This is a genomic window from Photobacterium marinum (assembly GCF_000331515.1).
GTDB classification, from domain to species: Bacteria; Pseudomonadota; Gammaproteobacteria; order Enterobacterales; family Vibrionaceae; genus Photobacterium; species Photobacterium marinum.
In genome coordinates this window covers 1-56,311 of the sequence record NZ_AMZO01000009.1, presented here as the reverse complement: position 1 = coordinate 56,311, position 56,311 = coordinate 1, and the positions used below count along the sequence as shown (strand labels likewise).

Genomic DNA, 56,311 nt, shown 5'->3' with positions numbered 1-56,311 from the left:
CCGTAAGTGCGGCGAATAATACGAGGACAGCCGGATGCTGTAAAGCAATTTTTTTATGTTTTTGCTCAAGCGTTCAAAACTTATACGTAAATTCTAAACTGGTTTTGATATTAGCCGCCAGCTAGTGGTTTTCATTTTCGATAAAACGATATTTCAGCTTCAAAGAAACAATATCAACATCGTTAATATCCTATCAGACAGCAGTAATCTTTGATGTCTATATTGATACTAGCCTTAACCACCTGCTAGCTGGTAAAATCCGGCTCCAACAGAAATCCCAAATATCTAAAGAGAGTGATTCCTATGGGACGCAGTTTTGAAGTCCGTAAATTGTCTATGGCAAAAACCCAGGGCGCCAAAGTAAAACTTTATTCTAAGTACGGTAAAGAAATTTACGTATGTGCGAAGAATGGCGGCGGTGACCCAGAAAGCAACCTATCCCTACGTCGTCTGATGGATAAAGCGAAAAAAGATCAGGTACCAAGCCACGTTATCGATAAAGCGATCGATAAAGCGACCGGCGGTGCAGGCGAAGACTTCGCAACTGCGCGCTACGAAGGTTTTGGTCCGGGTAACAGCATGGTTATCGTTGACTGTCTGACAGACAACAACAACCGTACTTACATGGATGTTCGTCAGGCATTCGTTAAGAACAACGCTAAAATCGGTGGACCAGGTGCCGTAGCTCACATGTTTGAGCATCAGGCTGTATTCCAGTTCAAAGGTGAAGATGAAGAAGCCGTTCTGGAAAACCTGATGATGGAAGACGTTGATGTATCTGACATCGAGTGTGAAGACGGTGTAATCACTGTTTTTGCTCCTCACACTGAATTCTTCAAAGTTAAGAACGCTCTGACAGCAACAATGCCAGACGTAACTCTCGACGTAGAAGAAATCTCTTTCGTTCCTCAGACAATGACTGAACTGTCTGGTGACGACGTGGCTGCATTCGAAAAATTCCTGGATGCACTGAACGACTGTGATGACGTTCAGAACGTTTACCACAACGCAGAGATCGCTGACTAATCTGTTCAGCTAAAGCTCTCAAAGTAGCCGGCTTAAGCCGGCTATTTTTTTACCCATTGGTAGCTCTATTGAACAATTCAGATTATTGAACGGACAACTCCCATTTTTACTCGTTGTTACTATATTCAACGAGTGTCAAGCATACCTAGCCTTGGGAGCTTATTTAATGCTCTGATACCTGCGTAAGATTCTGTTTCACCGGTTCTCGGTGGTATCCGCCCTCGGCTTTTTACTTATGATTACTTGATAGCACCGAGCGAACGCTGGCGAGACACTGCCAAGATAAGCTGGGGATGAACTTCACAGAATGGCGACAGCGTCGTAAGTTCATCAACTCGCTGCATTTATTGCGCAAAGGTTTTCAATTAAAGAGATAGCCCTGACACAGGGCTATCATCAGGCTTCACCTTTCATCACTCTGTTTAAGCGCCACGCACAATGTATACCGGAGCAATATCGGCAAAAGTTCTATTCAAATATGAAACGATGATCAAGGGCGGTTTTCATTCATTTTTCTAATTAGCAGCAATTTTATTGAAAGTTCTTCATCACAGCTCGGTCTTATTCTTTGAGCGCGATAAGGGGGAACAATGAAACTGTTGTTAATTCTTTTCTACGGACTTATCTTCACTCTGCCGTTAAGCGTGCACAGCGCATCGCTTAACGGTTTTAATCTTGATCGGCTAATAGTTCCTGCAGAGCAAATTCTTTCCGGCGGACCAGGTAAGGACGGTATACCCGCGATTCTTAACCCGAGGTTTGTAGAAGGTAACAAAGCCGATTTCATGAAAAGTCATGACGTCATACTGGGCTTAACGATGGATGGGCAGAGTCGTGCCTACCCCATCAAAATTCTCAACTGGCATGAAATCGTCAACGACAAAATTGATAACCGTAAATTCATCGTTACCTACTGCCCGCTTTGCGGTTCCGGCATGGCATTCCTCGCAAAAGTCGATAACAGAAACCTCACTTTTGGTGTTTCCGGCCTGCTCTATAATTCTGATGTTCTGCTCTATGACCACCAAAGCGAATCACTATGGTCGCAAATCCGTGGTCAGGCAATTAGCGGCAAAGCTGCAGGTCAGACTCTGACTCAATATCCATTAACACTAACGCGTTGGCAACAGTGGATATCAGATCATCCCCAAACACTCGTGTTATCGGAGCGTACAGGCTATTACCGCAACTACTCTCAGGACCCATATGCAGGTTACAGTCGCTCACCCCGATTATTCTTCCCGGTTGCCAATAAAGCACCGAGCAGTTACCCGACAAAAGAGACTGTATTAGGCTATAAAGGCAAAAAGAAACAAATTGCATTTCCACTATCTGAACTTCGTAAAAATGCCCAAGAAACGTTCAGTTATGAGTTTGAAGGTGAGATGCTGAACATTCATTGGGATCAGCAAAATCAATCAGCAACAATGACAGATCAGAATGGTGTGCTACGCAATACGACAATGTTGTACTGGTTTGCCTGGTATGCGTTTTATCCTGAGACAGAGGTGTTTAAGGCAAAATAAACTTAGTAAGAGTTTTAAAGTAAGAAATTCATCTATGAGTTGTCACAGATGAATTCCAAGTTACGTACTAATTTTTTTCAGCAATAGCGCTAACAACAGCGTACTCAGGTGAGACAAATATACTTGCAATCATATACTCACCATTAAAGTTAACTGTAGCTAGAGCGCCCTGATAAGCGCCATTTAGTGTAGAATCGCTACAAGCAACAGCTTCGGCATCATCTATGCCGTAGTAAAATCCTGTACGTTTAAGAGTTCCTGTAACTGTACAAGAACCGTTAATAGTTAATGACCCGTCAGCTTCAATTTTAATGGTGTCACCATTTAAAGGGCTTGTATGAGTCCCTTCAAGAGAAGCAAGATCTAAAGAATCCTCAATTTTTTTGAAGCTTTCTTCTATAGAGCTTCCATTGTAAGAAGACTTAAATATTGTGTAATTAGCGTCAAAGACTATCTCGCTACGGGATTCAGCTTCATATCCACTACCACCCGAACCGTAATACATTACCCCTGTCGCTTCCATCTTATTGTCGTAAGTTTTAGCACTCCCTGTTACAATTAAACTTCCCTCTGGTTTCATCACCACAGAACTTAGCGGCCCGAAATCAGGGGCGACAATCATAGCACTATTATTGTTAACGCCAACAAAGATTCCATTTGCTTTAAATTCTTCAGGAGGAACTGGATTACCAGGCTTTAGATATTCGCTACCTTTACCACCATCACTGCTATTACAACCAACAACCAGAAACGGTAAGAGTAAACTTGCGAAAACAAGCTTTTTCATAGATACCTCTATTTATAGTTATTTTAATATTTATAGTTCAGACCAACCATAAACATATTAATATCCGTTTCGAACGTAGCTTTGCCGACTGCAGAATCAATCTCAAATTCAGGTCTTAGATAATCCCAGCTTACACGTAATGATGTTTGTTTATTCATGATAAATTCAGCACCTAAACTAACAATCCCCCCCCAAGAAGAATTATCATCTGAATACGATAGTGGGCCATAAACAGCTTCAACATCGGCATTAAAAATTGCTAGCCCCCACTTACCATAAATATTAACGAAATCACCAATTGGTAAGCTTGCCTTTGGAGCAGCCGCTAAATACATCATATGACCAGCCGAAAAACCGACACCATCTACGCTTTTCTCAATAGCATCCATTCCCCCCGCAGTGAATTCAACAGCAAAGTATGGATTAAATTGGTAACCAGCATAAATGCTACCAGTTACACTACTTTCATCTAAATCACCATCTAGAGTTACTGATTGATCATTAAGCTTATTAGTAAACTTTGTTGTTACATCACCAAACTGTGATTGTCCAACACCAAAACCAACATATGGCTGTGCGAATGATGTCAAAGGCAACAGAGTGGCTGCCAGAGCTATAGCCGGAGTAATTAATTTCATAATTTAATCCTGAAAAAAGTTAAAAGTAAAAAGAAAGTGAGGATTATTAATCTTCATTCACAATCTTACATCTAGCACATTTCCACCAACACAAAAAAACGGACAACAAATAACAAAACCAGGACAAATTGAGCAATTCGTTCGCAGCAAAAACATAACCAAATCATTGCATAGAAAGAGTACAACAATTAGTTTCTGGAAAATAAATCTTATCTATTCAATAAGATAGTGTGACGTATGATTATTCAATCAAATTATCAAATTGACACGTTACTACCACGCTGAATATCATTCATAATTATTAACATCAATTAACACTGCTATGTCTTTACGAAACATTGACTTACCAGTAATAAACACCATAACGCTAATTCCATATTTGAAATGTTATTCAGATGGTGTCAATAACTCATCTACACTTTTGAGGAAATTCAACTTAAATGCAGAACAAATGAATAAAGAGGTTTTCATCCCATTAGTTCTGTCTGGTCAAATCATATCAGCGATAGAACTGAATGCTGGTATTAAAAGCATTGGTGTAGCAGCTAGAGTACAATCAGACACCTCAAAAACTATAGGGCAGATGACTTTAGTTTCTAAACAGGAAAAATAATGAATAAATTAAATGATTGCCCGATCACGAGTACGCTATCACTTATTCCATACCTTAAGTGCCTATCTGAGGCTGGATTTGATGCAACCAAAATCCTCAAACATCACAAACTAGACTCTAAGATTGTTCAACAATACAACTACATTCCAAGCTATATCGCATATGAAGTTCTTAAGTCCATATCAAAAAAGATCAATTCTAAAAATATTGGCATTGATGCTTATAAAATAGTAAAGCTGCCAACATTTATTGCAAACATCAAAAGCCTTATGCAATCAACAGACAATGTTGTTGAATTTTTTACTCTGCTTTCAAAAAACCAACATTTAATTGGTTCACATTTCAAAATATGGCTTGAAGTTGAAAATAACATTCTCTTTGTATGTCATCAGGGTTCTTTATCAAACTCAATGCCATTTACGAACCAAGCTGAGTACTTCAGGACACTTTCAATAATTGAAATTGTTAGATTTTATACAGGTAATGACTGGAAACCATTAGAGTTACACTTCAATTCAATGAATTCACCACCAATAGATATGATAATAAATACAGAGGCTAGAAGAGTCTTTGTAAATCAACAATACGCAAAAATACCAATTATAGAAAATTTCAAGCAGGAAGCTATTTCACCTCAAATTGGTATTTTCAATTTTAGTATAGAATCCAACATTATTGATAGGCTAAAGCTTGTGACAAATACTTTTATTAATCATGAAGACCTTAGCCTTTCACTAATATCTGACCTATTTGGATGTTCGAACAGGACTCTTCAACGAGTATTAAAAAAAGATGGTGTGAACTTTCGAGACTTTATCAAACAACAAAAGCTTGAACATGCAATTTCTCTTTTACATGATAACACCCCCATTAGTGATATAGCTCATAGGCTTGGATATAAAGATCCTGCTAATTTCACACGCTCATTTAAGTCTTATTATGGTGTGGCGCCATCATTATTCCGAGAAAAACAACCGACTAACTTTAAAAGCCCTGAGTAAGCAGCGCGCTACAAGCTTGTACTTCTAATGCGATGAAAGGGTGCAAAACTCTTCACCATCACATTTAATATTATAATGAGAGTTGAGTAAAATAGGCTTGTTTATATACCCATGACCAAAGAAGGGAAAATAGTAAACAGGCTTATAGAACTGTTTAGCAAAGTTTTCTATCGTTTTCTTGTATATCAATCGTTCTGAATCTAAAGGATTTTTAGGATAAAACTGACCAAATACAATCCCATTAACATGCTTCAACGAACCCATGTACAACAATTGATGCAAGCTTCTGTCTAACTGACGATAGCTGAGGCCGACGTCTTCAATAAATAAGATTTTACCCTTAAAATCAAGCTGATAATCAGTTGCAAATGTTGATGAAACCAATGTTAGGTTGCCACCTATAGATTCTCCTGAAGTACCTTTCTTAGACTCTTGGTTAAGTGGCAAAACATTTTTATATGAGACTCCGGTTTTCATGATTTTTCTGATATCAGGGATGGATTCACACTCGTTAGTCTTTACTAAATCAAGTTTTGCACTTAATCGCTTAAGATCCTGATTATGTCCGGCAACGACAGCATGCAAAGATGGCCAATCTAAATATTCATTGACAAACTGATGAATTGCAGTTACATCACTAAATCCAACTATTAATTTTGGCTTTGAATTTTTTAGTTCAGGTATAGCCTGCTTTAAATATGGCAAAAGATTTATAGCACCGCCACCACCGCGCACAAACCAAAGGATGTCATTATCATTATCTTTAAGAGCTTCTATTAATAAATTAGCTCTAGATTTTTCAGTATTTACGTAACCCAAATCAGAAACAACCTGATCGAGATATTTATCGCTAACCTGATAGCCTTTTTTTTCAAAAGATTGCTTTATATAGTCAACAGATTGCTCACTGTAAGCGGTCGATACAGAGACAAGAGATATATTATTGTAGTCTGATGCTTTAACCGAAACTGGCATTACTAGAGTGATGACTATAAAAAATAATATATGGCGCAAAATTCATTCCTGAACAACAATTCATTTATTAGTGATAAATTACATTTATCTTAATTCAGATTTATTCGATATAAGACCACATAGTTAAATTATCACTCTGACCAACAACCCCCAGATTGATTTGTCTATCTATACAGGAGGTTGTTATCCATTAATGAAACTATTTTTTAGTTTTTTTTCTAGAAAACATAAATCCAGTTAATAACAGTAAACTTGATAGGCTAGTACTACCGCCACTACTACCACGGGAAAAGTGCTCTTTATAATCAGGCTGAACCGCACTATGATTCATTGCATGTGAATAATCATCTTTAAACGGATCATGAGTAAAAGTTGAACCAGACAGTTCATCTAAAGATGTTCCTAAAATAGATTCTACCCATTCAATATAATCTGAAACTTTTGTGTAAACTCCAGGAATGCGTGTGCCACATTTATGTCCGAAACTAACAACACCAGCCAGGCGTAAACCCAAATCCTTATCATTAGTGTTATTTTGGTTTCGCCAAACAAGAGGGCCTCCTGAATCACCGAAACAACTATCAGTAGCAAGTTCAGGTTCTGGCGAAGTCGCACAAACTACATGTATCATTTTATCAAAAGAACCGACCGAGCCGCTGTCCAATGAATTCCACAGTGCAATACACTGCTCAAAAGGAACACCGCTTAACAAAGTATGTTGTAAAAATGTAGTCCCACTCTCCTTTGGCTTAGTCGGATCTGTCCCACCCCACCCAGAAACGAGTAGGTTGGCTTTTCTAGTTTGATTTTCAACCCACTCATTTACAAACTGGCTCTCCATAAGAGATTGCTCCTCTTTGGACAGTAGCTTTATCCATGTATTAATCGAGAATTCATTTTTATCACTCAACTTTATCAACGCAATATCGTTAGAGTGCGTATTTCTATTATACTCAGGGTGAACTACAATGTGATCACCAACATATTTTTTAGCATTTTTTGATGAGGTAAAGTCAACGGCATGAGCGACAATATCAACTTTTGAATCCACTGTACCATCTTTATAAACTACACAATGGGCTGCAGTTAACACCCATTGTGGAGCAATAATAGTACCTCCGCAATAAGAATATTGACCTAAACTTACTTGCCATGGAATTTGATTTAACTCAGTTGATATGCCATTGATAATTTTCGGATTTACATTCCCACTTGTCACCTGAGTAGCCAAAGCCAGCGGTGATATTAACAATAGCATGCTATACGTTAATTCTCGAAACGACATAAATATCCTCTACTACTTTTAAACTACGCAAAAATTTGATTGCATCATATTCTATGTTATTGATTTGACCATCCACCATGAACATATTACAAAATAAGCACATCAATGGACCTAACATAATATAATAGAAAGCAATACACCACCTTGTCATATTGCGCCACTTATCAATCATTAAAATGAATTCATTATTGAAATATATCTAGTAACAATCAGTTTAAGATGGATTCTTATTAAATAAATTAAATAGCTATTCTTAGTTTCCTCTTCCCCCACTCATACAAGCTTTCACCGAAACTCATTCACTCATAATGGTAAGGTACTTCATATACTAAGTAACTGTACTTCATTCATAGTTCTCATAGCGGTTTAGTTATCTACAGTGAAAAGACAGACTTGCGAAGAACATCATTTTACTTGCCTTTAGTTTCAAAAATACAGTTGCATATCAACTCTCTTTGTATTAAAAGAACATCATTTGTCGCAAAATGACAGAGACATAATCAGCCTTTATCTATAAATTTATTATTTCAAACACACCATAATCATTCACTACATTTGTGATTCAGCCACACAGCTTAAATCATTTATCCAACTATGCTGTTTAAGCTAGAAATATCAACTCATTAAGAATTGACTGTATTACATGTATATAAAATCCATCAATAACTTTGATCCTGATCTTATTCCATCACCTGTCGTTGGTGTTGTTTCAAAGGTATATTTTCATAATTCAGGCTATCATCAACATAATAAACATCAGTTACTCTTCGCAAAAGGCGGTGGGTTAATTGTCGAGATTGATAACTCCAGATATTTTGTACCACCAAGTTGTGCAATCTGGGTTCCAGCGAAAACCACGCATAAAACAACTGCTCATAATGAAGTAGAACTTCGTTCTTTATTTTTTGAAGACGGCCTTTCTCTTCCATCTAATCCTTTAATTATTGGTTTTTCTTCATTACTTTTCGAACTAGCAGATAGGATGGCTCACTGGCCATGGGATAAATCTAGTAGTGAGCAGCATTCAACACTATCTGTTTTTCAAGAAGAATTACAAGCTGCATTACTGCATCCTTTAAATATTACGATGCCCAAAGATCGACGTTTGAACCCTTTACTGGATTTACTGAAATCGGAACAAAACCCACCAAAACTGATTGAGATTGAAAAGATGATTGGTGCCAGCAGCAAAACAATCGGGCGTATTTTCCTGCGGGAAACCGGCCTGAGTTACCAAGCCTGGCGCCAGCAATGGCGACTGATGAAAGCAATGGAAATGCTGACTGATAAACAGTCAGTTCACTATGTCGCACAGCAATTGGACTTTTCAAGCAGCAGTGCCTTTATTGCATTCTTTCAGAAACACACCAATCAGACACCTGGTCGATTCATTGCCGCTTGATAAACATGATCGGGCTACAGGTTGCCCGATCATATACGGTCAAATCGTACTACTCACGATAAAGAAGGAACTGAAACAACAAGAGGCTTTCGCTTCAGATACTAAAAATAACGCATCCAACCTGAACTTTTTATCAGAAGTACGATATGGCTTTCATTAGGATGAGCACCCCAAATATTGCTTAAGAGCCTTATCTGAAGCAAAACCAAGTCGGTTAACCTCCAACAAACAAGCTAATTCATTCAAATTAACCCACTTATTTTCATCAACCAAACTATGCCGCACGTCTCCCAGTGAAATCATTACCATTAGTATCACTTTCTACATGGAACAGAGCGATGCTGACCAAAAGATTCATCTTTAATGACAATCAATAATCAATTGAAAAGTATCTCTCAAATTAAACAATCTCGTTTCCTGAGTTTGCCTTGCCTAATTCCATCTGCAGAGTTATTTCATCAATAAAAGTATCACCCAACAGTTTACAATTCCAACCCGGAACTTCAGAGTTGATGTATCTTGGTGATAAAACGTTTTTACTTGTACTGACATAAGTAATCCCTCCTGTTACGAAGGCGGGCTGTGAAGCATCTTACCTGTAAGTAAGCCTAGCTGTTACACGCCCAAATCTGTCAGGGCTAAATTTTCATCAGTTACTTGCCTGGTCATTACTAACAAAACTATTTCTTACTGAGCAATTTCTTGCCAAACGACTACGGGCTCATTAAGTTAACCATTTCCAATCCTCACCTGAACTATTACAAATGAAGAAAATCTATCAACCACTATTTGATAACAATCATCCTCCAGGAGAGATTTTCTTTGGCCATGAAGTGTTTCTTCCTAACACCACGACACCAAGGCACAGTCACCCGTGGGGCCAGCTTCAGTTCATTAAGGGCGGAATTCTAGAGCTGACTACAAAAAGTAAGCGCTTCCTTTCACCTTCTCAGTATGCGGTATGGGTACCTGCCGGTGTCGAGCACGAAAGCTTTATGCGCCGCAGCCTAGACTACTGCTCAATGAACATTGTCTCCCCTCTTGCTGACGACTTACCCGATTATCCCTGCCTTCTTGAAGTCAGCCCGATAATGGAAGCAATCATAAGTGACTTAAAAGACAGGCGTATTGCCGTTCCGCAAAGCGATGAAGATCTTCGGATGGTGAAAGTCCTGCTCGATCAAGTACTCAAAGCCAATGAACATGATCAGTTCCTGCCGAACAGTGATCACAAACTGCTGAAACCTATCCTAACCGAACTGGAACGCCACCCGACTTCACCCAAAAACCTTTCCGACTGGGCCAAAGAGCTTCACACGACCGAGCGAACGTTGGCAAGACACTGTCAAGATAAGCTGGGGATGAACTTCACAGAATGGCGACAGCGTCGTAAGTTCATCTACTCGCTGCATTTATTGCGCAAAGGGGTTTCAATTAAAGAGATTGCCCTGACGCTGGGCTATCATCAGGCCTCACCTTTCATTACTCTGTTTAAGCGCCACGCACAATGTACACCGGAGCAGTATCGGCAAAAGTTCTATTCAAATGTGGAACGATGATCAAGGTGGTTTTCATTCATTTTTCGGTCATGACGCCAACTTGTTGACATCACACCTCATCATTGATCCAAAAGGTGAGTGAGCCTCGGTCAATAAGCGCTTGGTTATATTCTTTCAAGCTATGTGTTTGGTAAGTTACTTTGCTCTTATTTATCAATCACATCCAGCACAAGGAATACCTGATCAAATCGCGATAGTAGAAGATAGTTCAGTACAATTTAGTCAACAAGGCCTTTCAAAGGGTTCAAGTAAGCACCCAAGGCGCTATATACCAAATTTAAGTTGATCACGATGCTCATCTTCTTGTTTTTGATTTATGATGTATTCAAGACCAACCTCTTCATCAAGACTAACCGTAGAGACAAAGTATCCCCTGCCCAAAAATGTTCACCATTGAAATTTCTTTGTCTGCCTCGAAAGTTCTTAGCTATCGATATTTAATTACCGTATATCAGCTTTCAATTGCCTTACGGATAAAGCCGTTATTGTTGGCCAGGAGTGATTTAGCTTCATCAGCAGACAGCTGAGCCAGGATCATCACAATCGCGGTCTTACAATGACCGTTACAAGCCACCAGCGCGGTTTCTGCTTCTTCGCGGCTGCACTCGGTGGCTTCCATTACAATCTTCTTTTGTCGCTCAACAAGTTTGGCATTGGTAGCCTCAACATCAACCATCAAATTGCCGTACACTTTACCGATACGGATCATCGCCCCACTTGTCAGCATATTCAGCACCAGCTTCTGTGCCGTCCCAGCCTTCATACGCGAAGAACCCGTCACCACTTCAGGGCCAACGATCGGAGTAATACTGATATCTGCCAGTTCAGTCATCGCACTTTGCGGATTACAGCTGATACACCCCACAGTTGCACCGACAGATTTTGCGTACTCCATAGCTCCCAATACATAAGGCGTTCGCCCACTGGCGGCAATACCAACCAGAACATCATTATGATTGAAATTTAACGCCTCAAGATCGTCTGCGCCCAGCTCCCGGTTATCTTCGGCATTTTCCACCGCTTTGAAAATCGCCGGATGACCGCCTGCGATCAAGCCGATAACCTGCTCTGGCTTAGTACCATAAGTAGGCGGGCACTCACTGGCATCTAAAATACCCAATCGACCAGATGTTCCGGCACCACTGTAGATCAATCGTCCACCTTTCTGAAAAGCTGCCGCAATCACATCAACAGCAAGGGCAATTTGCGGTAATACCTGTTCTACCGCCAACGCGACCTTTTTATCTTCCTCATTGATGACCTTTAGCATCTCAATTGTCGAGAGTGTATCGATTTGCTGGCTGGCGGCATTACGGCTTTCCGTTACCATGTTGGATAGATCAATTTTCATCGGGATCCGAGCTCGTGGTTACTAACTGGTTTTCATTGTAATGGATAAGAGAAAACGAGGATATAAAACAAAATTACGTAGCCAAAACAGTAAAGCCCTCGCTTTTTATCGCAAGGGCTAATTTCACAATGAGTTATCAGGGTGATTTAGTGCTTTGATTTGACCCAGTTTTCAATGCTGGTCTGAACCACTTCCATAGGCTGATCACCATACTTCAACAGTTGATCATGGAATTCTGCCCAATCAAAGTCATTACCCAGCTCAGACTTAGCTTTATCAAGCATTTCCTTAATCACCAGATAGCCAGATTTATAAGACACGGCCTGACCGACATAAGCAGCATAACGAAAGCTTTCAGATTCAATATCACCTGTACCTAAAGCTGAGTTACTTCTCATGTATTTACGCGCTTCCTGAATACTCCAACCTTTAGCATGAATACCAGTATCAACGGCTAAGCGCATATTACGTAACTGGGCTTCGTTCAGACTACCGAAATATTGCAGCGCATTACACTCTTCAGCATTGTTGTAAATACCGCCCTGGAAAGAAGAATAATCAAGGTCTTCTTTACACATGCCGGTACCGTTAACAAATGTCGGCTTACCATTGGCATCTAACTCACCATAGATACCCATTTCCAGTCCCAGCCATTCAGTGTAAAGCGCCCACCCCTCTGCATAGGCGGTGTAACTGACACCTTTGATGTAATCGGGCTTATTCGCTGGTGGATACTCAAGCGAGTAGGCATTCTGGAAGTGGTGACCCGGTGCAGCCTCATGCAGGAGCAGAGTCGAAACATTCCACTTCTGCAAACTGTAGTCAGGGTTTGTATTGAGGTTAAACTCGTTTTTACCGTAAGATGCAACCCCTTCATATAGTTCGCCATCTGCCGGAATTGGCACAATGCTGTAATCAGTTTTTATCGGCTTAAAGTATCGGGCAACCACATCATTGGCATCGTTCTTGAACTTATAGTAGTCCTTCAAAGCTGCTTCACAGGCCGAGGAGTCTGATGCAGTTTTACAGGCCTCAGCGTGCACGGTACCGGAAATCGTCCGACCATCACGACCATAGAAGAACTGCTGGCTATTAAGGAAAGCGAAAAATGCTGTCAAATCAATGTTTCCGTTAGCATCTTCCAATACAAATGTCTTCTTACTTACAACTCCTTTGTCATCGCGCCAGTCAGCTTCAACCGTTTTTCCGCGGTTCTTAACAAGAATCCTGGCTACACGTTCCATTTCAGCTTTAGCATCAGCAACCAAATCTTCACCAAGTCGATTAAGCTCCATCGCAGACTTCCCGGTCGTACTATTTCGATCCAGGTGCCACTGATACCAAGCCTGTCCATTAGGCAAATCACCCCAACCTATATTGCGATCATCCAAACTTCCCTCAAGTCCTGCCCCCCGAGCAACTTTCATGTAACCGTCTTTCAGATAGGAGATCAGCTCAGTGGTCGCTCTGACGGCATCATCCACTGCCAGCTCATATTCTTTGTAGAATTCAGTGTCATAGCCGGTATGCGTTTTAATATCAGCCAACCCTTTTTTCAACATCTGATAATCATGAGCTGCAACTGATTCTTCAGTACTTCTCACCAATCTTTCAGTTAGCACTTTCGGTAGCTGAGCATGCTCAATTTGCCCCATCGAATACTGGGCATAAAGATTATTAACCCAGGCAGTAAATTCACGCACCACCTGAATATGCTGCTGATAATCTTCTAGCTTGTTCTGTTTATCTCCGGCATACTCGGCATTCCATTTGATGTAGTTATAAAAATGGGTAATCGGAATAGCAAAATTACCAAACCGAGTATTAGGCAGTGATGCACCACGAATTGCGATATTACGGTCGAAACGGAAAGTATCGTAATAAATCTTATCTTCATCCGATAAAGAATCACGATTAATAGATTCCAGCTTATCGAGATATAAACGATCGACAGCCTGGCGTGATGCCGCCATCTGATCATTTATTTGACCAAAGCTCGTATTATCCAATGTATCCATTGCCTTCTGGTAATCAGAAAATACTGTTCGTATGGCGACAGAAGAATCTGTAGTTACTTTCGGCTGCTCAATAACATTGGTTGTTTCATCATTACAACCAGCCAGTGCTGTAATTACGAATAATGCTATCGCCAATGATGATTTACGCATATCTCTGCCTTTCATTGAAATTCCCTCTTATTTGATTTTTAGATCGTATCTTTTTGATATATAGGAAGTTACAGGAGAAAGACTAAGTAATTATCAACAGACATTTTGTGAAAATGCTCACGGGCTACTGAGCGCGACCAATTATGCACAGAATGCATAAAAAAGAAGAGTCACTTTATGCAAAACATTGAAGTAAAACGACTATTTTACAAAATCAATATGAATAGACGAGTGTGATTGGGTGAATAATATAAATTATTTATGAACACAGTAATTTTGATTTCCTGACAGAAGATCTAAGTTTGCTTATTAACTGTGAACTCAATTGCAATATTTTTTCACTGTTATGAATAAATGAAATAAAAAAGCCTGACCGAAGTCAGGCTATCACAAAGAATATATCTATAACTGTATCATTGTTTTTTCAGCGTATAAGCATCAGCTAACTCGCCGGTCACTCGCAGACCATCTTTATCTAATCTGAACAGTTGATTTTCAGCAACAAAGTATCGCACAGCATCTTCACTGTCGCTTGGAACAGCGATAGCATTTCCGGCAGCGTTCCAGTTAAATTTACCTTCAGTTTTAAACTCACCGTCTTTCTTGCCAAGGTATTTTTCATTCAGCATGTAAGTGCCATCAAACCTTAATTCCAGTGTTGTCTCAATGCCACTGCAATCAGCACAAGGCAGGATGCCATGGTATACACCATTCCAATCCAGGGAATTTCGGGCATTATGTGCGTTATCAACAGATATCAACTGCTCAACCTGTGGCTGGTTTTCAGTTACCACATGCGTGTCTGCATGGCTTTGTGATGCCAAATCGACAGAGCCCTGTTGATCACAACCTGCAATCGCGAATCCGGCAATGACCAGAGCAAGAAATAGTTTATTCATGGTAACTCCTGACAAAATCTCAATCGAACAAGGTACGATTATAGAAGGGTAAATGTCCGGCTTTCGTCATCCTTATGTCAAAGTACGGTAAAATTATCTTTTATCTCAGTAAACTAAAACGGCTGTACTTAGAAATCACAGCCGCTGAAGATAAAGAGCATTCAGTATGAATAATCAGTCTTCGCTGATTGCACCGATCTTATGAATTGCCAAATCGGCACCGATATATTCTTCTTCGTCACTCAGACGCAGTCCGACTGTCTTATTAATAACACCGTAAACTACCAAAGCTCCCACAAGTGCCACCAGAATACCAGCCACTGTGCCAAGGAACTGACTTGCCATACTCACACCGCCAAGGCCACCAAACGCTTCACTACCGAATATCCCGGCTGCGATACCGCCCCATGCACCACAAACACCATGCAGCGGCCAGACACCCAAAACATCATCAACCTTCATCTTGTTTTGCATATAAGTGAAAAGCCACACAAAAAGTGCGCCAGCAACACCACCTGTAACCAGAGCGCCTACAGGATGCATCAGGTCGGAGCCGGCACAGACAGCCACCAGTCCAGCCAACGGACCATTATGAATAAAGCCAGGGTCATTCTTACCAACAAACAGCGAAGTGACGATACCACCAACCATGGCCATCAGAGTATTCACCGCAACCAGACCACTGATACCATCCATGGTTTGTGCAGACATTACATTAAAGCCAAACCAGCCAATCGTTAGGATCCATGCCCCCAGAGCAAGAAGCGGGATGTTTGACGGTGCGAATGCAACCAAACGTCCACTGCGATAGCGTCCATTTCGAATCCCCAGAAGAGCCACTACCACCAGCGCAACCCAGCCTCCGAAAGCATGAACAACAACCGAACCGGCAAAATCATGAAACCCGGCACCAAAGGTTGCTTCCAGCCAGCCCTGAAAACCTAAATTTCCGTTCCAGACAATCCCTTCGAAAAACGGATAAACCAGACCAACCGTGAAAAAAGCACCGATCAACATCGGATAAAAACGCGCACGTTCAGCAATACCGCCAGAGATAATAGCCGGAATAGCCGCTGCGAACGTCATCAAGAAGAAAAACTTAACCAACTCATAGCCGTTGCCATCACTGAGCTGCGCAGCTCCGGAAAGGAAAGTGGTGTCGTAGGCAACCCAGTAGCCAATAAAGAAATAGGCAATGGCGGAAAAGCCAAAATCGGCAATGATTTTTACCAGTGCATTTACCTGGTTTTTCTGCCTGACTGTACCAACTTCCAGAAAGGCAAATCCGGCGTGCATTGCGAGAACCATGATGGCTCCCATCAGAATAAATAAAGTATTTGAGCTTTGGATCAGTGTTTCTACTGCGCTGTTGATGTTGTCCACAAACGTCTCCACATCCTTGTTGGTTAATCATATTACGCAGTAACAGAGCAGTTTTTATGCCAGTACGAACCATTTTGGGGAGCCAGATTAGCGCTTGTAATTATTGCGGGTTTAATTGACTGATTTATAAACAATTAAAACAACCAAAGGCGCACAAGGATTGTGCGCCACACCATAAAGGTTAAAAAAATGTAAAGAAGAACAAAGGACTATACTCACCCCACTGCGATCCATGATGGTGCAAAAAGCCAGTACCTGCACCATGACTGCGCCCAGTTATACAACGCAGTAGTTATACAAAACACTTAGGTTACGCAACGGCCAAGCCAACAATCAGGACGTAGCAACCAGACAGGCTGCATCGACTAAAACGACAAGGCAGAGTCCCCTTGCAGATAAAAAGCTTACTAATACCAATATCGATCAAGTTCATACAAAGATGTTCAACCTAACTTTTAATTTCATAAATTCAGGAATCAAATTCACGTTAACATCAAAACAATATGAAATTAAATGCATTGTGGTTATGTATATCCGAAGTTGAACTATCTTCGTTTACATACCTCATCAAGTGATCGCTCAATCAGAGCAAAAGCCGTGGTCCGGTGGAGTATGGTGGTAAAAGCGCTCTTTTTTACCATCAGCATGACAGTACCTTTTTCTTTTTAACCCTACTGGCATCTATACGAATGCTATTAAGAAAGGATTCATCATGTTTAATTTATTTCCACGCAGAAACCCAACCCTTCCTCAAGATGACAGCAAGCTAGAGCAGTTCAAACGTAAAATTCAGCTGAAATTCACTCAAGAGCACTATGAATGGGACACTGAAAATCCGAATGTTGGGCCGGTGCCTATCGTTAAGAAGCTCCCTAAAGAAGCCTTGCCGACACTGACCTGGGCCGTCAAGGTCGCCGAGGTATTGATTCCGGTGGTCGAAAACCTTATCGCCAATGTGAAAGATGCAACCGAACTGATCGACATAAAAGACGGTTTCAGAGAAATCTCAGATGCGATTGAACACATCAACCCGGGACAACAGCTGGCGTTGATCACTAACTCTAGTCTGATGCTTAAATCACTGATCAACATGTTCCAGAGACTGGTTCAGCAAGAAGTTAGGGAACACCGAGATGAAGCAGGCCTGCAAGCCTACAAAGATCTATTTAAAAAGCTGCCACTGCCTGCTGTCGCTGAAGTCTTCCAGCAAAATGACTGTTTTGCACGTTTCCGCGTCGCCGGACAGAACCCGATGTTGATCAAAGGGATCACAGCGATACCTGCTAATTTCCCTGTCACTGAACAGGGTTATCAGAATGTCATGGGATCTGATGACTCTCTTGATCAAGCAATTGCAGACAAGCGCCTCTACCTACTGGACTACCATGAACTGGAACAACTTTCCGAACACTCACAACGACCAGATAAAAAAGTCTTTGCTCCAATGGCGCTGTTTGCGATTCCTAAAGGTAAGCAGTCACTCACTCCGGTAGCAATTCAAGATGGCCAGGATCCGACATCATCTGCCATCTTCTACGCCGTAGAAGACAACAGCGGCACACCAGAATATTGGCAATGGCAAGCTGCGATGACCATGGTTCAGGTTGCCGACGGTAACTATCATGAGCTTTTCGTTCACCTGGCCCGTACCCACTTAGTCATTGAAGCATTCACTATTTCAACCAACCGCTGCCTGGCCGAAACTCACCCGGTCAATATCCTGCTGCTTCCTCATTTCGAAGGAACCTTGTTTATCAATAACAGTGCAGCAAACTCACTGATCGCACCGGATGGCCCAATTGATAATATTTTCGGCGGCAAAATCCAAGCCACTCAGCAGGCTGCAGGAACTGATCGGCTTAACATTGATTTCTACCAGTACATGCTGCCAAACGATCTGGCATCACGGAATGTCGATAACAAAGACTACCTACCGGATTATCCGTATCGTGATGATGCCATCCTGGTCTGGGACGCTATCCGTAACTGGACTCAGTCCTATATCGAGATTTATTACAAAGCAGATGATGACATTGTTAATGACTACGAACTGACTGCATGGACAGAGTCGTTAATGACTGAAGGTGCCATCAGTGGCTTCAAACCAATCACAACAAGAGAGCAGCTGGCAAATGTGTTGACCATGGTGATCTTCACCGCCAGTGCTCAGCATGCTGCTGTGAATTTCCCACAACGCACACTGATGAGTTTTGCTCCGGCTGTCACCGGCGCCTTCTGGGCTGAAACCCCGTCCGATATTCACAGTGAAGAAGAATGGGGGAAAGCCCTGCCACCTCTGAAGCAATCACTGCAACAGCTGTCGGTGTTAGAAGTGCTTGGTGGTGTTTATTACCGACAACTGGGCGAATATAAAACCAATGAGTTCCCTTACCTAAACTGGTTTGAAGATCCTGATATTACCAAAGACGGTGGACCACTCGATCAGTTCCGACAAGCCTTAAGTGACATAGAAGAGGAAATTAATATTCGAAACCAAAACCGTGAGGGGTACAGCTATTTGCTACCAAGTAAAATCCCGGTCAGCATAAATATCTAACCCTCATATTGGCGAGGACTCCCCCTCCTCGCCTTTTTCATTCGGTTTCATTTAATCCTCGAACGACCTCGCAGTTACAACGTCATACAATTTGTATGTAATAACCGACGCAAGAAATATCATTAATAGCGAACTCAACATAAAAAAAGAGAGGCCGAAGCCTCTCTTGCATCATAGTGAATAGCAACATTCAAACCCGATTAGTGGAAGTAATCCACCTGCCCCTTAAGCTCTTCAGACAGTCCTTGAAGGTTGGTTGCACTCTGTGACGTCTGAGCAGCCACTTCACGTCCCTGACGGTTCAGTTCGCTGATTTCAGTCGCATTCATTGCGATTTCTTGACTAACTTGCGCCTGCTCTTCAGCGGTTGCAGCAATAGTCTCAGCCTGAGCAGCAATTTCGGTCACCTGAGTCGTGATACCTTCCAGCGCATTACCAGCCTGCATCGCCTGATCAGTAACCCGCTTACCGCGCTCCTGGCTTTCCGACATCATACTCACAGCACTGCTGGTGCAAGAGCGCAACTGCTCAATGATACCAACAACTTCCTTCACAGACTCCTGAGTACGGTGAGCCAGAGTACGAACCTCATCAGCAACAACAGCAAAGCCTCGACCTTGCTCACCAGCACGGGCAGCCTCAATAGCGGCATTCAGCGCCAGCAGGTTAGTCTGCTCTGCAATTTCATCGATCATGCGTGTTACTGACTGAATGTTGTCACTTTCACGGCTTACCATATCGATAGCTTCTGCTGACTGAACCAACTGTTCGTTCAGGTTCGCCACTTCAATGCTCACCTGGGATACCAGTTCAGAGCCGGATGCACTTTCTTCATTAGCAGAACGCACATTTTCAGCAATAGCCTCAACCTGTTCAGCAACAGACTGCGCTGAAGAAGCCATTTCTTCGATTGCCGTCACCACCTGCTCAACTTGTTCCTGCTGAACATCCGCCTGAGTCAGGCTTTGGTTAGCATCATTAGAAACACTTGTTGCCTGTGAGTTTACAGATTCACTGGTCTGGCGGATCTCGCTTACCAGTTCATTCAGCTTGGCAGCCATAGAAGACACACCATAGGTCAGGCGGACAATCTCGTTACCTGAGTTTGCATTTCCTGATTCCATCTGCAGCGTCACTTCACCCTGTCTCAAGCGATCCATGTAACCGGTCAGTGTTGTCAGCGGACGAGTTAGCTTACTCAAATACAAGCTCAGGATCAGGAAGGTCGCAATACCGGCAGCCAAAGCAACCATCACGATCACTTTCAGCAATTGCTGACTACCTTTAGTTACTTCATCAATGAAAGTACCGCCAAGCAGTTTCCAGTTCCAACCAGGAACTTCAGTGTAAACAAGGTACTTATCCCCGATAATGCCGTTGTGCTCATACGGGTAAGTCATAATCCCGCTCTTCGACTCAAAAATTGCACCGAATGGTTTATTACCATTGTAATCAGACACATCCTGAATCTTTGCACCTTTCATTTTGTTAGTCGGGTGATACAGGTACTCACCTTGGCCTTTGTTGTCATTATCAACAACAATGGTGTAGCCGGTGTCACCCCAAGTATCTTTCGCCACGCTGGCAAAAATAGCTTCAGACGCACTATCCAGTGGAATACCGATAAATGAAATCGCCTTAACCTGACCGGCACTATTCTTAACCGGAGAATAGAAGGTCAGGTAGCTACCTCCAAACAGCTCAACCTTGGCATAATATGGCTGACCACTTTTCAGTTTAAGGTAACCTGGATGGCCCTGACCCAAGGTAGTGCCTAAAGTACGCTGGCCTGCATTATCTTTCAAAGAGGTCGACACACGAACAAAATCATTGTCCGAAGCCGCAAAAAGTGTCGCAATGGCGCCAGTATCCTGAGTGAACCGATCAACAACATCAACGCTGTTAATCATCGATTCACCTGCTTGTACTATGTTTTGCACCTGATGACCTGAGAAGCTGACATTCTCGCCAATAAATTTCAGATCATGTAAATATCCATTTCTAAACGTACTTTCCAGCTTACGTGCATTATCCAGGTAAACATCAAACTGACCAGCAATAGAAACCGCCAACGCATCCAGTTTGGCCTGATGTTCAGTCATTGTCTGCTCAAGCAATATATCGGATGAATTACGGTAAACAACTGTGGCCGTTAAACTAAACGCAATCAGTAACAAAACACTGATCGCAAACTTTAATTGAAAACCAATACTTTTATTACTTATATTTTTCCACATACACCTATTCCGGAGACAAGTCTCCATTAATACCATCGAAAGGGTTGGAAATAATGTATTCACAAGGAAGGCATGTAAATAATAAATTGATAAATAATTACACAATCCGACACTTTATTGATCTCGCTTCACGCAGTTATGCACACTTATTAATAATAAAACGCGACCAATATCAAACCAGTTGATATGCTGACAATTGCTTTCAATACTTAAGCGAAACAAGATGAAATCTATAAATATCCAGAGCATCTAATTACCCCGCATGTCCACAAACATAAGCCAGAAAACAACGGGATAGCTTCATGATAATTAAGAAGTTAAGTAACTATTTATATAGTTAACCAAAGAGACATACCACCAGCTTTACCCACAAAACTGAAACAATCAACTGTATATTATTAGTATGATAAACATATACCTGATGTAATAGTTTTGGGTTGATATTTTATTTCAAAACCGTCTTTTCTGATTCGGATCAATGAACATAAAATGAGTACCTCTGAGAACTGGAGATTTAAAGTTTATGGTGATATTAAATTACTAGTTAATTTAACTGTTTGACTTTAATAAAAGGAGATTTATTAAATGTTATGCCCTGAATGCAAGCAACCAATGATTAAATCAATGGACAAAACCAATCATTGCGTTGATATTAATTGCCCGCCATCAAGAACTCAATGCCCTAAATGTGACTCCCATAACACCGAATTAATCAATAAAAGCATCACAGATGCTGAATTAGAGTGCCATGATTGCTCAAATAACTGGACAATATCCAGAACATCCTGACTTTAAATATACTTTCTTATTATTAATTTATCTAACAAAGGGAATATAGCCCGGCTTTTTCTATTTTCGTCGGGCTTTTCTATATTCATAAGACGTTATGAATATAGTTTATATTTTTATCCTTAATACAAGCAATCACCCGCAACCAAACAGGTCATATTAAAACCACCAGCCAGGTGAATCCAGCCAAAAGCATGGTAACAAACACAGCCGCAGATCCTATATCCTTCGCCCTTCCAGACAACTCATGATGCTCGTGGCCAATCCTGTCAACCACCGCCTCAACCGCGGAGTTTAAAAGTTCAACAATCACAACAAGAACCAAACTGGCAACCATAGCAAGCTGCTCTAACTTAGTTACCGGAAGAAAAAATGTGACCGCAGTCAAAATTGGAAGTAACGTCATCTCCAAACGAAAGGCTTCTTCATATTTCCAGGTCGCCTTTAAGCCCTGAATAGAGTAACCAGTAGCATCTATTATTCGTTTGATTCCTGTTTCTCCTGGCTTCATATATACACTCACTTTTTCACATATCTAAAGTGAATTATATTGCACAGCAACAAAACCACCTAATAACTAAGTAATAAATCTAATACCTTCCTGAGCTGTTCTTTCTCCATAGGCTTCATCTCCCTAACTATGGATGTAGCCTCTCGTCATCAGCTAATATTACGGAACAACTCATCATTTTTGGGTATCAATATTGGAAATAAGAGCGGCCTTTAAAACAGACATGCAACAGATAGCTCAGTTGCATGCCAAAAGCTGGCAGGACATATACCGAGAAGAATTGTCTGATACTTACCTGAGCCATGATATTTATCAGGACAGATGCCAAGTATGGCAACAGCGCTTTCTATTCCCCAAAAAAAATCAGCAAATATTCGTCGCCTGTAACAATGGTGAAAATAAAATTCACGGCTTCATCTGTTTCTATCTCGCTAATCACTCACAATGGGGAACACTGATAGAAAACCTCCATATAAGTAAAAATTGCAAAGGAATTGGGTTAGGCAAGCAACTGCTGCAGACAGCAGCTCGGCTAACCCACAACAAGAATCCCAATCATGGTATGTACCTTGAGGTACTGGCCAGTAACAAAGCGGCGCAAGCGTTTTACCAAAAGTACGGAGCCCAACACATTAAAAACCAGCAATGGCAGGCACCTGACGGCAACCTAGTAAATGAGTACGTCTATAGGTGGAATTCCATCAGTCTGCTGATACATTCTTAACTCACAAATATGAGCTATGGCTACTCTAGCCGGAACAGGTGGATATCACACGGCATCTTCCTGACCAGAGGCTCAGTCAGCGACATCATCAGCTGGCGAATAAGCCCCGACTGGTGATGGCCTAATACGAGCAAATCAACATCGTACTTTTCGACGGCATTAATCATCTGATCTTCAATATAGCCGGTATAAAACAAGTGCTTGTAAACCGGATAATTGGCACCGCGCAATAACCGTTTCATTGCATGAACCGATTCATAATGCTCTTTTTCATCCAGATTTGCTTCATCGAACTCGCGAACACCTTCATCTAAATGACCTAAGTCAGGATCGATATGAATCACACTAAACAGAGCATGATTAATTCTGGCTTGTTCTGCCGCTTTCAGTACCAAATGCTCTGCGTTTTCATCCAGATTTAGCGCTAGCAATACATGTTTGTATCCCATAGGTTTCTCCTTCAACGCAGTTAGCCAATCAACTCGATATCATTAAGGCAAAATGACTGGTGATACAAAAACCATAGAAGATAAAACCGAAACAGAATAGTGCTATGAACACATTCCGTTTCAATCTCTTAATACCCACCTCTGTGTATGCACAGTAACGAAGCTTTCTCAACTGCAGATCATCTTGCATGATGTAAAACGCTATACTTTTGACCAGGATATACATTTAAACCATTTGCATTGTTTGCTTCAGCCCTGTTCATCCGCAGGTGCATTCCATAAACAAAGCAGCAAAGGCAGTGTTATGTATCAAGAATCACTCATTGACTCCTTATCGATTTTCATCATCCTCAGCCTGATTTTCGGGGCCATATTACTGATGTTTGAATTTGGTTATCGTCTGGCACAGTTTTTTCTGCCAAATAAAATCAGTAAGACCATCACCCCGATGGCAACCGGTCTTGCCAGCCTGCTGGCGTTCATACTTGCCATCACATTCAGCATGGCTGCGGCTAAACATGACACAAGGAAGCAACTGGTTTTAAACGAGGCTAATCAGGTTGGAACGGCTGTTCTGCGAACCGAGCTGCTTGACGAACCTTATCGCACCAATAGCAGAGAATTACTGAAAAAATATGTGAATCTGAGGGTGGTAGAGCAGCAAAGCGAACGCAAAGCCAGAGTCAATGAGGTGATCCGTATCAGCGAAAACATCCAACAGCAACTATGGCAGCAGGCAACCGCTGCCCATCATAAAGGAGAACCAGCAGCAAGCCGCCTGTATATTGAATCCCTGAATGAGGTAATAGATACCCACACTGAGCGTGTTAATAAAGGTATACGCGGGCGTATCCCAGCCAGTATCTGGTTTACACTCGGCTTACTCACTTTTCTGACAATTGCCCTGAATGGAATACAGGTTGGCTCTCAGGGACAGGATCGGACATTAGTCGCGTCACTACCTTTTGCACTGGCTTTTTCTTTAGTACTTACGCTGATCGTCGAACTGGATCGCCCAGTTCGTAGTATCATTGAAGTCAGCCAACAACCGCTTATTGATCTACGTGACAACCTGAACAAATAGCCGTCAAGCAGTTGATTTAAAATCATTCAATAATTCCAGAACCTTACGTGAGTGTGATCACAGTTACAAAAATCAGCTACTAGAGCGACCATCTCCTGCTATCTATTAATACTTTTGTGCGATATATTTTGCAGCTGACGATATATTTGCGATTTGAATCACACTTTATGATTCATTATTGCAATGCATGGTCAATATTATAACAAATTCGTTACAACGTCAGATAGGCACACAAGGAGCTCTGTGAGTCATTACTATGAGTAAGGACAACAAGCTGGTTAGGCAAAAACTAAAAAAAGATTCTCAGTCACTGCTGAGAAAAACAAAAAATACGTTTTTAAAACAATATCAAAAAGCCGCTTAATGCGGCTTTTTTAATGCTCGAAAGGCACAACAACAGAGCCTAATACCACCTGATGCCTGGTCGGAAACATCTTCTGCTCAAAGTGATCTATACTGTTAGTTTCTCCGGGAACCGTCGTCGCTTTTCTGTTGGCTACTTGCTGATTAACTACAAGCTGTTTTTTTGCCGACGATAACTGCACATTGCTTCTGTCTGTTGGCGCGACCAATGATGATGAAATATCAACAGGCGCATTAACGTAACGCTCAGACTTATCATCAAACATTGAGAACTTATCCAGCGCCAGAGCGGCCAGCGCAAACAGCACAATAATCAGATTAAACTGCATAGAATCCTCCTTTTCGCAATGCACTGTTTTTATTGATAGTGCAGAAAAGGAGGATGATCAAGATCACAAAAAACTTTAATTAATCACGAAGAGATCCATAAACTCGTTTACCGGAGTTGCCTCCAAGCGGGTCTGATCGCTGCACAAATCAAAAATCGCCTGACAGGTTGCAACAGGGAAGCGGGTTTGCAAGTTACGCACAAACTTACGCTCCAACACCGGGATTCCTTCTTCACGACGACGGCGATGACCAATCGGGTATTCAACCGCGACTTTCTCTGTACAAGACCCATCCTTGAAATAAATCTGAATTGCATTGGCAATTGAACGTTTGTCTGATTCGAGATAGTCGGCGCTGTAACGTTTGTCTTCAATGATTTCCATCTTGTTACGCAGAACATCAATTCGCTCATCACCTTGATGAAATTCATCTTCATAATGCTCAGCCACCAGATCACCGTACAGCAATGGCACCGCAATCATGTATTGCAGGCAGTGGTCACGGTCTGCCGGATTGGCCAGATCACCGACTTTAGAGATGATCCGAATCGCTGATTCATGAGTTGTCACTTCAATACGGTCAATCACATCAATTCTGTCTCTGACCTTTTCATGCAGTGCTACTGCACATTCCACCGCAGTCTGAGCGTGAAACTCAGCCGGGAAAGAGATCTTGAACAGCACGTTTTCCATCACATAGCTGTTAAACGTCTGATTAACCTGAAACGGTTCACCATTGAACAACACATCGTAATAACCCCATTGTGATGCTGTCAGCACCGACGGCAATCCCATTTCTCCTTTCATGGTGATCATGGCAAGACGTACCGCTCGTGATGTGGCATCACCTGCTGCCCAGGATTTACGAGAACCGGCATTCGGCGCATGACGATACGTACGAAGCGAGCAACCGTCGACCCAGGCCTGGGAAACCGCATCGATGATCTTCTGACGATCACCACCCAGCATTTTGGTGACAACAGCAGTCGATGCCACCCGTACCAGCAACACATGATCCAAACCGACGCGATTGAAGCTGTTCTCCAGCGCCAGTACGCCCTGGATCTCGTGCGCTTTGATCATCGCCGTCAGCACATCACGCATGGTCAGCGGTGCTTTACCCTGTGAAACAGCAACACGGCTAAGGTAATCGGCAGTGGCGAGAATCCCCCCCAGGTTATCGGACGGATGACCCCACTCAGCCGCCAACCAGGTGTCATTGAAATCCAGCCAGCGAATGATACAACCGATATTAAACGCCGCCATCACAGGATCCAGCTCATGGGAGGTTCCCGGAACCCTAGCACCGTTCCTGACAGTAGTTCCTGACACAACAGGGCCGAGATGCTTGGTACATTCAGGAAAACGTAGCGCCAACAAACCGCATCCCAGCGTATCCATCAGACAGTTACGGGCCGTGTTGTAGGCTTCGTTTGATTCAATTTCAGTATGGGCAACATACTCGGCAATCTGTACCAGCAGCTTATCCGGTTGCGGACGTTCATTAATATCTACATTCATACTCATTGTGTTATTCCCTACTCAATTCATTTACTTGCCTATTGCATCTGTACTGTTCTAACTACGCTGCTCAATAGGAAGCCATTCCTGGTGCTCTGGCCCGGTATAATCCGCACTCGGACGGATGATCCTGTTGTTGGCACGCTGCTCATAAACATGTGCCGCCCAGCCCGTAACCCGACTCATAACGAAAATAGGAGTGAATAACTTAGTAGGAATACCCATGAAGTGATAAGCCGATGCATGGAAAAAATCAGCATTGCAAAACAAGCCTTTCTCACGCTTCATGACCTGTTCAACACGTTCAGAAACCGCGTATAACGTAGTGTCACCGACATCTTTTGACAGTTTCTCTGACCATGCTTTGATAAGGGCATTACGCGGATCAGACTCACGATAGATTGCATGTCCGAATCCCATGATTTTTTCTTTCTGCTCAAGCATCTGCAAAATGCCGGCTTCCGCTTCGTCGGACGTCTGCCACTGCTCAATCATGGCCATTGCCGCTTCATTGGCCCCGCCATGCAACGGCCCGCGCAGGCTGCCAATCGCAGCAGTAATACAGGAATGGAGATCAGATAAAGTGGACGCACAAACCCTGGCAGTAAAAGTCGAGGCGTTGAACTCATGCTCTGCATAAAGCACTAATGAACAGTGCATCACCTGCTTATGCAGCTCAGACGGAGCCTTACCTGTCAGCATTTCGAGAAAATAACCGCCGATACTGTCCTGCCCACTGTTGGCGGTATCAATCCTGATACCATCATGACTGTAGCGATACCAATAGCAGATAATGGCCGGTAACATGGCAAGCAGAATGTCAGTCTTTTCCCACTGCTCAGAAAAATCCTGCTCCTGATCCAAATTTCCCAGCATAGAACACCCGGTTCGCATCACATCCATCGGGTGAGCATCAGCCGGAATCGCTTCCAATACCTGACATAATGCCGGCGGCAGACCGCGAGCTTCTTTCAGCGCTTGTTTATAGCTATCAAGTTCAGCCTGTGTCGGTAATTTGCCCTTGAGCAGCAAATAGGCAACCTCTTCAAACTCAGCGTGTTTAGCAAGGTCAGTTATGTCATAACCACGGTAAGTCAGCCCGGTGCCGGTTTTACCGACCGTGCATAATGCGGTTACCCCGGCACTCTGGCCGCGAAGGCCAGCACCACCCAGAGGTTTATTGTTTAACGAGTTATCCTTTTTCTTATCAGCTACGGCTATCGCAGTCATAGCAGACTCCTTTCACTATTCTGTGATTCACGTTATTGAAAAATATCTGCCGTTATCTTTGTTTCCTGTTTTCTTCAGGCAAAAAAGAGCCTTACCATCCGATAACAGCAGCAGTTATGAATATTTTTCTTGGGTTTTCCACTAAATAAATGGTCTTCCCACTAATAAACGAAATACTAACTTGCCTGTATTTCAATACCTTAAGGAAGAGTTGTAGTTATGATTTATCGTTGAATAATTTATCGAGCTTCTGCTCATAGTCGTGGTAACCCAAAAAGCGATAGAGCTCTTCCCGGGTCTGCATAAACTCCACAACATTACGCTGATGCCCTTCTTGCTTGAGGTGCTGATACACATTCAGCGCAGCTTTATTCATTGCCCGAAAGGCCGACAGTGGATAAAGCACCATATCCACTCCGCACTCAGCCAAATCATCGCAACCAAACAGCGGGGTCTGGCCAAACTCAGTAATATTGGCAAGAACCGGCACCTTAACCGCAGCAACGAACTCCCGATACTGATCCAGCGTTTTAATCGCTTCAGGGAAAATCATATCAGCACCGGCTTCAACACAAGCAGCAGCCCTTTCTATTGCCGGGCCCATCCCTTCCACTGCCAATGCATCCGTTCGCGCCATAATGACAAAATCATCATCCGTTTTGGCATCGACCGCCGCCTTAATCCTGTCGACCATCTCACTCTGGCTGACAATGGCTTTATTAGGGCGGTGACCACAACGTTTCTGAGTAACCTGATCTTCCATGTGAACTGCAGCAGCCCCGGCTCGCTCCATTTCCTTAATTGTGCGCGCAATATTGAACGCGCCGCCAAAACCGGTATCAATATCCACCAGCAAAGGCACCTCTGTTGCGGCGGTGATCCGGCGGACATCCTCCAGCACATCGTTCAGCGTCGTAATCCCTAAATCCGGCAAGCCATAAGAGGCATTGGCAATACCACCACCGGAAAGATAAATCGCCTGGTGACCAACCTGCTCCGCCATCATGGCGCAATACGGATTAATGGTGCCGACAATCTGCAACGGATGATTGGCTGCAACGGCCTGCCTGAAGCGTTTTCCCGGGCTCATGAGACTTACTCCTTGTCATCTTTCAGTTGTTGTTCAATCAGCTGACGGCTTCGCATAATGTGTCGCCGCATCAGCATTTCAGCCAACTCGCCATCCCTGTCTTTCAACGCCGAGAGTAAATGGAAATGTTCGCCTAATGCCTGAGAGGGACGCGAATGTGAACGCTGGGACTGGTAACGGTACATTCGCAGTAAATGATAAAGCTCACCGCATAACAGGTGGATGAGTTTGCTGTTTCGGCTGGCCTTAATGATCCGATAGTGAAAGTCAAAGTCGCCCTGCTGATGGAAGTAAGAAGCACCGTCAACCTGCTCAATATGCTTGCGGTGAGTTTCCAGCAAATCCTGAAGCGCATCGATTTCTTCGTCTGTGATATGGATGCAGGCAAGGCGAGCAGCCATTCCTTCCAGTGCTTCACGCACCGCGTAAATTTCCAGCAGCTTTGCTCTAGTCAGCGTCACGATCCTTGCACCTACATGCGGTACCCGCTCTACCAACCCAAGTGATTCCACCCGCATCATTGCTTCGCGCAACGGCCCACGGCTAACTCCAAAGCGGCGAGCCAGTTCAGGTTCAGATATTTTGCTTCCTTCAGGGAAATCGCCGTTAACGATCAGCTCGATTAATTGCTCAGTAAGATTCTCTGATTTGGTCAACTCCTTACCTGCACTCTCCCGCCCAGCATCATCATTACCGGCTTTTTCATTGAGATAAGGATTGTCGACAGAACCTGCAAATGAACTTTGTTTACTCATACCTGTTGTTAACAATTAATCAACTTATGAGCAAATCTAGAACCAGAAAGAGAATTATTCAAGGATGATTGTTAACAATGTGTATCAGACCTTAGTCTGATTGTTGACACTAAAAACAGATGAAATAATCACCACAGAAACACAAAACTGCTACGTATGTCATGTAAACACGTGTTTTAATGATAATATACTTAACAGCGTTCCATTTTTTTATATATATTGCTCAATATATAAAAGAACAACGCCATTCCCGTGACAGCTAACTCTAGTTCCACTGAAATTTTCTATCAGCTGCTTGATCTCAATGAAGCAGAGCAACAGCGATCTCTTGACGATCTTAAAAAACGACACCCGTCGCTTTACCAACAAGTTCTACCGCTAATTAATGTAAATCAGGCAACAGACGCAGCACTGACCCAACTGCTGGGCTTCCATGTCAAACAGGTATTCGATAACGACATCAGCTTCAACGGCCTTACGATCGACAAATACAAAATCAATGACGAAATCGGTCGCGGCGGTATGGGGGTTGTTCATTCTGCCGAACGCTGTGATAAGACATTTGAGCAGGAGCTGGCGATCAAATTTATCCAGCCATCCCTGACCGATATTCTAGGAAAAGCATTCCTGTTTCAGGAAGCTCAGCTGCTCGCCCGACTGAACCATCCTTATATCGCCAAAGTATTCGATGGTGGTGAACACCAAGGTTATGTCTATATCGTGATGGAAAAGGTAAAAGGCCGGACCATCAATGAAGTCATCAACTCAGGAAACCTGAACCAAAGACAGAAACTCCAGCTGTTTATCCTAATATGCCAGGCTATCCAACATGCTCACCAAAACCAGATCTTACATGCCGATATCAAGCCTGAAAACGTGCTGGTTGACGACGCACTGATGCCAAAAGTCCTCGACTTTAACATTATCCAAAAACAGCAGCAGTCTTCACAAGATGCCGCCCCCCTTCTGGCTTACAGCAAGGCTTTTGCCAGCCCTGAACAACAAAACGGCCAATACCTGACTAACCAGAGTGATGTGTTCTCTCTCGGAAAGCTGCTGTTATTCATGGTAGGTGAGCAGCCGGCAAAAGCAGATCTAAAGCTGATCATAGATAAGGCAACAAAAGAAAATGCCGGGCAGCGTTACTCGTCGGTTATAGAACTGATGGCTGACATCAAAAGCATTCTCAACCAACGTCCAATCAGCCTGAAAGCCCACAAGCCATTTTATGTTACCCACAAGCTGATACAGCGTCGGCCACTACCTTCAGCATTGGCCGGATGCCTGTTGCTGTGCGCCGTCTTATTTTCAGCAACATTAGTTCATAAAAACAGACAACTGGAGCAGGAGAAAGCAATCGCCGAAGACATGATGTTTGAGGTCACCAGCCTGCTCTTTCACAGTAAAGGGGATGTCGACAGACAGATGTCGGTTCAGACCATGCTTGAGCTGACCCGCAGACGTATTTTGTCGAACCCGGATCTGCCACAACACATAAAACAAAAAATGCTGTTAGCAATGATGACACCAGTGCCGGAGAAGCACTCAATAAAAATAGATTGCCAACAAAATTGTGCAACATCAGTATCAAACTAGGTTATATCTCATGATGAAAAGGACTTTTTCCGCCATTACTCTAGCAACCATCAGCCATTTAGTGATGTCTGCCTCTGAAATTCAGGCTGCCTCAGATATTCAGACCGGCTATTTCATAGACTCCCCGGTAACCGGGCTTTATTACCAAACCAGTTCCAGCTTGGATGGTTTTACTGACAAGGGTGCTTTCAATTATAAAGACGGCGACGTTGTCACCTTCTATCTGGGCACAAACAAATCTGCACTTCCGATTGCGACATTATCAGGTCAGGAAGTTGTCACCCCGACACTGGCATCCGCTACCCCCAGCCGTAGTGTTAACCTGACCCGACTACTGCTGTCATTGGACAGTACCCCAGGCAATCGAGAGGAAATAATCCTTGTCAGCAAAGCACTGTCCGATCCGCAGTTTCAGAAGAAGTTGCGCCAAATAAACCTTCAGGCTTTGGACGCTTCAAAAGACAAGCTGGGCATTGATCTGGTTTCCGTTCAGGAAGCTGCCCGTCACCTCGATGAGAGTCAGACTTATATCGAAAAGAACTTCACCTCTGAAGAAGTGATCCTGCGTCCGCTAAATACAAAATTCCGCAATATCATCATCAAACGCCGCGACTGGCAGGGCAACCTGTGCTTTTTTGATGTGGCAAGAAAGTCATCACCAGACTACTACGGCCCGATTGGCAGTATGACCTATATGGTCACAGCAGAAGGGATTTATGAGTACCCGGATATCGGTGACTACTTTGGCAGTACTGACAGCTCTGTTTCCGGCTGTGAACTGAATACCAAACACAGGTATACCGAAGTGCTTTTTGAACCTATCGAAGTATTTGCCGAATGGGGAGGTCTGATCGGCTGCGCAATCCAGGGATGTACCCGTAATGATATTAACGGGTTTACCATTGAAGATTACGATGACGAAATAGACTGGAAATACCGCACAGTCGCGATTAATTACGACCCAAATACACAGTTACTGATGCAAAAAAACCAGGGGCTGGGACCTAAGGAAAACGTTTCTCACCTTAACCGCTCTGAATCGATCTGGCTGACAACCCGAGCTGACGCAAATCACCATGTGGATTTTGACGGTCTCTGGCAGGAAACAACTTACCTCAGCGACGGTAACATCGATAATCAATGCCTGTTAGTCACAGGCGGCAAAGTACTCTCTGCAGCGCCTGACGACGATGAATGCCCGACCGGGATCAAAGCTTACGCCAACGATGTAACCGCATCACACGGTGATATGTGGTGGCTGGAACCAGCCAACTCAAAGGCAACACTTGCTCAGCTCAATACCGCTGTTAAATGGTATGACACTAACACCAAGCCTCGTTATACCAGTTGGGAATACCTGCCAGCAGGGGAAAACTGGGAACAAGGTGTTCTGTACCGCCTGCAACAGCATATCGTTGTCGATAATAAAGGAATTCAACACCCTCAGACACATTTGATTTCCGAGCTGAAAAAGTACCAAAACAGGGAGTCACGAAAATGAGTCAGGATATCACCCAAATCATCCATAAATGGCACCATGGCGATAAAAACGCAGAGTCTGAATTGTACCGGTTTGCTTATTTGCAGCTACGTAGTATCGCCCACCAGGAGCGAGCCCGAAATGCAAAAAAACACGGCGATGATAATCAGGTGCTGAGTGATTGCATCAACAACACCACAGCATTGATCCATGATGCTTACCTGAAACTGGCAGGCACAGACTTATCCCATATAGAAAACCGCCGCCAGTTTTACCTGATGGCAGCTAAAGTCATGCGACAAATCCTCATTGATCATGCCCGGGCCCTTAACGCTCAGAAAAGACAGCAAATGCCCCAGGCAGAACCAAACTCCCAAGGAGATCGGTTCGAACAACTCCTGAGTATGGATAAAGTATTGGATAATTTCAGTCAGCACTACCCACGGCAGTCTGAAGCACTGAAGCTAAAGTATTTACTGGGAATGAAAAATCAGGAAATCAGCCAGCTCCTGCAATGCAGTAACAGCCTGATCGAGAAGGATCTGAAATTCTCCCGTTGCTGGCTGCAAACTAAAATGGCCTGAGTTACCAATTAACTATTTTTAGTAAAAGCGGCAAAAAATCTTACGGTTTTTTGTCGCTTTTCCGTTCCTTGATGGCTCAATCCCTCCCCTGTAACTTAGCCGCCGATTCGATACACCAATTTTCGGTATTCATCGTTTTTGAATGGGAATAATGATAATGAAAAAACTAGGTTTATTAGCAGCGTCAGTGGCACTCGCTCTTACAGGATGTGGTGGAAGCAACGACAGTAACGGTAACGCATTAAACAATGCCAGCACGAACGTTAAAGTTCTTGATGGTTATTTGGTTAACGCTGAAGTCTATGTTGACCGTAACGGCAACAATGTTGCCGACGCCAATGAAAAGTTGGAAAAACTCACCGACGAAAATGGCGTAATCTCAATCAAAAACGAAGATACCAAATACTCTCTGATCGTCCGTGCAATTGCAGGAAAAACTTACGACACCGACAAAGGTGGTCGCCTGACTCAAACCACAGAGATGATGGCAACAGCCGGTTCAGATGTTGTTACTCCGTTTACCACGCTGGCAGCCGTTAAAGAAATCACCATTGATGAACTGGCAGCAGAACTAAACCTGCCGAAAGAACTGATTGCTGGTGACTATGTAGCAGGCAAAACAGTACAGGACACAAAACAGGATGCCCAAAAAGTACACGCAGTTGCCCGCTCAGTGACCTCTGAACTAGGCAGTTCAATTGAAGCCTCGAAAAAAGAATCAGACCAATTGCTGAAGCAGTCTGGTGAAATAATCAAAGCTGTCGATGACGCAATTAACAGCAACAAGCAGCTTGACGATATCGTTATCACTTTTGATGACGCTGGCAAAGCGGTAATCGGCGATATGCCACCGACAGTGAAAGAATACTTTATTGGCAAAGACAAGCTGTTCTCATCCATCAGCACCAACGAAGTTTACTTCCGTCGCGAAGGTTTATCTAAACTGACATTTGCTGCAAACGAAGTCACAGTTACCAACGACAAGGGCAAACAGGAAACATTCCCGATTGAGTTCACAACAAACGGCTTTAAAATTTCAGATGGTATTGATGAAGCTATCTACATGAGCGATGCATTCAGCCTGGTTGTAACATCAGATAATGACATGATCTTCTACACCCAAACGAATATTGATAATGGGTACACTGCAATAGCAGCTACTGACACAACCTACCGTGGTAAAACCTTCTATCACATGTGGGATGACTCAACTTCTGACAACGCCGATCCGGATTTTTTTACCATCGCGTTTGCCAAAGAAGGCGATGAAGTAACAATTACTGAAGGTACGAAAACCTGGAAGCAAACCTGGAAGATCGAGAACGAAGCACTGGTTATCAGCGGTAATGACATGATGGATGATGACGGTGACTGGGTTCTACATCCAACAACTATTAGCGACAAAGATTTCACAGTTCACTACGAGGGTGAATCTAACCAAAGCATTCCGTACTTCTTCACGGATAACAAAGCGCTGGCACAGGGCATCTACGACAAGTGGCAGTCACTGGCTCAGTAATTCGGTAATAAAATAAATCCCTTTCAGGCAGACTTTTTGAAGGTTTGCCGGAAAGAAAAAAGCCGCAACCATAATTTTGGTTGCGACTTTTTCATCAGCTTGTTTCAAAGCAATTCATAAATGGCCTAAGAGCTACAATCTCAACGTTTATAAAGAAAAATAACGATACCTGAGTTGCTCAAAGCCCACTTCAGAAACCAAACCGTTCAATTGCTTTAATTCATCCAGTAGCAATTTCAGTGCTGCGACCAGCTGATAAAGCTTCGATGCTTTTTCCCTGCTTAATGTCAGCTGCAACAACGAATCGGAATTGATCTCCTGCCGATACAAATGAAGATGAGACAGGATTTGTGTCAGCTGTTCTTTTGTCGGTTGAAGACAATAGAGTCCGTTGGTCTTTTCAAGCAGATTCGACAATGCCGTTACAGAATTTGCGAGCCATCGGTCCAGATCTGCGTTTCGACGTGACGTTGAACCTTCATCCTGAACAGCCAGATAAGCCTGATAACTGTCGCGCAACGAGTTCAGGCGCAGATTTACAGCATAAAGGCGCGAAATAACTAAACTCAGCTTTTCTGTATCAACATCCGGGTAACCGGCCCAGTTTATTCGGATTGTCGCCACCTCTGCCACCGCAACGGGATGGAGTGAACTCTGATTCAATATCAGATTATTCAGCCATTTACTTATCACTTTTTGCTTACGGTTTTGTTGATGGCCCTGTTTTCCCAGTAAGCGCAATTGCCAGATAAATAAGTGTCGCACCCTACTCATCTGGCGCAGCAGAACCTGTTCCGGCTGGCTTGAAAAGAAGGTCTGGTTGACAAAAAAGATCACCAGCATCACGACAACAATCAACAACAACTGCAGCAAAGCAAACTGAATATCGTACTGCGGCGTCAACTGAACCGCGCCCATTGTCATCATAACCAGCAGCTGTGAGCCCAGCATTTTGGTCAGCAACTGCTGAGGTTGCCAGAAAACAAACCAGATTCCGAACGCATTAATAAAGTAAAACAGAGCCAGTTGCCATACTTCAGTAAATACCGGCATGAGCAGGACGTATTGCAACAAAACCACCAATGACCAGGCCATCATGGTATAAAGCAGCGATTTCACATTACAAAATGGCAGGGTGAAAACCACACTTCCTAATATCACCCCAAGCAATACGATCATGGCACCGCCGGGCATCGGAACATACAGCCAGAGTGCAATACAAACCCAAACAACGATGACGGTTTTTAATGCCGGATAAATCCGCTCAGGATCAAAACGAAACCATGCTTCAGCGCCATTTGGCTTCACAGATTTATCGTATCGGTTTGATGAGTTGGCATTACCATGCCTCTGACCTACCGCCTCTTGCAAAGTGACCAATAACTCGAAGCTCAGCTCATCCATCTGATTCAATACCTGCTCAAGCAAGAGAATCGCCCCACTGTATTGCGGGTTTATATCATGGTCAGCATGCAATCGAATTCTTTCTACTGCTGGCAATTCAGCTGTATTCGGTTTTCCTGAATTGAGGTCAAGCAAATGCCCTGCAGTCGCAAAACGCTGTTTAATGTGGGCAAGTAATGCCAGCAATTCCGCCTGCCCGCCAGGGATCTCTGATGAATCCAGCAAATCGCAGGCTTCAGATAGGTGTCCGCAAAGTAACGCCCATTTTTTCAGCTGCACCAGAAATCTTTGCCATGCAGCTATCTCACGGGAGACGTGATAACTGTCTGCCATCGCAGCAGGCAATAAGTCTTCAATCCGGGACAAAAAACGCATCCCGTCACCAAAGCCCAACCCTTTTAATCGCTCACCTTCTCCGGCCAGAAAACAGGCACTCTGGCTGACCTTTTCCTGCTGCTCAACAAAAAAGCCCTGCAATGTGGCATGTAACAAACGACGGCTTGATACCGGCCAAAGCAGGCTAAAGACCAAGGTAAAACAAAGCACTCCAAGCAGCGTTTCCTGCAAACGCAGCATAGCAATGTTGAACGTCAGCTCTCCTGACAGTTTCCCCATGACCAGAATCAAAGAACAAACCATCAGTGTTATCGACCACATGTAGCCGTTGCGCGGGTTTGTCTGCAAGTAAACACAAACCGCGGCAAACAGAGAGAAAGTAAGTAGAAATGGTAAAGGCTGCTGGGCATACAGTCCGACAAAGACAAACGCAGAAATTACCCCAGCGATTGTTCCTAACACCCGGTGTCGGCCTTTTCGTAATGAATGCCCGGACGTTTCTGTCGCCGCCATCACAATAACGGCAAATGCAGCCCAGTAGGGTTTATCCCATCCCAACCACAAAGCACTGACAATGGCGAGCGTCAGCGCCAACGCCACTTTCAATGGTAGCTTGCAGCGTTCACTGATCATCTCACCACCTACACATCTTGCGCAGTTTTGATTATCATCACTGAAGCTGAAGTCCCCACCCTGAGCTGGATATCATCCGGTACTTTATCCAGTTTTATTCTTACCGGGATCCGCTGTGCCAGACGTATCCACTGGAAGTTAGGATTCACGTTTGGCAACAGTTCCACGCCGGTACTACCATCCTTGTGAGCGATGCCGTAACCGATACTTTCAACTCTGGCCTCAAGCGGCTGGTCCGGATAGGTCATCAGAGTCACCACAGCTTTTGCGCCTGCAGTAACATCTTTAATATCGGTTTCTTTAAAGAAGGCCTCAATCCAGAAACTATTCCGATCCACCAGCGCAACCGAGGGCTGATTAGCCACAACCTGGCTACCTGTTCGCAAAGTCAGGTTAGTCACAAATCCATCGGCAGGCGCTTTCACCTGAGTAAATGCCAGGTTCAGAGAGACCTGCTCCAGTGCGGCTTTCGCGACCATGACACCCGCATCAGCCGCTTCAACGGCATTATCCAGCTTAATCAGCGTTGACTGAGACAATGCCCCCGGCTCCCGGCGATGTAACGACTTGCCGCGCTTGGCATCATCCTGGGCTTTTTTCAGTTTCGATTTCGCCTGAGCCAGATTTGCCTCAGCCTGCTTTAATGCCGCCTCGTAGGTACGGGGATCGATTTCAAATAAAGTATCGCCGGATTGCACTTCGGCATTATCATTGACGTGCATCGCAACAATCGGCCCGGTCACACGCGGTGTAATCTGAATTACCTGCGCCCTGACCTGTCCATCACGAGTCCAGGGCTGTTCCAGATACTGCTGATACTTCCATCCGATGGAACATAAAGCGGCTAACACCAGTAGCACAGTTAAAGAAACACGTTTTATCACAGGCAAACTCACAACAAACAATTACGCTGAAATCAAAAAAATACTGATTAAGACGGTATAAATCACCGCCAGTGAAAGCTCGACTAACGGCGGGCTGACAAAAAAGCGATGCCACCTTAATTTGTTAAGCAATCGCACTGTTACGGATGTCAGCACCAAACCAAGCAATGCCGCCACCAATAACGGCGGGACATAAATATCACTAAAAGCAATTTCACGAGGAATATAAGAAAAAGCGGCGTTCACACTCACCACTCCTTTTCAACACATCAAGCCGCCAACAGAGCCAAAGCGCCCTGTCGGGGAGATCAAAGAAACAAAACGTGATGATACTCACGGAATTGGTGATGATAAATGTATAGAAAAAGCATTCACTCGAAACTATGAGTTTCGAATAATAATAAAATCATCAAGAGTCAAAACCTCTGACGACAGAAGAGCTATACCGTGGACCGTTTAACCAGTATCGAAATTTTTGTCCAAGCCGTTGAATGCGGTTCATTTGCCGCCGTCGCGGAAGAACGAGATATCAGCGCCCAAATGGTGGGTAAGCACATCAGGGGACTGGAAGCTTCATTGGGAACTAAACTGCTGAATAAATCGACCCGTCATCAAAGCCTGACACCAGCCGGAGAACAATACTACCGCCGATGCAAAACGATTCTGTCTGAATTGCTGGCCGCCGAAAATGATATCCACCGCAGCCTTAACGAGCCCTGTGGTAATTTAAATATTGCAGCAGGGGTTAATTTTGGGATCTCTTTCCTTGCCCCACGTTTGGCCAAATTCCAGACCGCACACCCGAAAATGACGGTGAATGTCACCCTCAGCAATCAGCCTGTTGATCTTTTAAAAGACGGCTTCGATATCATGTTCCTTGACCACACCCGCGGTCATGAATCCCTGATAGCGAAAAAAATCCGTAGCTATTCCATGGTGCTGTGTGCATCTCCTCAGTACCTCGAACAATTTGGTTTTCCCAAACACCCGGATGACTTGACTCATCATCAATGCCTGCAACACAACACCAGCAAATACCCGCTAAAATGGCAATTCTATGATGGCAGCCAACGTTACGCCCCGGAAGTTAGATCCAGACTCAACATCAATAGTAGTCAGGCCATGCTCAATGCCGCACTTGAAGGTGCAGGAATTACCCTTCAGCCAATATTCCAGATTGCCGACGAATTAAAAAAAGGTCGCTTAATACAAGTGCTGCCAGACTTTACGCTGGAGAAAATAGACATGTACATCATTTATCCGCCGTACCTGCGCGATACAGCGAGGCTCAATGCTTTGATGGCGTTTTTGGAAGAGTAAAACAGAACTGGAAAAAGCCTATTTAACAGACTCGAATATGTCTGATTTCACCATTTTTCCACCATTGAATTAATGGTAATTTACCGCATCAGTTTTTATGCCTGCATGCATAGGATATGCGTAAGAATAAGAAATGAATATTACGATTAACAGCTCAGATTTGCCCAATTCAGCCTCCTTGTTAACGAAAGCAATGCTAAAGAGCAACAAGCAGAACAAAATGGAAAATATCCAACTAGTTGTAAAAGGTTTTCGCTTTAACCAAAGCCAGCTGGAGAACTACTGTCACTTTTTAGGGTTTAATTCAGACACTGTTCCAGTCCCATTTCTATTTGTCGCCACACAACCAGCACAACTTTTTTTGCTTAACCAGGAAGCAGCAAAACTAACGCTCAGGGGCATTGTTCACCGTTATATTTCATTTGAATCTTTTGCTGCAATAAAACCGACCGAAGAATACAGCTTCTCTTTAACCGTCACGGATCAAATCAACATAGATAAGGGTTTTGAATTTGAGTTGACAGGCGAATTGACCTCCCAACAAGGCCTGCGTGTTGCCCGTTACCAAAGCCGTTATCTGATTCGAACCAGACAAAGTACAGCACCGAAAAGGCCGCAAAAGAACACCCAATTTGCCAGCCCGACCAATTTAAGACATGTAATAAAAACAGTCATCACCCCAAGGATGTCACGAAGATATGCCAACATTTCGGGAGATTACAATCCGATTCACCTTTGCAGTTTGCTGTCTCGGCTTTTTGGCTATAAAAAGCCAATAGCTCATGGGATGTATATGGTCGGCCAATTAATGGCAAGCCTTAATTCACCAGTTAAAAAAGCAGCCTTTGAATTTAATCGCCCGGCATTACTTCCGACAGAATTACTGTTGGTTAAAGACTCAAATGTGTTGATGATTACAGATGATAACGGTAAACCGGTTGTAAGTGGGCATTTAGAAAACTAACCCGAAGGACTCCCCGTAAGGAGAGATATGGACAAAGCCGGTCTCAGATTAAACCGGCTCTGAACCATTAGCGATTATAATTCACTGTCACATTACGATTTTGCCAGTTGTGCACTGTCCGGAGAGGCGGAAGTACTCTCAACCGCTTTAGATTTAGCTATAACGCCAATGGCAATACACACTAAAGAACCGCATATATAGAGAAGTGTTTCTAATGAAAAACTAATCCTGTCGCTAAATTGTTGAGAAACAAAATAAAACAAAGGAGCAACAACTAAACAATTAGATACAATCAAAGGTGGTGTTTTACTAATACCAATTTGCAGTAGGTAAAGAGGTATAACATTACCCAAAATTGCGACCAGTAATAGGGCCAACCAATAATTTTGTAATGTTTGATAAACCACATCAAATCCTGCAACCGCAGCTCCGATGATTATTATTAATACAAAGCGGAATGTCATAATCTGATGCGGTTGTACGCCTTGATTATTCAATCTCTTGGAAAAAATAGTATTCATAACCATAGACAATCCACACAAAAGGGCCATCAATACTCCAAGCAGTGAAGTGTCCACTCCGATAGATGTCATCGTCTCTGTTTTACTGATTGTCGAATTAATGATTAATCCCATAAACAGCAACACACCCACAGCTGCGATTGCTTGACCTTTTGTGATCTTGTCAGATCGCAACACATATACAGTGACAAAAAGGGTCAGCAGCGGTCCGACTGCATTTGCAAGAGCCGAGACCACCGCAGGCTCAATATATTTAAGAGCGGCAAAGAAACCAACCCAGCTACCGGCCGTAGCGATGTTAAGGCCAATAACATTCGCCATATTTACCTTTGGTGCGGGTTTGTTTTGATCACGGTTAGATTTCTTGACTGAAACCGCAACAAAAAACAAACTTACAAAGGAAAAGGTAATCGCCAGTGTGGCAAATAGATCTGAGTCCTGAAGAAGACCAGATAAATACACCCCTTGTATTCCCGATAAAAGATTAAACGTCAAAATGTAGCAGATACCTGCCTTTATATGGTTTTGAGATCCCTGGCTCATTTAGCCTCTCCAGTGTACATAAATTAAACTTCAGTTAGTTTTGCTCGTTGTGAAGAGCATCCTCCAGCGTTCTTACCGCTTCGATAATCTCTTCTCTTTTTATATTTAAAGGTGGTAAAAACCTAATAACTGAATCATCCCGGCCACCTGTTTCAATAATTAAGCCATGATCAAAACAGTATTTCTTTATTCTTTTAGCTAAGTTTCCATCCGGCAAATAGTCACCAAGCTCATTGGCTTCATATGGATAAACAAGCTCGATACCTAGCATCAAACCTCGTCCCCTGACGTCACCTATGCACTTGTACTGGCTCTGAAGATCATAAAGAAGATTTTTAAACAGCATCCCTTTTTCACGGCACTTCTTAAGGAATGTTTCGCCTTTAATGATGTCAAGAGTTGTACATCCGGCAACCATTGCGAGTTGGTTTCCCCGAAACGTTCCTGTATGTGCACCAGGAGCCCAACTGTCATATTTTCGGTTATAGACAACTAATGACATCGGCAATCCGCCACCTACCGCTTTTGATATCAAAATAGCATCGGGCTGAATGCCAGACTCTTCGAAAGCAAACATATCCCCTGTACGCCCGATACCACTCTGGATCTCATCGAGGATTAAAGGTATGTCCAAATCTTTACATATCTTACTCAGCCCTTTTAGCCACCTGGCAGGAGCAGGAATACAGCCCCCCTCCCCTTGGATAGCTTCGACAATAACGGCTGCCGGCTTAGTGATCCCACTATTAGGATCTGAAAGGGTGCTTCTGATATGGTGTAGTGATACATCAATGGTTGATTCGCTATCTACACCATATGGACTTCTGTATTGATACGGAAACGGAAGAAAATGTACATCCGGCATCAAATTAGGCACAGGTTCTTTGATTGCGGTATTACCTGTCAGAGACATCGAGCCATTAGTCATTCCATGATAAGCCCCATGAAAAGCAATAACGGAACGTCTTCCTGTCGCGGTCTTGAACAGTTTGATTGCAGCTTCTGTCGCATCGGCTCCCGATGGGCCACAGTAATGCATTTTTAATTCATCTCGCCACTTAGACGGAAATAGTGATAACACGGTTTCACTAAATCTTCTTTTTATTGGCGTAACAAAATCCAGCCCGTGAAGAATTTGCCCGCTATTCAGGAATTCTTTAAGGTCTTTAATAACGGCAGGATGGTTATGTCCTAATGCCAGAGTACCTGCACCTGCAAGGCAGTCGATAAAGTAATTTTCTTCATTATCTGATATAACAGATCCGGTTCCTGCGGTTATATTGCTGCAAACCACTCTTGAGTATGTTCTTGCATTTGACTCAATTTCATATTGACGCAGAAGATCATTTGTCGTTTCAGTTGAACAATTTGCATCCATCACTTTGACTCCATTTTTGCATTTGCAACAAAGGCTTGCCCTAATGAAATACCGCCGTCATTTGAAGGGACTTTTTGCTGGACGTACACGTTAAGATCTCGATGTTTTAGCTCTGTGTAGGTATTGGCCAAAATAAACTCATTCATAAACACACCACCGGACAATACGACCTGGCGAGTCGCGTGCTCTTTCGCAAGCAATTCACACATTTCGCAAACTGCCATCACTATGGTGCTATGAAACCTTCGCGAAATAATCGCTGTCGATACGTGATTCGATATAACATCTGACACGAGCTCTTTAATCATTGGTCGGTAGTCAAACTGATGAATACCTTCGGAGTCGTTAATTTCATATGAATAAGGCTCAGCCATATCCAGTGTTCTTTCTAACACTCCCTCAAGTTCGATTGCAGCCTGAGCCTCATACTCAATGACGGTACGAAGATTTAGTAATGCTGATATGCCATCAAATAAACGTCCCATACTCGTTGTCGTGAAACTGTTTATTTTTCTTTCTGCCATACGTACTAAGACATGCACATCCTGGTCAGATAAGAAACTAAAGCAAGGGAGTTGCAGTTGTTTGCATTCTTCACCAAACGTTTCATATAGCAGGCTCAACGCCACTCGATAAGGCTCTTTTACGGCTTTATCTCCACCAAGCAGATTGAAACTCTTGATACTGGCAGCACGTTCAAATGAGTTGTAATCCCCAAGTAAAAATTCACCACCCCAGATACTACCGTCAGTGCCATAGCCGGTACCGTCAAAAATAACGCCGATAGTGGATCCTTCCAGGTTATTTTCACCCATACAGGAAGCCATGTGAGCATGATGGTGCTGAACCTTAATAACCGGAAGTTCCGACTGGGACTCTATCGTCCTGGTCATACGAAAATGAGGATGTAAATCAACCGCCCACGCTTCAGGTTTTATCTCAAATAAGCCAGTCAGCTTTTGTGCACATTGAGAATGCGCTTCATAAGTGTGATCGTTTTTTAAGTCACCAATATGCTGGCTCAAATAGACATTATTATTTTTCGTCAGAGCGAGCGTTGTCTTCAACTCTGCACCGGATGCAATAATCTTCCGAAGCGACTTATTAGACATAATAGGAGCTGGAGCAAATCCGCGGGATCGACGGATTAATGTCACCAAGTCATCACCACAACGTGTTTTTACAACCTTTAGTAATGAGTCATCAACACGTGTATAAATATCTCGGTTATGTAAAAGATACCCATCCGCAATATGCTTCAACTCATCCAGTGCCCGATCATTCTCATAAACAATTGGCTGCCCGGAAGTATTCGCACTGGTCATTATTAGTGCAGGAATACGTTCATCCTGAAGCAAAAGGTGATGCAACGGAGCTGAAGGTAGCATTATTCCAAGAGAAGGATTGGATGGCGCAATAACATCCGGAAGCCGACAATCACTGCGCTTTTTAAGTACTACGATCGGTTTTTTCACCGATTGCAGATATTCCTGTTCCTTTTGACTTACATGACAAAAATCTCTGACTCTGTTGAGATTTTTGGCCATCAGAGCAAATGGTTTATTATCACGTTTTTTTCTTTGTCGTAATGTATTAACAGCATCCTCGTCGGCCGCATTGACCGCTAAATGAAAGCCTCCTACTGATTTGACAGCAATAATTTTCCCTGCGACAAGCATATCCCGACAATAGGCGATAGGATCCTCGGTTGAAATCGCTTCCCCATCATTTAAGCTCATCCATACTGATGGACCGCATGTCGGGCATGCATTAGGTTGAGCATGATACCGACGATCAGAAATATCAGTATATTCGGTATAACAATCGGGACACATCGGGAATTTTGACATCGTTGTTTGCTTACGATCGTAAGGCATGTCATGAATAATCGAGAATCGTGGCCCACAATTAGTACAGTTTATAAATGGATAGTTATAACGACGATCATTTTCATCAAACAATTCATTCAGGCAGTCTTCGCAAACATCAGCATCAGATGGAACAATAGTGATATTATCGAGATTGCTATTACTTTGACGAATTTCAAACTCACTAAATTCATCACCCGATTCAACACTGAACTCTTTTAAATAAGTGATTTCAGCCATTGCCGGAAGATCATTCTTTAATTGTGATTTAAATCGCTCGTATTGTTCCTGTGTTCCCTGCAACTCAATGAGAACACCTTGCGAGTCATTCAGAACCCAGCCTTTGAGGTTATTTTCTAGTGCGATTTTATGAACAAAGGGTCTAAAACCGACCCCTTGAACCACACCATTAACTCTTAATTGTTGATGAATTTTCATGCGCATCAGTTAATAGTATTTAAAGATGTTTTGTATTAACAAAGTCGTGGAAGCTCAGCACCAATAAGCTGCTCAAGCTCATAAGTCATGCCGTCTTTTTTACTCATAAGAACACCTGTACCGGTCGTTTTGGTAACCTCTCCGATAACACATGCATTCTTAAAGTGTTCAAACTCTCTTAGAAAAGCGACAACTTCGTCGGCCATGTCAGGTTTAACAAACATGCACAAACACCCCTCATTGGCCAAATGAATCGGATTGACACCCAACATATCTGCAGCCATTTCGGTCTCAAGACGAATCGGCAAAGCATCTTCATTGCAAGCAATCACTCTTCCCGTTTTCTGACTAAACTCGTGCATGACTTCAGCCAGCCCACCTCGTGTTACATCTCGGATAGACATAACACTCTCGCCTAACTTTGAAGAAAGTAATTTATCAATATGGTTATTTAACGGAGCACAATCACTCAGTACCCGACTTTCATAACCAAGACCTTCCCGAATTGAAAGCAGGTGGATAGAATGATCACCAATGTTGCTGCTCAAGATCATCTTATCGCCTGCAGAAACCTTCGAGGTACTAAGCGGCTCACGCTCAAATATCCCCACTCCAGCAGTGTTTAGAAAAATCTTGTCTGCTTCGCCTTTTGCTACAACCTTGGTGTCACCGGCAACAATTTTAACTTTCGCTTCCCTTGCTGCTTCTCGCACAGATGAAACAATTCTCTTCAGGTCCCTAATAGGGAAACCTTCTTCAATAATCATTGCCAGAGTCAGGTAAAGCGGTTTTGCCCCCATAACTGCAAGATCATTAACAGTGCCTGCAACAGCAATTTTGCCAATATCGCCATTACCAAAGAAAGGGGGCGCTACAACAAAAGAATCAGTCGTCATTGCAATTTGAGAAGCATTCATTGGAAGAATGGCGCTATCTTCCATTTTGCCAAGATGAACATCTTCAAGAGTCGACGTAATCATATCAATCAAGTCTTGACTCAATTTAGCTCCGGTACCGTGATCCAATTCGATAAATGCAAGTTCTTCCACGTAAGTTCTCCTTAACTTTATTTAGGGAATTTTTACTTCTTTACGAGGAAGGCTTCCGCTTTCACTAAGTGACTTAATTATGGTTTCACAATCAGATACTGTTGCGCAGTAACCATCCAACCAAGTTAGAGCACGCTCTTTATCTTCAGGATTAGCTGAAACAACACCATCTTCAGGAACCCATACGTTATATCCACGGAAGAAAGCATCAGCAGCCGTTGTCTGAACACATATTTGAGTTTGCATTCCTGTGATGATAACAGTGTCAACATCCAATTTTTTAAGCACTGTGTCGAGTTCTGTTTCGTAGAAGCCACTGTCCTTATTTTTTTCCACAACAATATCTGACGAGTCCAAAAAGTCGCTCAGGACTTCAGCACCTTTTGAACCTTTTTGTACTGGTAGATGATCGCCATACCACTCAGCATTTGGGTCGTCAGGCAAATTAACCAATTGTAAGTGAACTACATGATGTCCCATTTCACGAATCTGATTCATAAAAGAAACAAAACTTTCTTTCATACTTTCTACAGCATCAATTCGCTTTTGGTTTTTTTCCACCAACTCATATTGAAGATCATTGGTTAATACCGCAACTTTACCCATAGTAAAATCCTCCTATTTCAAATTACTTAAAATGTGGAACACACAAAATTTAATAAAAATATAAAAATACACGTTATATAACGTTAGATGACAAAAACTGTGTCAGCTTTTTCCATAGAAATAAGGGTATCTCTATCTTCTAATAACTTATCTTCATCTTCATTTGCTAAAATGACTTTTAATGGACAAGTATAGAGATCGATAGTTTTATTTATATGCTTACCAACATCCACATACCATATTGCATCAATAAAAGAAGACAATGATGAAATATTTGCTCTTTCATTGATTTTTTTGACCGTACCTTCTTTATTGGAAATATAAAAATGAATCAGAATATTTTTTTCCATATTTAATCCTGAATCCATTTTTCTATAAAACTCAGCAGTATCCAGATGAGAATCAAGAAGAAGTTCGATTTGAGACCAAGGCGCACATTTCTGAACTACTGTCGGAATATTTCCGCCATGCAAGCGAGCACCTACTTCAACTAAGCATGGCTCATCATTTTCAATAATAATTTCACTGTGCCCTGCACCATGTTCAACACCTACAGCCTTTAATACTTCATCATTATATTTAATTAGCTGTTTGGCTATTCGTGAATCACGATCCAGAGCTCTGATTGCGCGATATACAAAATCAGCACCATTAGCAAGCGTCTTTTCATAAACAAAAACGTTTGTAGTAACGGTATAACCATCTAATGTTACCGTGTCGACAACATACTCGTTACCCGCCAAAAACTCTTGAATTAGTACTTCAGTATTACTTTCTTCAAGTTTATTTGTTGAACCCAGGATGTCATTACAGGCTAAATCCACTTCAGCAAGGTTGTGACAAATCACGACACTATCAGAGCCCGCTGATTTAACAGGTTTGACTACAACAGGGAATTTTTTATGCTCTTCCAGCCAATCATAGACTTCTTCTTTTGACGTCGCCAGTTGCTGTTTAACAGCCCTTAAACCAGCATGCCTTAAAGCTTCACCCATTTTATACTTGTCGCGTCGTAAATTGCTGCTGTTTGGATTGTTTCCTTTTAGATTTAGCTCATAGGCAACTTTATCAGCCAGTACAACGCTAGTTTCAAGGCAGGAAATAACGGCTTTGATATTAAGGGATTTTAAAATGCCGATAATTTCTTCAAAGTTATCATTGAAACGAAGTTCAAGAATAAAGTCTTCGCGCTCATAAGAACCAGAAAAAACATCCGGGATCTTATTTTTTGATATTAAGGCAATACTCTTATATCCTCGACCTTTAAGTTCCTTAGCAAGGACATTACTGGTCGAAAATGGATCTACAATGACAACGTATTTTGCCTCTTTAGTATCGTGCTCTTTCATTTTTTATTCCTTTATAAAAACCCCACTCAAAAAGAGTGGGGGTTAAAAAGGAACATATGAAAATTCAAGAGTCCTTTGATGCCACTCTTTCTTGAGCTCTTTTAAACTGGCGAACTGAATTGAAACCAGCCAATATAACGGCTTTTTCCTTCTTTATCCCTTGATTTAAATGCTTATCTACCAATACTAATTTCATTCTTTCATGATATTCTTTAACGCTGATATTTAAGTATTGATTGAATAATCGTGATAAGTGCCTAGCACTTACATGAACTTCACGAGATAAATTTTCTAATGTCCAGTTATTTTCAGGGTGCGACACAATAGCATCCTGCGCCCTATGAATAACAGGGTGATGGTGATGCCTAAACTTGAGCCAAGGTGATACTTGGTTATCTTTTCCATTTCTTGGGAAATAGACCACCATTTCTCTTGCCACTTGCATCGAAACTTTATCTCCGCAGTATTTTCTTACCAAGCTTAAAGCAAGGTCGATTCCTGCCATTATTCCAGCACAAGTAAATACACCCTTGTCTTCTATAAACAATAGGTTCTCTTTAACTTTTGCCAGTGGAGATAAATCCCTTAACCGATCTAATATTTCATGATGAGTTGTACATTTTCTGTTATCAAGTAATCCAGCTTTGGCAGCAAGCAATGCTCCAGAGCAGATACACACAATGCTTAACTCATCATTATCAACCTGTGGCTTTAGTTTTTTTACCCATTTGATTGTCGCTTCTGCAGCTTTATTATCAAAGTCAACCAATGAATCACTTACACCAGGCAGAACAACTAAACTGCCGCTTGGAATCACCTCCGGTAAAGGGGATAGTTCTCCAATAACCAATCCTGTTGAACACTTAACCTCTTCACTCTGACCCACATAAATAATATTGAATACATCATCAGCGAAATTAAGCGTTTCGGCTGCACCAACAATATCCAGAGCCATCATGTTTGGTAGAACAACAAAATACACATTTCTTCGATTGGACATACAACCCTCAACGTCATGCTTTCAAGGGCGATATGTAATTGATTACACCATTACTGTCAATCTTCATCGGTCTGGCTTGAGACGTATGATGCCTATTATTGTAATAATTATAAAGGCCAAAAATGGACATGATTCTGTTATTTAAAGACAACGTTTTTATACCTAACTGACAATTTTTTCAAAAGAAGAGAAAATGAGTAAATTCTCCCCTGTTTATATCAACTTCAGGCGCATAATTGTACGGCTCATCCAACCGTTCAGATTTGACACCTTCCATTCAATATACCGTAGTGCTTCGCCTTCATTTGTAGAGGCGGATATCATTAAAAACACTCAAGAGAGTAAAAAATATTGCCGTTCTTTTTTCAAACTATTTTTCAAACAAATTGCTCTTTTTTACATCTCGTTGTCATGCAGCATCATTAATCAAGCAGGCAAGGGTCAAAACTCCTTGCCTGGAAAATACAAAAGTGAAACCAACTGAGAGCTAAATAATACTTATGATATAAGCGCTATAAGATCACCAGCCGCCGTTCTCGGGCATTCGGCATGACAAATTGCCGAAACCAGCGCAATACCATCGACATTGGTTGCGATAACTGCATCAAGATTTGACGCATTAATCCCTCCTATTGCCACAATGGGGAAAATGCTTTGCGCAACGGCATTACTCAGGCCATCAATGCCCCACTCTTTCTTAATGTTAGTTTTGGTCGGGGTAGCAAAAATCGCACTCAATCCAAGGTAGTCGACAGGCAAACATTCAGCCTCTGCCAGTTGCTGTTCATTTTCAACAGAAAGGCCGAGCAACTTGTCTTTACCAATTAACCGACGAGCCATTTCAACAGGCATATCGGACTGGCCCAGATGTACACCATCGGCATCTACAGCCAGTGCCACATCGACACGATCATTGATGATCAACGGAACACCTGTGCCCTGCAAGATTGTTTTCACTGCCGAGGCCCTCTCGATAAAAGCACGCACATCACCATGCTTTTCCCGAACCTGTACCATGGTCACCCCGCCCGTGACAGCTTCTTTAACAACGGTCTTTAAGGTATCCAGATCCTGTTGATCATCAGTAACAAGATATAAACGATAAGGATTCATTCTTTGGTCCCCCAAAACTAAACCAGCTTCAGACGCTGAACCAACGTCTCTTCATCAAACTGATACAGGGCATCCAGCAAATTAAGCTGCAAAGAACCCGGACCTTTCGACTGTTCTGCCGCTATTTCACCGACCACACCTAAAATTGCCGCCGCCGCTAATCCGGTTTCTTCTCCGACCGCGGCAAAAGCCCCTGTCAGTGCACTCAGGGTGCATCCCATGCCTGTTACATAAGGCATCATGGCATGGCCGTTACGCAACTGAACCAGTCCTTCATTGGTGACAACAAAATCAACCTCACCGGAAATAACCACACAGCATTGGTATTCCCCGACCAGGTAGCGCGCGGCATCCACTGCTGCTTCACTGCTATCGAGAGCATCCACACCTTTGTTCTGCCCTTTCTCGCCTGCAAGAGCGATAATTTCAGACGCATTACCCCGAACAATCAGCTTATTGGCCGCCTTCGCAATCTGGCGCGAAGTTTCAGTTCGTAAGCGACTGGCACCGCAGCCGACAGGGTCAAGCACTACCGGTTTATTATTAAGGTTTGCCTGTTTAACAGCGAATGCCATACGTGGCGTCCATACATTGTCTAGGGTACCAATATTGATAACCAACGCACCGGCAAAAGACATCATTTCCGTCATTTCCTCACGGGAATGCGCCATGATAGGTGAAGCTCCGATCGCCAACAGTGCATTGGCGGTATTATTCATTACAACGTAGTTGGTAAGGTTTACGACCAATGGTTTTTGCTCACGAACCGCTTGCAGGGCTTGAATTATGGTTTGTGTGTTCATGCTGTCCCTCAGAGATTGCAGTTATTAATTCCGGTGGCTAAATTCCGGAGGCTAATAGAGAGAACCTGAAGGAAGCGACAGATATAAATGCTGTGACTGGATTTGGCATATCGGGCTCCTGGGACTGACGCACAGGATCCTGCCCGAGCCAAAGATGTTGAGAGGTATAAATCAAACGATCATTAGCAAGACACATAGTTCCCTACGCCAGTGTTAACTGAATCAGGTTCAACGGGTCTCGCAACATGCGATCTCAGCCTTTCGGCACCCCGACTATCTGTCCGGATAATAACAAGTTTTATTGAAAGAACAATAGATAAAACCAAACCTCATAATGACCTTAAGTACACACTTAAAGCCGAACAAACGATCAAGGCAATACAATATCATTCAGCAAACCTTCCCCCTGGTCAGTAATAAACTCCACAAAAGCATCACTAAGAGCGGTTTGTACCCGGTTGGGAGATCGAACTAAATGCCAGCGGGTCATGATTGGAAACCCTTCCACAGGTAAAGCCACTAACTCATCGCCAATTTCAGGCTTTAAAGCATACTCAGAAAGGATTGATATCCCCAAATCGGCAAGCACACAATGCTTAATCGCTTCATTACTCTCAATAACCATTCTGGGTTTCAGCGCCAAATTTAACTGCTCAAAATGGCGGTCGATCGCATATCTTGTTCCGGACCCGGGTTCCCGGCTAATAAACGGATATGCGCACAACTCAAATGGTTGTATTTTCTTCATGGCAGAGAGTGGATGGCAACGGTGCGCAATGGCGTATAAAGGGTTGGGCAGAAAACTGATCGCCAGTTTTTCCATTTCATCAGAAAGAAGGCTAAACAGATATATGTCATCTTTTTCCTGAAGATATCTTTGTCGGATTTTCTCCCGGTTGCCAACTTTAAGTTCAATATCAATCAAAGGATAACGCTGACAAAACATCCCCACTAAATGCGGAATGAAATATTTGGCAGAAGTAACAACTGCGATACGCAACGTTCCGGCTTTAAGCTCACTAAGCGCAGCCAGCGATATCTCCAATCGGTCCAACAACTCAAATAACGCCTCACCATGTCGGGCGACAATAGCAGCGGCCTCAGTAAATACCAGCTTTCGTCCGACCTGCTTATATAAACGAACGCCCAGCAACTCCATCAACTGTTTGAGCTGAATAGAAATTGTTGGCTGAGTGAGGTTCAACACTTCAGCAGCTTTAGTCACAGAGCCTAGTTCATAAACGGTCAAAAAAACCCGTAGAGGTTTAATAACATTGAATCGATTACGCAAATGCTGAGGCATATCACCTCCGGCTATGACGGATATATAGATTTTAATCTATATAAATCATGTTAATTATTAATTATATTTTAACATTAAATTGCGTCACATTAGCCCTGTCATCACAGCTCAGCGACCATCGGCTCGCTATCCAAGCAGGAGGAGTTATGACTTTCAGACGCATATTAATTCCTGTTTTACCTGAACAGGATCTAGGCCCTTCTTTTCATCAGGCCCTGGAGTTTGCCAATAACTTCGACGCCAGCCTGACACTGCTTACTATCATCGAAGACTTAGCTGAGCTAAAAGAGTTGGCTAGCTATTCCATTACGACGCTGGACTTATTAGATAAAACAACCCAGGCTTACTACCATCAGCTAAACGCCCATACTCATGAGTTGAAGAAACAGTACCCGAGAATTTCTTTCAACACGCTAATTCGGGTTGGTATCCCCTTCATTGAAATCATCAAAGCAGCTAACGAAAACCAAACCGATCTCATCATTATTGATACTCATCTCCATGCCAAAACAACAACATGCCAATGGGGCAGCACCACCCGCCACCTGATGCGAAAATCCAACATTCCCATCTGGTCAGTGCACGAAAAGCAGCAAAGCATCAAGCGTATCGTCGCAGCAATAGATGTCACGACATCGTCCAGTACTGAATTTAATGAAAAGATCATCAGTATCGCCCATGAATTCAGTGCCATTTGCCAGGCCGAGCTCCTTCCCTGCCATGCATGGCGACTTGAAACCGAGGGATACCTTCGGAAATGGAACAGTTACACAGATTTGGACATTGCACTGGTCGCCAAACAGCTACGAGAAGACCGGGCAGATCGACTGAAATCATTAATTTCACCTTATGAGGCCTCCGGCACTCAAATCAACATACGAATGCTGGAGGGGGATCCCAAGCAAATCGTCCCCCAATTTGTGAAAAAGGAAGATATCGATCTGGTTGTGATGGGCAGCCTGTCACGCACCGGTATCGCCGGGTTACTGATGGGCAACTCCGCAGAGTATATGCTTGATGCCCTGAAGTGCTCTGTTGTTACCATTAAACCCGATGATTTTTGCTCGCCGGTTTTAAGCTGATACCGGATAGAAACTATGAAGATAGATGAAAATGACACCTTCTCCAAAAAGCTGGAAATCGTGATTCACTGGTCCGTAAGAGCACTGTCTGTTCTGATGGTTCTGGTTATCGTGATGGGGGTTATTGATGTGGCATGGACGCTGTATCAAAAGCTAATCACGCCACCTCTGTATATTCTGACCATCTCAGATATGCTAGCGACTTTCGGCGCTTTTATGGCGGTGCTGATAGCCATTGAAATCATCATTAACATCACGATTTATCTCAGAGAAAATGTCATCCATGTCAAAATTGTCATGGCAACAGCGCTCATGGCGATCGCGCGGAAAGTCATCATCATTGATGCCGATAATGCCGACGCCATATACATTATTGCAGTCGGAATTGTAGTACTGAGTATGAGCATCGGTTACTGGCTCATTCACCAGCTACCAAGAAAAAATCATATAGAGGAGTGATGATACAAATAACCAGATTAACAAACAAAAACCAAGCCTGATGGCATAATTATCAGGCTTTTTCTTTTCACATCAGACCTATTTATCAATCCATTTCAATTAAGGTTTAATACGGAATTTCAATTCCAACTACTATAATCTTAGTAAAATCATTTAGAAACAAAGACTGATCATCAAATTAAAACCACAATTAAAACCAGTTTAATTCAATTAAAAAATATCACCGTGTATTAATAAAGACCAAGATCCTTTTTAATAAAATCAGGAAGCTCTTCTGAATAAATTACTTTCCTTTTATTTTTAACTTCACCTTGAACAGGTGACAATAGTGCTTTAATCACTAACCATAATCTTGACATCACTTATCCTCCCGGTATATTTTCTTATGTGAGACAATATCGATATAAGATTTTATTAACGCTAATAAATTTGTTTTAACGTGTAATTTTTTCATTTGATAAAACTTCAACTGAAACCTCTCATCATTCAGTTACCTTTAATTTAAACTCAATGATTAAGATATTGATTAACCGTCATTAATTTATATATTATTAATCATTGATAACCCAAATAGTTTTCACTGAACACATTGTTACTGAGAGGGAACAATTCAAGTGCATGATTCCTATAATGAACTACTCACCTTTGCTTTCATATGTAAAACATTGTCTATTACAGAAACAGCTCAGGAACTGAAAAAATCAAAAGCCCATGTCAGCCGCCAACTGGCAAACCTGGAAAAGCGCATCGGTACAACTCTTGTTTATCGTACAACACGAAGCCTGACATTAACTGAAAATGGATTAGCACTTAAAAGTGACGCAATTTCATTACTCAATGCTTCCCAACAACTGGACTATAAAGCAAGTTCGTTATCAAGCGGTATCAGCGGACGTTTCTGCATTACGATTCCGACATCAATCGCGACATCGATTTTTTCAGAAGTGCTTTCAGGTTTAAATAAGCAATTTCCCAAAGTAAACTTTGAAATTGTTGTCAGTAATAATGTCGAACCTTTACTAGATAAGAAAATTGATCTCGGAATCCGAATTGGAGCAGTCGACGAAAACTTAGTTGCTCATAAGGTTGGATCTTATCGCACGGTTTTTGTCTCATCAAACAAAAATGATAAATATAGACAAATCAATGAATTAACGCTAGTCGTAAACTCTTTTCCGTGTACGCCAAGCTTTAACCTAAAAGTTGAAAATGAATTATTAAACGTTAATAGTTTCAAAGACACTATTTTTGTCAATGAGACCGCAACTCAGTTATCTTTTATCAAAAATGGCTTGGGGGTTGGACTGATCCCTTCATATATCCTGTCCGCCACGATGCATGATAAGTTATTTCAAATTCTACCTGATCACCGTGGCAAAGAAGTCGATTTATACATCACATACCCGTATCAGACTCCACTACCTGAAAAGCTATCAAAAATCTTGACTTACTTAAAAAAAGAGCTAAAGAAATACCTGAGCCAATAAGCAAAGAAAACGAAACTGGACTCATTCGACCGAAGAGCGAACACAAACTCTACACACAAAAAAGGCCTTGCCTTTCGTCGAGGACGACTAGTTTAAACCTTATATGTAGTGGCGGATGGGACTCAACGCGCAGGGCCAGTGCCGCGACCAAGAGACCGTAGGACTCTCGGCAGCGCAAACCACATACGAAAAAGCCCCTGTCTCTCGACAAGGGCTTTAATCAGTGGCGGAGCGGACGGGACTCAACGCGCACGGCCAGTGCCGCGACCAAGAGACCGTAGAACTCTCGGCAGCGCAAACCACATACGAAAAAGCCCCTGTCTTTCGACAAGGGCTTTAA

General features: G+C 42.8%; 48 protein-coding genes, 2 pseudogenes and 1 riboswitch. Of the genes and pseudogenes, 19 read left to right on the top strand and 31 right to left on the bottom strand.

Annotated elements, in window-relative coordinates:
• Window positions 1-303 precede the first annotated feature (303 nt).
• The 3 genes and pseudogenes from C942_RS08460 (at window position 304) to C942_RS08455 (ending at window position 2,552) form a co-directional block, all read left to right on the top strand.
• Window positions 304-1,026, top strand: a complete 723-nt coding sequence (locus C942_RS08460; protein ID WP_007464659.1) for a YebC/PmpR family DNA-binding transcriptional regulator — start codon at window positions 304-306, stop codon at window positions 1,024-1,026.
• Window positions 1,027-1,274: 248 nt separating this feature from the next.
• Window positions 1,275-1,516, top strand: a pseudogene (locus tag C942_RS25495) (helix-turn-helix domain-containing protein); the annotation flags it as partial.
• Between the two features lie 100 nt (window positions 1,517-1,616).
• Window positions 1,617-2,552, top strand: a complete 936-nt coding sequence (locus tag C942_RS08455; protein WP_007464657.1) for a DUF3179 domain-containing protein — start codon at window positions 1,617-1,619, stop codon at window positions 2,550-2,552.
• 67 nt (window positions 2,553-2,619) lie between these two features.
• On the opposite strand, the gene C942_RS24330 is transcribed toward C942_RS08455, so the two are convergent.
• Together C942_RS24330 and C942_RS08445 are read right to left on the bottom strand one after the other, a co-directional pair.
• Window positions 2,620-3,339: a hypothetical protein gene (locus tag C942_RS24330; protein ID WP_007464655.1), complete on the bottom strand. Its 720-nt coding sequence runs from the start codon at window positions 3,337-3,339 to the stop codon at window positions 2,620-2,622.
• Window positions 3,340-3,362: 23 nt separating this feature from the next.
• Entirely contained in the window at window positions 3,363-3,977 is a 615-nt protein-coding gene (locus C942_RS08445) for an outer membrane beta-barrel protein (protein ID WP_007464654.1), read from the bottom strand.
• Window positions 3,978-4,428: 451 nt separating this feature from the next.
• Here C942_RS08445 and C942_RS25035 point away from each other — a divergent pair, with 451 nt between their 5' ends.
• On the top strand, window positions 4,429-4,590 hold the full coding sequence (locus C942_RS25035; RefSeq protein WP_007464652.1) for a hypothetical protein: 162 nt from the start codon (window positions 4,429-4,431) through the stop codon (window positions 4,588-4,590).
• Window positions 4,590-5,591, top strand: coding sequence for a helix-turn-helix domain-containing protein (locus C942_RS08440; protein WP_007464650.1), 1,002 nt, complete (start codon window positions 4,590-4,592; stop codon window positions 5,589-5,591). Before C942_RS25035 ends, C942_RS08440 begins: the two co-directional genes overlap by 1 nt.
• Window positions 5,592-5,615: 24 nt before the next feature.
• Here the strand turns inward: C942_RS08440 and C942_RS08435 are convergent, their stop codons facing one another.
• Together C942_RS08435 and C942_RS08430 are read right to left on the bottom strand one after the other, a co-directional pair.
• Window positions 5,616-6,605 (bottom strand): LD-carboxypeptidase, encoded by a 990-nt coding sequence (locus C942_RS08435; protein WP_232428156.1) that lies wholly within the window; start codon window positions 6,603-6,605, stop codon window positions 5,616-5,618.
• 160 nt (window positions 6,606-6,765) lie between these two features.
• Window positions 6,766-7,851, bottom strand: a complete 1,086-nt coding sequence (locus C942_RS08430) for a S1 family peptidase (RefSeq protein ID WP_007464646.1) — start codon at window positions 7,849-7,851, stop codon at window positions 6,766-6,768.
• A gap of 643 nt (window positions 7,852-8,494) precedes the next feature.
• Between C942_RS08430 and C942_RS08420 the strand changes: the two genes are divergently transcribed.
• Both C942_RS08420 and C942_RS08415 read left to right on the top strand, forming a co-directional pair.
• Window positions 8,495-9,253, top strand: a complete 759-nt coding sequence (locus C942_RS08420; RefSeq protein WP_036799314.1) for an AraC family transcriptional regulator — start codon at window positions 8,495-8,497, stop codon at window positions 9,251-9,253.
• Between the two features lie 764 nt (window positions 9,254-10,017).
• Window positions 10,018-10,812 carry an AraC family transcriptional regulator gene (locus C942_RS08415; protein ID WP_007464638.1) on the top strand — a complete coding sequence of 265 codons (795 nt, stop codon included), beginning with the start codon at window positions 10,018-10,020 and terminating at the stop codon, window positions 10,810-10,812.
• A gap of 264 nt (window positions 10,813-11,076) precedes the next feature.
• Here the strand turns inward: C942_RS08415 and C942_RS25790 are convergent.
• From C942_RS25790 to C942_RS08395, 5 genes and pseudogenes are all read right to left on the bottom strand, one after another.
• Window positions 11,077-11,249 (bottom strand): annotated as a pseudogene (locus C942_RS25790) (transposase); the annotation flags it as partial.
• 14 nt (window positions 11,250-11,263) lie between these two features.
• On the bottom strand, window positions 11,264-12,163 hold the full coding sequence (gene murQ / locus C942_RS08410) for an N-acetylmuramic acid 6-phosphate etherase (RefSeq protein ID WP_007464634.1): 900 nt from the start codon (window positions 12,161-12,163) through the stop codon (window positions 11,264-11,266).
• Window positions 12,164-12,309: 146 nt separating this feature from the next.
• Window positions 12,310-14,346 carry a DUF885 domain-containing protein gene (locus C942_RS08405; RefSeq protein WP_007464632.1) on the bottom strand — a complete coding sequence of 679 codons (2,037 nt, stop codon included), beginning with the start codon at window positions 14,344-14,346 and terminating at the stop codon, window positions 12,310-12,312.
• 398 nt (window positions 14,347-14,744) lie between these two features.
• Window positions 14,745-15,230: a copper resistance protein NlpE gene (locus C942_RS08400; protein WP_007464631.1), complete on the bottom strand. Its 486-nt coding sequence runs from the start codon at window positions 15,228-15,230 to the stop codon at window positions 14,745-14,747.
• 174 nt (window positions 15,231-15,404) lie between these two features.
• Window positions 15,405-16,613, bottom strand: a complete 1,209-nt coding sequence (locus C942_RS08395; RefSeq protein ID WP_007464629.1) for an ammonium transporter — start codon at window positions 16,611-16,613, stop codon at window positions 15,405-15,407.
• Between the two features lie 712 nt (window positions 16,614-17,325).
• Here C942_RS08395 and C942_RS08390 point away from each other — a divergent pair.
• Window positions 17,326-19,170, top strand: coding sequence for a lipoxygenase family protein (locus C942_RS08390; RefSeq protein ID WP_007464624.1), 1,845 nt, complete (start codon window positions 17,326-17,328; stop codon window positions 19,168-19,170).
• 200 nt (window positions 19,171-19,370) lie between these two features.
• Here C942_RS08390 and C942_RS08385 read toward each other — a convergent pair whose 3' ends face one another.
• Window positions 19,371-21,407 carry a methyl-accepting chemotaxis protein gene (locus tag C942_RS08385; protein WP_007464622.1) on the bottom strand — a complete coding sequence of 679 codons (2,037 nt, stop codon included), beginning with the start codon at window positions 21,405-21,407 and terminating at the stop codon, window positions 19,371-19,373.
• Window positions 21,408-22,350: 943 nt separating this feature from the next.
• Window positions 22,351-22,707 (bottom strand): diacylglycerol kinase, encoded by a 357-nt coding sequence (locus tag C942_RS08380; protein ID WP_007464621.1) that lies wholly within the window; start codon window positions 22,705-22,707, stop codon window positions 22,351-22,353.
• A 193-nt stretch (window positions 22,708-22,900) separates the two neighbouring features.
• Between C942_RS08380 and C942_RS08375 the strand changes: the two genes are divergently transcribed.
• A complete protein-coding gene (locus C942_RS08375) occupies window positions 22,901-23,431 on the top strand; it encodes a GNAT family N-acetyltransferase (RefSeq protein ID WP_051035754.1) in 531 nt (176 codons plus the stop codon).
• A 20-nt stretch (window positions 23,432-23,451) separates the two neighbouring features.
• Here C942_RS08375 and C942_RS08370 read toward each other — a convergent pair whose 3' ends face one another.
• Window positions 23,452-23,880 carry a universal stress protein gene (locus C942_RS08370; protein WP_007464617.1) on the bottom strand — a complete coding sequence of 143 codons (429 nt, stop codon included), beginning with the start codon at window positions 23,878-23,880 and terminating at the stop codon, window positions 23,452-23,454.
• 304 nt (window positions 23,881-24,184) lie between these two features.
• Between C942_RS08370 and C942_RS08365 the strand changes: the two genes are divergently transcribed.
• Window positions 24,185-24,964, top strand: coding sequence for a bestrophin-like domain (locus C942_RS08365; RefSeq protein ID WP_007464615.1), 780 nt, complete (start codon window positions 24,185-24,187; stop codon window positions 24,962-24,964).
• A gap of 374 nt (window positions 24,965-25,338) precedes the next feature.
• Here C942_RS08365 and C942_RS08360 read toward each other — a convergent pair whose 3' ends face one another.
• The 5 genes from C942_RS08360 to C942_RS08340 all read right to left on the bottom strand — a co-directional run bounded on the left by C942_RS08360 (window position 25,339) and on the right by C942_RS08340 (window position 30,252).
• The gene (locus C942_RS08360; protein ID WP_007464613.1) at window positions 25,339-25,656 is read right to left on the bottom strand and encodes a hypothetical protein; all 318 of its coding nucleotides are present in this window, start codon (window positions 25,654-25,656) and stop codon (window positions 25,339-25,341) included.
• A 75-nt stretch (window positions 25,657-25,731) separates the two neighbouring features.
• Window positions 25,732-27,183 (bottom strand): bifunctional 2-methylcitrate dehydratase/aconitate hydratase, encoded by a 1,452-nt coding sequence (locus C942_RS08355; RefSeq protein ID WP_007464611.1) that lies wholly within the window; start codon window positions 27,181-27,183, stop codon window positions 25,732-25,734.
• Window positions 27,184-27,234: 51 nt separating this feature from the next.
• Window positions 27,235-28,407 (bottom strand): bifunctional 2-methylcitrate synthase/citrate synthase, encoded by a 1,173-nt coding sequence (gene prpC, locus C942_RS08350; RefSeq protein WP_007464609.1) that lies wholly within the window; start codon window positions 28,405-28,407, stop codon window positions 27,235-27,237.
• 217 nt (window positions 28,408-28,624) lie between these two features.
• Entirely contained in the window at window positions 28,625-29,497 is an 873-nt protein-coding gene (prpB, locus tag C942_RS08345) for a methylisocitrate lyase (RefSeq protein ID WP_007464605.1), read from the bottom strand.
• Between the two features lie 5 nt (window positions 29,498-29,502).
• Window positions 29,503-30,252 carry a GntR family transcriptional regulator gene (locus tag C942_RS08340; RefSeq protein WP_007464603.1) on the bottom strand — a complete coding sequence of 250 codons (750 nt, stop codon included), beginning with the start codon at window positions 30,250-30,252 and terminating at the stop codon, window positions 29,503-29,505.
• A gap of 252 nt (window positions 30,253-30,504) precedes the next feature.
• Between C942_RS08340 and C942_RS08335 the strand changes: the two genes are divergently transcribed.
• From C942_RS08335 to C942_RS08320, 4 genes are all read left to right on the top strand, one after another.
• Window positions 30,505-31,848, top strand: a complete 1,344-nt coding sequence (locus C942_RS08335; RefSeq protein ID WP_007464601.1) for a serine/threonine-protein kinase — start codon at window positions 30,505-30,507, stop codon at window positions 31,846-31,848.
• 10 nt (window positions 31,849-31,858) lie between these two features.
• A complete protein-coding gene (locus tag C942_RS08330; protein WP_007464599.1) occupies window positions 31,859-33,349 on the top strand; it encodes a hypothetical protein in 1,491 nt (496 codons plus the stop codon).
• Window positions 33,346-33,912, top strand: coding sequence for an ECF-type sigma factor (locus tag C942_RS08325; protein WP_007464598.1), 567 nt, complete (start codon window positions 33,346-33,348; stop codon window positions 33,910-33,912). Before C942_RS08330 ends, C942_RS08325 begins: the two co-directional genes overlap by 4 nt.
• A 157-nt stretch (window positions 33,913-34,069) precedes the next feature.
• Entirely contained in the window at window positions 34,070-35,431 is a 1,362-nt protein-coding gene (locus C942_RS08320; protein ID WP_007464596.1) for a hypothetical protein, read from the top strand.
• Window positions 35,432-35,578: 147 nt separating this feature from the next.
• Here the strand turns inward: C942_RS08320 and C942_RS24325 are convergent, their stop codons facing one another.
• The 3 genes from C942_RS24325 to C942_RS08305 are packed head-to-tail and all read right to left on the bottom strand — an operon-like array spanning window position 35,579 to window position 38,934.
• On the bottom strand, window positions 35,579-37,804 hold the full coding sequence (locus C942_RS24325; protein ID WP_007464591.1) for an FUSC family protein: 2,226 nt from the start codon (window positions 37,802-37,804) through the stop codon (window positions 35,579-35,581).
• 8 nt (window positions 37,805-37,812) lie between these two features.
• Window positions 37,813-38,688 (bottom strand): HlyD family secretion protein, encoded by an 876-nt coding sequence (locus C942_RS08310; protein ID WP_036799317.1) that lies wholly within the window; start codon window positions 38,686-38,688, stop codon window positions 37,813-37,815.
• Between the two features lie 21 nt (window positions 38,689-38,709).
• The gene (locus tag C942_RS08305) at window positions 38,710-38,934 is read right to left on the bottom strand and encodes a DUF1656 domain-containing protein (RefSeq protein WP_007464586.1); all 225 of its coding nucleotides are present in this window, start codon (window positions 38,932-38,934) and stop codon (window positions 38,710-38,712) included.
• Window positions 38,935-39,135: 201 nt separating this feature from the next.
• On the opposite strand from C942_RS08305, the gene C942_RS08300 reads away from it, so the two are divergent.
• Window positions 39,136-40,008 (top strand): LysR family transcriptional regulator, encoded by an 873-nt coding sequence (locus C942_RS08300; protein WP_007464584.1) that lies wholly within the window; start codon window positions 39,136-39,138, stop codon window positions 40,006-40,008.
• Between the two features lie 133 nt (window positions 40,009-40,141).
• Entirely contained in the window at window positions 40,142-40,972 is an 831-nt protein-coding gene (locus C942_RS08295) for a MaoC/PaaZ C-terminal domain-containing protein (protein ID WP_007464582.1), read from the top strand.
• A 92-nt stretch (window positions 40,973-41,064) separates the two neighbouring features.
• Here C942_RS08295 and C942_RS08290 read toward each other — a convergent pair whose 3' ends face one another.
• The 10 genes from C942_RS08290 to C942_RS08240 form a co-directional block, all read right to left on the bottom strand.
• Window positions 41,065-42,036: a DMT family transporter gene (locus tag C942_RS08290; protein ID WP_007464580.1), complete on the bottom strand. Its 972-nt coding sequence runs from the start codon at window positions 42,034-42,036 to the stop codon at window positions 41,065-41,067.
• Between the two features lie 34 nt (window positions 42,037-42,070).
• Entirely contained in the window at window positions 42,071-43,414 is a 1,344-nt protein-coding gene (locus C942_RS08285) for a diaminobutyrate--2-oxoglutarate transaminase family protein (RefSeq protein ID WP_007464578.1), read from the bottom strand.
• A complete protein-coding gene (gene hypF, locus C942_RS08280; RefSeq protein ID WP_007464576.1) occupies window positions 43,414-45,720 on the bottom strand; it encodes a carbamoyltransferase HypF in 2,307 nt (768 codons plus the stop codon). Before hypF ends, C942_RS08285 begins: the two co-directional genes overlap by 1 nt.
• Before the next feature lie 35 nt (window positions 45,721-45,755).
• Entirely contained in the window at window positions 45,756-46,769 is a 1,014-nt protein-coding gene (gene hypE, locus C942_RS08275) for a hydrogenase expression/formation protein HypE (protein WP_007464574.1), read from the bottom strand.
• 21 nt (window positions 46,770-46,790) lie between these two features.
• On the bottom strand, window positions 46,791-47,375 hold the full coding sequence (locus tag C942_RS08270; RefSeq protein ID WP_007464572.1) for an isochorismatase family cysteine hydrolase: 585 nt from the start codon (window positions 47,373-47,375) through the stop codon (window positions 46,791-46,793).
• Window positions 47,376-47,458: 83 nt separating this feature from the next.
• On the bottom strand, window positions 47,459-48,724 hold the full coding sequence (locus C942_RS08265) for an ATP-grasp domain-containing protein (protein WP_007464570.1): 1,266 nt from the start codon (window positions 48,722-48,724) through the stop codon (window positions 47,459-47,461).
• 64 nt (window positions 48,725-48,788) lie between these two features.
• Window positions 48,789-49,724: a GlxA family transcriptional regulator gene (locus C942_RS08260; RefSeq protein ID WP_007464568.1), complete on the bottom strand. Its 936-nt coding sequence runs from the start codon at window positions 49,722-49,724 to the stop codon at window positions 48,789-48,791.
• A 498-nt stretch (window positions 49,725-50,222) separates the two neighbouring features.
• The gene (gene thiE / locus C942_RS08250) at window positions 50,223-50,837 is read right to left on the bottom strand and encodes a thiamine phosphate synthase (protein ID WP_007464566.1); all 615 of its coding nucleotides are present in this window, start codon (window positions 50,835-50,837) and stop codon (window positions 50,223-50,225) included.
• A 17-nt stretch (window positions 50,838-50,854) separates the two neighbouring features.
• Window positions 50,855-51,640 (bottom strand): hydroxyethylthiazole kinase, encoded by a 786-nt coding sequence (gene thiM, locus C942_RS08245; protein WP_007464564.1) that lies wholly within the window; start codon window positions 51,638-51,640, stop codon window positions 50,855-50,857.
• 182 nt (window positions 51,641-51,822) lie between these two features.
• A riboswitch (TPP riboswitch) is annotated at window positions 51,823-51,922 on the bottom strand.
• Window positions 51,923-52,010: 88 nt separating this feature from the next.
• On the bottom strand, window positions 52,011-52,943 hold the full coding sequence (locus C942_RS08240) for a LysR family transcriptional regulator (protein WP_036799305.1): 933 nt from the start codon (window positions 52,941-52,943) through the stop codon (window positions 52,011-52,013).
• 146 nt (window positions 52,944-53,089) lie between these two features.
• Between C942_RS08240 and C942_RS08235 the strand changes: the two genes are divergently transcribed.
• The gene (locus C942_RS08235; RefSeq protein WP_007464559.1) at window positions 53,090-54,025 is read left to right on the top strand and encodes a universal stress protein; all 936 of its coding nucleotides are present in this window, start codon (window positions 53,090-53,092) and stop codon (window positions 54,023-54,025) included.
• A gap of 15 nt (window positions 54,026-54,040) precedes the next feature.
• Window positions 54,041-54,484 (top strand): phosphate-starvation-inducible PsiE family protein, encoded by a 444-nt coding sequence (locus tag C942_RS08230; RefSeq protein WP_007464558.1) that lies wholly within the window; start codon window positions 54,041-54,043, stop codon window positions 54,482-54,484.
• A gap of 230 nt (window positions 54,485-54,714) precedes the next feature.
• On the opposite strand, the gene C942_RS25610 is transcribed toward C942_RS08230, so the two are convergent.
• Window positions 54,715-54,843 (bottom strand): hypothetical protein, encoded by a 129-nt coding sequence (locus C942_RS25610; RefSeq protein ID WP_007464555.1) that lies wholly within the window; start codon window positions 54,841-54,843, stop codon window positions 54,715-54,717.
• Between the two features lie 255 nt (window positions 54,844-55,098).
• Here C942_RS25610 and C942_RS08225 point away from each other — a divergent pair, with 255 nt between their 5' ends.
• A complete protein-coding gene (locus C942_RS08225; protein WP_007464553.1) occupies window positions 55,099-55,971 on the top strand; it encodes a LysR family transcriptional regulator in 873 nt (290 codons plus the stop codon).
• Window positions 55,972-56,311: the final 340 nt, after the last annotated feature.

What these genes read in the sequence shown, in the direction of transcription:
- C942_RS25035 (WP_007464652.1), top strand. Translation starts at nt 4,429, where the DNA reads ATGAATAAAGAGGTTTTCATCCCATTAGTTCTGTCTGGTCAAATCATA.
- prpB (WP_007464605.1), bottom strand. Translation starts at nt 29,497, where the DNA reads ATGAGCCCGGGAAAACGCTTCAGGCAGGCCGTTGCAGCCAATCATCCG.
- C942_RS08430 (WP_007464646.1), bottom strand. Translation starts at nt 7,851, where the DNA reads ATGTCGTTTCGAGAATTAACGTATAGCATGCTATTGTTAATATCACCG.
- C942_RS08265 (WP_007464570.1), bottom strand. Translation starts at nt 48,724, where the DNA reads ATGAAAGAGCACGATACTAAAGAGGCAAAATACGTTGTCATTGTAGAT.
- C942_RS08295 (WP_007464582.1), top strand. Translation starts at nt 40,142, where the DNA reads ATGAATATTACGATTAACAGCTCAGATTTGCCCAATTCAGCCTCCTTG.
- C942_RS08390 (WP_007464624.1), top strand. Translation starts at nt 17,326, where the DNA reads ATGTTTAATTTATTTCCACGCAGAAACCCAACCCTTCCTCAAGATGAC.
- C942_RS08380 (WP_007464621.1), bottom strand. Translation starts at nt 22,707, where the DNA reads ATGAAGCCAGGAGAAACAGGAATCAAACGAATAATAGATGCTACTGGT.
- C942_RS08420 (WP_036799314.1), top strand. Translation starts at nt 8,495, where the DNA reads ATGTATATAAAATCCATCAATAACTTTGATCCTGATCTTATTCCATCA.
- C942_RS08400 (WP_007464631.1), bottom strand. Translation starts at nt 15,230, where the DNA reads ATGAATAAACTATTTCTTGCTCTGGTCATTGCCGGATTCGCGATTGCA.
- C942_RS24330 (WP_007464655.1), bottom strand. Translation starts at nt 3,339, where the DNA reads ATGAAAAAGCTTGTTTTCGCAAGTTTACTCTTACCGTTTCTGGTTGTT.
- C942_RS08260 (WP_007464568.1), bottom strand. Translation starts at nt 49,724, where the DNA reads ATGTCCAATCGAAGAAATGTGTATTTTGTTGTTCTACCAAACATGATG.
- C942_RS08325 (WP_007464598.1), top strand. Translation starts at nt 33,346, where the DNA reads ATGAGTCAGGATATCACCCAAATCATCCATAAATGGCACCATGGCGAT.
- C942_RS08370 (WP_007464617.1), bottom strand. Translation starts at nt 23,880, where the DNA reads ATGGGATACAAACATGTATTGCTAGCGCTAAATCTGGATGAAAACGCA.
- C942_RS08415 (WP_007464638.1), top strand. Translation starts at nt 10,018, where the DNA reads ATGAAGAAAATCTATCAACCACTATTTGATAACAATCATCCTCCAGGA.
- thiE (WP_007464566.1), bottom strand. Translation starts at nt 50,837, where the DNA reads ATGAATCCTTATCGTTTATATCTTGTTACTGATGATCAACAGGATCTG.
- C942_RS08405 (WP_007464632.1), bottom strand. Translation starts at nt 14,346, where the DNA reads ATGAAAGGCAGAGATATGCGTAAATCATCATTGGCGATAGCATTATTC.
- C942_RS25610 (WP_007464555.1), bottom strand. Translation starts at nt 54,843, where the DNA reads ATGTCAAGATTATGGTTAGTGATTAAAGCACTATTGTCACCTGTTCAA.
- C942_RS08340 (WP_007464603.1), bottom strand. Translation starts at nt 30,252, where the DNA reads ATGAGTAAACAAAGTTCATTTGCAGGTTCTGTCGACAATCCTTATCTC.
- thiM (WP_007464564.1), bottom strand. Translation starts at nt 51,640, where the DNA reads ATGAACACACAAACCATAATTCAAGCCCTGCAAGCGGTTCGTGAGCAA.
- C942_RS08290 (WP_007464580.1), bottom strand. Translation starts at nt 42,036, where the DNA reads ATGAGCCAGGGATCTCAAAACCATATAAAGGCAGGTATCTGCTACATT.
- C942_RS08440 (WP_007464650.1), top strand. Translation starts at nt 4,590, where the DNA reads ATGAATAAATTAAATGATTGCCCGATCACGAGTACGCTATCACTTATT.
- C942_RS08285 (WP_007464578.1), bottom strand. Translation starts at nt 43,414, where the DNA reads ATGGATGCAAATTGTTCAACTGAAACGACAAATGATCTTCTGCGTCAA.
- C942_RS08365 (WP_007464615.1), top strand. Translation starts at nt 24,185, where the DNA reads ATGTATCAAGAATCACTCATTGACTCCTTATCGATTTTCATCATCCTC.
- C942_RS08385 (WP_007464622.1), bottom strand. Translation starts at nt 21,407, where the DNA reads ATGTGGAAAAATATAAGTAATAAAAGTATTGGTTTTCAATTAAAGTTT.
- C942_RS08330 (WP_007464599.1), top strand. Translation starts at nt 31,859, where the DNA reads ATGATGAAAAGGACTTTTTCCGCCATTACTCTAGCAACCATCAGCCAT.
- C942_RS08445 (WP_007464654.1), bottom strand. Translation starts at nt 3,977, where the DNA reads ATGAAATTAATTACTCCGGCTATAGCTCTGGCAGCCACTCTGTTGCCT.
- prpC (WP_007464609.1), bottom strand. Translation starts at nt 28,407, where the DNA reads ATGACTGCGATAGCCGTAGCTGATAAGAAAAAGGATAACTCGTTAAAC.
- C942_RS08360 (WP_007464613.1), bottom strand. Translation starts at nt 25,656, where the DNA reads ATGCAGTTTAATCTGATTATTGTGCTGTTTGCGCTGGCCGCTCTGGCG.
- C942_RS08455 (WP_007464657.1), top strand. Translation starts at nt 1,617, where the DNA reads ATGAAACTGTTGTTAATTCTTTTCTACGGACTTATCTTCACTCTGCCG.
- C942_RS24325 (WP_007464591.1), bottom strand. Translation starts at nt 37,804, where the DNA reads ATGATCAGTGAACGCTGCAAGCTACCATTGAAAGTGGCGTTGGCGCTG.
- C942_RS08320 (WP_007464596.1), top strand. Translation starts at nt 34,070, where the DNA reads ATGAAAAAACTAGGTTTATTAGCAGCGTCAGTGGCACTCGCTCTTACA.
- hypF (WP_007464576.1), bottom strand. Translation starts at nt 45,720, where the DNA reads ATGAAAATTCATCAACAATTAAGAGTTAATGGTGTGGTTCAAGGGGTC.
- C942_RS08355 (WP_007464611.1), bottom strand. Translation starts at nt 27,183, where the DNA reads ATGAGTATGAATGTAGATATTAATGAACGTCCGCAACCGGATAAGCTG.
- C942_RS08460 (WP_007464659.1), top strand. Translation starts at nt 304, where the DNA reads ATGGGACGCAGTTTTGAAGTCCGTAAATTGTCTATGGCAAAAACCCAG.
- C942_RS08270 (WP_007464572.1), bottom strand. Translation starts at nt 47,375, where the DNA reads ATGGGTAAAGTTGCGGTATTAACCAATGATCTTCAATATGAGTTGGTG.
- murQ (WP_007464634.1), bottom strand. Translation starts at nt 12,163, where the DNA reads ATGAAAATTGATCTATCCAACATGGTAACGGAAAGCCGTAATGCCGCC.
- C942_RS08235 (WP_007464559.1), top strand. Translation starts at nt 53,090, where the DNA reads ATGACTTTCAGACGCATATTAATTCCTGTTTTACCTGAACAGGATCTA.
- C942_RS08230 (WP_007464558.1), top strand. Translation starts at nt 54,041, where the DNA reads ATGAAGATAGATGAAAATGACACCTTCTCCAAAAAGCTGGAAATCGTG.
- C942_RS08240 (WP_036799305.1), bottom strand. Translation starts at nt 52,943, where the DNA reads ATGCCTCAGCATTTGCGTAATCGATTCAATGTTATTAAACCTCTACGG.